The organism is Hominimerdicola alba (assembly GCF_900112155.1).
Classification (GTDB): Bacteria; Bacillota; Clostridia; order Oscillospirales; family Ruminococcaceae; genus Hominimerdicola; species Hominimerdicola alba_D.
In genome coordinates this window covers 1-57,296 of record NZ_FOKQ01000027.1, presented here as the reverse complement: position 1 = coordinate 57,296, position 57,296 = coordinate 1, and the positions used below count along the sequence as shown (strand labels likewise).

General features: G+C 45.7%; 54 protein-coding genes and 6 tRNA genes. 29 read left to right on the top strand and 31 right to left on the bottom strand.

The window, feature by feature from the left end; translation table 11 throughout:
* Positions 1 to 155 precede the first annotated feature (155 nt).
* Both BM265_RS13980 and BM265_RS13975 read right to left on the bottom strand, forming a co-directional pair.
* Complete coding sequence (locus BM265_RS13980; protein ID WP_074962477.1) at positions 156 to 2,237, bottom strand: glutamine synthetase III family protein; 2,082 nt, start codon at positions 2,235 to 2,237, stop codon at positions 156 to 158.
* A gap of 212 nt (positions 2,238 to 2,449) precedes the next feature.
* Entirely contained in the window at positions 2,450 to 4,213 is a 1,764-nt protein-coding gene (locus BM265_RS13975; RefSeq protein WP_074962474.1) for a hypothetical protein, read from the bottom strand.
* 331 nt (positions 4,214 to 4,544) lie between these two features.
* Between BM265_RS13975 and BM265_RS13970 the strand changes: the two genes are divergently transcribed.
* Both BM265_RS13970 and BM265_RS13965 read left to right on the top strand, forming a co-directional pair.
* The gene (locus BM265_RS13970) at positions 4,545 to 5,072 is read left to right on the top strand and encodes a nitroreductase (protein ID WP_074962471.1); all 528 of its coding nucleotides are present in this window, start codon (positions 4,545 to 4,547) and stop codon (positions 5,070 to 5,072) included.
* A 15-nt stretch (positions 5,073 to 5,087) separates the two neighbouring features.
* Entirely contained in the window at positions 5,088 to 5,429 is a 342-nt protein-coding gene (locus tag BM265_RS13965; protein WP_074962468.1) for a phenylpyruvate tautomerase MIF-related protein, read from the top strand.
* Between the two features lie 68 nt (positions 5,430 to 5,497).
* Here BM265_RS13965 and queF read toward each other — a convergent pair whose 3' ends face one another.
* Genes queF through queD form a run of 5 tightly spaced genes read right to left on the bottom strand, consistent with a single transcriptional unit; the run spans position 5,498 to position 8,354 of the window.
* Complete coding sequence (gene queF / locus BM265_RS13960) at positions 5,498 to 5,995, bottom strand: preQ(1) synthase (protein WP_037288311.1); 498 nt, start codon at positions 5,993 to 5,995, stop codon at positions 5,498 to 5,500.
* Positions 5,996 to 5,997: 2 nt separating this feature from the next.
* A complete protein-coding gene (queC, locus tag BM265_RS13955; protein WP_074962466.1) occupies positions 5,998 to 6,684 on the bottom strand; it encodes a 7-cyano-7-deazaguanine synthase QueC in 687 nt (228 codons plus the stop codon).
* An 8-nt stretch (positions 6,685 to 6,692) separates the two neighbouring features.
* Positions 6,693 to 7,253: a GTP cyclohydrolase I gene (folE, locus tag BM265_RS13950; RefSeq protein WP_177219598.1), complete on the bottom strand. Its 561-nt coding sequence runs from the start codon at positions 7,251 to 7,253 to the stop codon at positions 6,693 to 6,695.
* 2 nt (positions 7,254 to 7,255) lie between these two features.
* Positions 7,256 to 7,930, bottom strand: a complete 675-nt coding sequence (gene queE / locus BM265_RS13945; RefSeq protein WP_074962463.1) for a putative 7-carboxy-7-deazaguanine synthase QueE — start codon at positions 7,928 to 7,930, stop codon at positions 7,256 to 7,258.
* A gap of 1 nt (position 7,931) precedes the next feature.
* Positions 7,932 to 8,354 (bottom strand): 6-carboxytetrahydropterin synthase QueD, encoded by a 423-nt coding sequence (gene queD, locus BM265_RS13940; RefSeq protein WP_074962461.1) that lies wholly within the window; start codon positions 8,352 to 8,354, stop codon positions 7,932 to 7,934.
* 386 nt (positions 8,355 to 8,740) lie between these two features.
* On the opposite strand from queD, the gene BM265_RS13935 reads away from it, so the two are divergent.
* Entirely contained in the window at positions 8,741 to 11,713 is a 2,973-nt protein-coding gene (locus BM265_RS13935; protein ID WP_074962458.1) for a sensor domain-containing protein, read from the top strand.
* A 61-nt stretch (positions 11,714 to 11,774) separates the two neighbouring features.
* Here the strand turns inward: BM265_RS13935 and BM265_RS13930 are convergent, their stop codons facing one another.
* From BM265_RS13930 to ypeB, 3 genes are all read right to left on the bottom strand, one after another.
* A complete protein-coding gene (locus tag BM265_RS13930; protein WP_024858334.1) occupies positions 11,775 to 11,984 on the bottom strand; it encodes a DUF1858 domain-containing protein in 210 nt (69 codons plus the stop codon).
* 134 nt (positions 11,985 to 12,118) lie between these two features.
* Positions 12,119 to 12,718: a rubrerythrin gene (gene rbr, locus BM265_RS13925; RefSeq protein WP_081358474.1), complete on the bottom strand. Its 600-nt coding sequence runs from the start codon at positions 12,716 to 12,718 to the stop codon at positions 12,119 to 12,121.
* A gap of 16 nt (positions 12,719 to 12,734) precedes the next feature.
* A complete protein-coding gene (ypeB, locus tag BM265_RS13920) occupies positions 12,735 to 14,078 on the bottom strand; it encodes a germination protein YpeB (protein WP_242940855.1) in 1,344 nt (447 codons plus the stop codon).
* Between the two features lie 360 nt (positions 14,079 to 14,438).
* On the opposite strand from ypeB, the gene nrdD reads away from it, so the two are divergent.
* The 5 genes from nrdD (at position 14,439) to BM265_RS13895 (ending at position 17,167) form a co-directional block, all read left to right on the top strand.
* Positions 14,439 to 14,711, top strand: a complete 273-nt coding sequence (nrdD, locus tag BM265_RS13915; protein ID WP_024858331.1) for an anaerobic ribonucleoside-triphosphate reductase — start codon at positions 14,439 to 14,441, stop codon at positions 14,709 to 14,711.
* A 237-nt stretch (positions 14,712 to 14,948) separates the two neighbouring features.
* Entirely contained in the window at positions 14,949 to 15,488 is a 540-nt protein-coding gene (locus tag BM265_RS13910; RefSeq protein WP_074962451.1) for a glutathione peroxidase, read from the top strand.
* Positions 15,485 to 15,934, top strand: coding sequence for a MarR family winged helix-turn-helix transcriptional regulator (locus tag BM265_RS13905; RefSeq protein ID WP_074962448.1), 450 nt, complete (start codon positions 15,485 to 15,487; stop codon positions 15,932 to 15,934). Before BM265_RS13910 ends, BM265_RS13905 begins: the two co-directional genes overlap by 4 nt.
* A 5-nt stretch (positions 15,935 to 15,939) precedes the next feature.
* Complete coding sequence (gene trxA, locus BM265_RS13900; RefSeq protein ID WP_074829419.1) at positions 15,940 to 16,248, top strand: thioredoxin; 309 nt, start codon at positions 15,940 to 15,942, stop codon at positions 16,246 to 16,248.
* A gap of 4 nt (positions 16,249 to 16,252) precedes the next feature.
* Positions 16,253 to 17,167: an NAD(P)/FAD-dependent oxidoreductase gene (locus tag BM265_RS13895; RefSeq protein ID WP_074962447.1), complete on the top strand. Its 915-nt coding sequence runs from the start codon at positions 16,253 to 16,255 to the stop codon at positions 17,165 to 17,167.
* 59 nt (positions 17,168 to 17,226) lie between these two features.
* Here the strand turns inward: BM265_RS13895 and tsaD are convergent, their stop codons facing one another.
* The 5 genes from tsaD to hisC are packed head-to-tail and all read right to left on the bottom strand — an operon-like array spanning position 17,227 to position 21,055.
* Positions 17,227 to 18,243, bottom strand: a complete 1,017-nt coding sequence (gene tsaD / locus BM265_RS13890) for a tRNA (adenosine(37)-N6)-threonylcarbamoyltransferase complex transferase subunit TsaD (protein WP_074962445.1) — start codon at positions 18,241 to 18,243, stop codon at positions 17,227 to 17,229.
* 21 nt (positions 18,244 to 18,264) lie between these two features.
* Entirely contained in the window at positions 18,265 to 19,008 is a 744-nt protein-coding gene (locus tag BM265_RS13885) for a GNAT family N-acetyltransferase (RefSeq protein WP_074962444.1), read from the bottom strand.
* A gap of 15 nt (positions 19,009 to 19,023) precedes the next feature.
* The gene (gene rimI / locus BM265_RS13880; protein ID WP_074829438.1) at positions 19,024 to 19,458 is read right to left on the bottom strand and encodes a ribosomal protein S18-alanine N-acetyltransferase; all 435 of its coding nucleotides are present in this window, start codon (positions 19,456 to 19,458) and stop codon (positions 19,024 to 19,026) included.
* On the bottom strand, positions 19,452 to 19,982 hold the full coding sequence (locus BM265_RS13875) for a class I SAM-dependent methyltransferase (protein ID WP_074962441.1): 531 nt from the start codon (positions 19,980 to 19,982) through the stop codon (positions 19,452 to 19,454). The genes rimI and BM265_RS13875 overlap by 7 nt, the downstream gene beginning before the upstream one ends.
* A gap of 5 nt (positions 19,983 to 19,987) precedes the next feature.
* Positions 19,988 to 21,055, bottom strand: coding sequence for a histidinol-phosphate transaminase (hisC, locus tag BM265_RS13870; RefSeq protein ID WP_074962440.1), 1,068 nt, complete (start codon positions 21,053 to 21,055; stop codon positions 19,988 to 19,990).
* Positions 21,056 to 21,326: 271 nt separating this feature from the next.
* On the opposite strand from hisC, the gene BM265_RS13865 reads away from it, so the two are divergent.
* From BM265_RS13865 to ptsP, 7 genes are all read left to right on the top strand, one after another.
* Positions 21,327 to 22,136, top strand: coding sequence for an MBL fold metallo-hydrolase (locus tag BM265_RS13865; protein WP_074962437.1), 810 nt, complete (start codon positions 21,327 to 21,329; stop codon positions 22,134 to 22,136).
* Positions 22,137 to 22,293: 157 nt separating this feature from the next.
* Entirely contained in the window at positions 22,294 to 23,286 is a 993-nt protein-coding gene (locus tag BM265_RS13860) for a LacI family DNA-binding transcriptional regulator (protein ID WP_074962434.1), read from the top strand.
* Positions 23,287 to 23,468: 182 nt separating this feature from the next.
* Entirely contained in the window at positions 23,469 to 25,313 is a 1,845-nt protein-coding gene (locus tag BM265_RS13855) for a PTS sucrose transporter subunit IIABC (protein WP_074962432.1), read from the top strand.
* Between the two features lie 27 nt (positions 25,314 to 25,340).
* Positions 25,341 to 26,681, top strand: a complete 1,341-nt coding sequence (locus BM265_RS13850; protein ID WP_074962430.1) for a glycoside hydrolase family 32 protein — start codon at positions 25,341 to 25,343, stop codon at positions 26,679 to 26,681.
* Complete coding sequence (locus tag BM265_RS13845) at positions 26,674 to 27,636, top strand: carbohydrate kinase family protein (protein WP_074962428.1); 963 nt, start codon at positions 26,674 to 26,676, stop codon at positions 27,634 to 27,636. Before BM265_RS13850 ends, BM265_RS13845 begins: the two co-directional genes overlap by 8 nt.
* A gap of 24 nt (positions 27,637 to 27,660) precedes the next feature.
* A complete protein-coding gene (locus BM265_RS13840) occupies positions 27,661 to 27,921 on the top strand; it encodes an HPr family phosphocarrier protein (RefSeq protein ID WP_074962426.1) in 261 nt (86 codons plus the stop codon).
* 24 nt (positions 27,922 to 27,945) lie between these two features.
* Positions 27,946 to 29,577, top strand: coding sequence for a phosphoenolpyruvate--protein phosphotransferase (ptsP, locus tag BM265_RS13835; protein WP_074962424.1), 1,632 nt, complete (start codon positions 27,946 to 27,948; stop codon positions 29,575 to 29,577).
* Positions 29,578 to 30,068: 491 nt separating this feature from the next.
* On the opposite strand, the gene BM265_RS13830 is transcribed toward ptsP, so the two are convergent.
* The gene (locus BM265_RS13830; RefSeq protein WP_074962422.1) at positions 30,069 to 32,015 is read right to left on the bottom strand and encodes a leucine-rich repeat protein; all 1,947 of its coding nucleotides are present in this window, start codon (positions 32,013 to 32,015) and stop codon (positions 30,069 to 30,071) included.
* Between the two features lie 566 nt (positions 32,016 to 32,581).
* Here BM265_RS13830 and BM265_RS13825 point away from each other — a divergent pair.
* Positions 32,582 to 33,931, top strand: a complete 1,350-nt coding sequence (locus BM265_RS13825; protein WP_074962420.1) for an MATE family efflux transporter — start codon at positions 32,582 to 32,584, stop codon at positions 33,929 to 33,931.
* 441 nt (positions 33,932 to 34,372) lie between these two features.
* On the opposite strand, the gene BM265_RS13820 is transcribed toward BM265_RS13825, so the two are convergent.
* From BM265_RS13820 to BM265_RS13790, 7 genes are all read right to left on the bottom strand, one after another.
* Positions 34,373 to 34,443, bottom strand: a tRNA-Trp gene (locus BM265_RS13820).
* A gap of 9 nt (positions 34,444 to 34,452) precedes the next feature.
* Positions 34,453 to 34,523, bottom strand: a tRNA-Cys gene (locus tag BM265_RS13815).
* Positions 34,524 to 34,536: 13 nt separating this feature from the next.
* Positions 34,537 to 34,608: transfer RNA gene (locus BM265_RS13810), tRNA-Gln, on the bottom strand.
* A gap of 1 nt (position 34,609) precedes the next feature.
* Positions 34,610 to 34,685 (bottom strand) — tRNA-Phe (locus tag BM265_RS13805).
* A gap of 4 nt (positions 34,686 to 34,689) precedes the next feature.
* A tRNA-Gln gene (locus BM265_RS13800) sits at positions 34,690 to 34,761 on the bottom strand.
* 4 nt (positions 34,762 to 34,765) lie between these two features.
* Positions 34,766 to 34,844: transfer RNA gene (locus tag BM265_RS13795), tRNA-Asp, on the bottom strand.
* A gap of 24 nt (positions 34,845 to 34,868) precedes the next feature.
* Positions 34,869 to 35,096: a helix-turn-helix domain-containing protein gene (locus tag BM265_RS13790; RefSeq protein ID WP_074829481.1), complete on the bottom strand. Its 228-nt coding sequence runs from the start codon at positions 35,094 to 35,096 to the stop codon at positions 34,869 to 34,871.
* Positions 35,097 to 35,527: 431 nt separating this feature from the next.
* On the opposite strand from BM265_RS13790, the gene BM265_RS13785 reads away from it, so the two are divergent.
* The 8 genes from BM265_RS13785 (at position 35,528) to BM265_RS13750 (ending at position 43,198) form a co-directional block, all read left to right on the top strand.
* Positions 35,528 to 36,016 carry an amidase domain-containing protein gene (locus BM265_RS13785; RefSeq protein ID WP_074962418.1) on the top strand — a complete coding sequence of 163 codons (489 nt, stop codon included), beginning with the start codon at positions 35,528 to 35,530 and terminating at the stop codon, positions 36,014 to 36,016.
* A gap of 106 nt (positions 36,017 to 36,122) precedes the next feature.
* Entirely contained in the window at positions 36,123 to 36,794 is a 672-nt protein-coding gene (locus BM265_RS13780) for a class I SAM-dependent methyltransferase (RefSeq protein WP_074962416.1), read from the top strand.
* 24 nt (positions 36,795 to 36,818) lie between these two features.
* A complete protein-coding gene (locus BM265_RS13775) occupies positions 36,819 to 37,613 on the top strand; it encodes a P-loop NTPase family protein (protein WP_074962414.1) in 795 nt (264 codons plus the stop codon).
* Between the two features lie 341 nt (positions 37,614 to 37,954).
* Entirely contained in the window at positions 37,955 to 39,883 is a 1,929-nt protein-coding gene (locus BM265_RS13770; RefSeq protein ID WP_074962412.1) for a glycoside hydrolase family 5 protein, read from the top strand.
* Positions 39,884 to 40,056: 173 nt separating this feature from the next.
* Complete coding sequence (locus BM265_RS13765) at positions 40,057 to 40,473, top strand: hypothetical protein (RefSeq protein ID WP_074962410.1); 417 nt, start codon at positions 40,057 to 40,059, stop codon at positions 40,471 to 40,473.
* 13 nt (positions 40,474 to 40,486) lie between these two features.
* Complete coding sequence (locus BM265_RS13760) at positions 40,487 to 41,659, top strand: MFS transporter (RefSeq protein ID WP_074962408.1); 1,173 nt, start codon at positions 40,487 to 40,489, stop codon at positions 41,657 to 41,659.
* A gap of 27 nt (positions 41,660 to 41,686) precedes the next feature.
* A complete protein-coding gene (locus BM265_RS13755; protein WP_074962406.1) occupies positions 41,687 to 42,532 on the top strand; it encodes a carbon-nitrogen hydrolase family protein in 846 nt (281 codons plus the stop codon).
* A 30-nt stretch (positions 42,533 to 42,562) separates the two neighbouring features.
* A complete protein-coding gene (locus tag BM265_RS13750) occupies positions 42,563 to 43,198 on the top strand; it encodes a class I SAM-dependent methyltransferase (protein WP_074962405.1) in 636 nt (211 codons plus the stop codon).
* A 97-nt stretch (positions 43,199 to 43,295) separates the two neighbouring features.
* On the opposite strand, the gene BM265_RS13745 is transcribed toward BM265_RS13750, so the two are convergent.
* Both BM265_RS13745 and BM265_RS13740 read right to left on the bottom strand, forming a co-directional pair.
* Positions 43,296 to 44,858, bottom strand: coding sequence for a hypothetical protein (locus BM265_RS13745; RefSeq protein WP_074962403.1), 1,563 nt, complete (start codon positions 44,856 to 44,858; stop codon positions 43,296 to 43,298).
* Positions 44,855 to 45,397: an RNA polymerase sigma factor gene (locus tag BM265_RS13740; RefSeq protein ID WP_074962402.1), complete on the bottom strand. Its 543-nt coding sequence runs from the start codon at positions 45,395 to 45,397 to the stop codon at positions 44,855 to 44,857. The genes BM265_RS13745 and BM265_RS13740 overlap by 4 nt, the downstream gene beginning before the upstream one ends.
* A 306-nt stretch (positions 45,398 to 45,703) precedes the next feature.
* Here BM265_RS13740 and BM265_RS13735 point away from each other — a divergent pair, with 306 nt between their 5' ends.
* Positions 45,704 to 46,159 (top strand): GNAT family N-acetyltransferase, encoded by a 456-nt coding sequence (locus BM265_RS13735; RefSeq protein ID WP_074962400.1) that lies wholly within the window; start codon positions 45,704 to 45,706, stop codon positions 46,157 to 46,159.
* A 272-nt stretch (positions 46,160 to 46,431) separates the two neighbouring features.
* Here BM265_RS13735 and BM265_RS13730 read toward each other — a convergent pair whose 3' ends face one another.
* From BM265_RS13730 to BM265_RS13720, 3 genes are read right to left on the bottom strand one after another with little or no spacing between them, the layout of a single operon-like run.
* Positions 46,432 to 48,327 carry a Z1 domain-containing protein gene (locus BM265_RS13730; protein WP_074962398.1) on the bottom strand — a complete coding sequence of 632 codons (1,896 nt, stop codon included), beginning with the start codon at positions 48,325 to 48,327 and terminating at the stop codon, positions 46,432 to 46,434.
* A complete protein-coding gene (locus BM265_RS13725) occupies positions 48,327 to 49,382 on the bottom strand; it encodes a restriction endonuclease PLD domain-containing protein (protein WP_074962396.1) in 1,056 nt (351 codons plus the stop codon). The genes BM265_RS13730 and BM265_RS13725 overlap by 1 nt, the downstream gene beginning before the upstream one ends.
* Positions 49,383 to 49,395: 13 nt before the next feature.
* Positions 49,396 to 50,502 (bottom strand): DNA cytosine methyltransferase, encoded by a 1,107-nt coding sequence (locus tag BM265_RS13720; protein WP_074962394.1) that lies wholly within the window; start codon positions 50,500 to 50,502, stop codon positions 49,396 to 49,398.
* Between the two features lie 243 nt (positions 50,503 to 50,745).
* Between BM265_RS13720 and BM265_RS13715 the strand changes: the two genes are divergently transcribed.
* Together BM265_RS13715 and BM265_RS13710 are read left to right on the top strand one after the other, a co-directional pair.
* On the top strand, positions 50,746 to 51,177 hold the full coding sequence (locus tag BM265_RS13715; RefSeq protein WP_074962391.1) for a very short patch repair endonuclease: 432 nt from the start codon (positions 50,746 to 50,748) through the stop codon (positions 51,175 to 51,177).
* Positions 51,178 to 51,258: 81 nt separating this feature from the next.
* Complete coding sequence (locus BM265_RS13710) at positions 51,259 to 52,419, top strand: DUF262 domain-containing protein (protein WP_207646987.1); 1,161 nt, start codon at positions 51,259 to 51,261, stop codon at positions 52,417 to 52,419.
* A 136-nt stretch (positions 52,420 to 52,555) separates the two neighbouring features.
* Here BM265_RS13710 and BM265_RS21095 read toward each other — a convergent pair whose 3' ends face one another.
* The gene (locus BM265_RS21095; protein WP_074962389.1) at positions 52,556 to 52,951 is read right to left on the bottom strand and encodes a DUF6076 domain-containing protein; all 396 of its coding nucleotides are present in this window, start codon (positions 52,949 to 52,951) and stop codon (positions 52,556 to 52,558) included.
* A 623-nt stretch (positions 52,952 to 53,574) separates the two neighbouring features.
* Between BM265_RS21095 and BM265_RS13700 the strand changes: the two genes are divergently transcribed.
* Together BM265_RS13700 and BM265_RS13695 are read left to right on the top strand one after the other, a co-directional pair.
* Complete coding sequence (locus BM265_RS13700) at positions 53,575 to 54,135, top strand: RNA polymerase sigma factor (RefSeq protein WP_074962387.1); 561 nt, start codon at positions 53,575 to 53,577, stop codon at positions 54,133 to 54,135.
* The gene (locus BM265_RS13695) at positions 54,122 to 55,120 is read left to right on the top strand and encodes a hypothetical protein (RefSeq protein WP_074962385.1); all 999 of its coding nucleotides are present in this window, start codon (positions 54,122 to 54,124) and stop codon (positions 55,118 to 55,120) included. The genes BM265_RS13700 and BM265_RS13695 overlap by 14 nt, the downstream gene beginning before the upstream one ends.
* Before the next feature lie 211 nt (positions 55,121 to 55,331).
* On the opposite strand, the gene tnpC is transcribed toward BM265_RS13695, so the two are convergent.
* A complete protein-coding gene (tnpC, locus tag BM265_RS13690; RefSeq protein WP_074962384.1) occupies positions 55,332 to 56,978 on the bottom strand; it encodes an IS66 family transposase in 1,647 nt (548 codons plus the stop codon).
* Between the two features lie 138 nt (positions 56,979 to 57,116).
* Positions 57,117 to 57,296 (bottom strand): IS66 family insertion sequence element accessory protein TnpB (tnpB, locus tag BM265_RS13685; RefSeq protein WP_143098732.1); only part of this gene is annotated, 180 nt, incomplete at its 5' end.

The window sequence follows — 57,296 nt, the reverse complement described above, 5'->3', positions numbered from 1 at the left end:
TCGATCGTAAAAAGACTGCCTTATCCTGCCCCGCCTGCGGATATGGAGAAGATCACCGCTCAATAAACAATATCATCGTATGAGGCGGTGTCCTATATTATAAAAAGAGTGCGTGAGAAACGCTATCTCACACACTCTTTATTACAGTCTATCTATTACTTAACGTAGAACAGCAGCTGACCGTATGTGGGATAAGGCCAGTACTTCTCGCCTACCAGAGTTTCTATCTCGTCAGCGGAAGCTCTCAGCTCGCCCATAGCAACGAATACGGTATCGTGATAGTAGTTAGCAAGTGCTTCAACATCGTCGATATCCTTTGCCTTGATCTCTGCTTCTTCCAGTGCGGAAAGTCTGCGGTAGGTCTGTGAAGCCAGTGCGGAAAGTCTCTTTACAAGGTCGTCCTCGAAAGAGGTATCTGCGCCGCAGTCCTTAGCCAGTGCGGAAGTCTGTGCCAGCTCCTTGATGTAGGTAGCAACAGCAGGCAGGATATCCTTCTTAGCCATATCTATCATGGTCAGAGCTTCGATGTTGATGGTCTTGCAGTATTCGTCCAGCAGTATCTCAACTCTTGACTTCAGCTCGGTCTCGCTGTAAACATTGTACTTCGAGAACAGCTCAACGTTCTTGGGTGCGAGATATGTGGGTATAGCCTCGGGTGTGCTCTTCAGGTTCAGCAGACCTCTCTTCTCAGCCTCAGCTACCCAGTCAACAGAATAGCCGTCGCCGTTGAAGATGATGTTCTTGCTTTCCTTGATTGTGTTCTTGATGAGGTCGTCCAGTGCATCCTGGAAATTATCAGCCTTTTCAAGAACATCTGCGAAATCGTCCAGTACCTTTGCAACGATGGTGTTGAGCACGGTGTTGGGACCTGCGCAGGAAAGTCTTGAACCGGGGCTTCTGAACTCGAACTTGTTGCCTGTGAAAGCAAAAGGAGAAGTTCTGTTTCTGTCGGTAGTATCCTTAGCAAAGTGAGGAAGAACGTCAACGCCGATCTCCATCTCAACGTGCTCGCCCTCGTACTTGTAGCCGTTAACAATGGAATCCAGAACGCCTGTCAGCTCATCGCCGAGGAATATGGAAATGATAGCGGGAGGAGCTTCGTTAGCGCCCAGTCTGTGATCGTTGCCCGCAGTAGCTACGCAGGCTCTGAGTACGTCCTGATAATCAAACACTGCCTTGATAACAGCAGTCAGGAACAGCAGGAACTGAGCATTCTCGGCAGGGGTCTTGCCGGGTTCAAGAAGATTGATGCCTGTATTTGTTGAAAGCGACCAGTTGTTGTGCTTGCCCGAACCGTTGATGCCTGCAAAAGGCTTTTCGTGGAGCAGGCACTTGAAGCCGTGCTTTCTTGCAGTACGCTTCATGATCTCCATGGTCAGCTGATTGTGGTCGGTAGCGATATTTGTAGTGCCGTAGATGGGAGCCAGCTCGTGCTGTGCGGGAGCGACCTCGTTGTGCTTGGTCTTGGCATGGATACCCAGTCTCCAGAGCTGTTCGTCCAGATCCTTCATATAAGCGGCAACTCTTGTCTTGATAGTACCAAAGTAGTGATCTTCAAGCTCCTGACCCTTGGGTGCGGGTGCGCCGAAGAGAGTTCTGCCTGTGAAGATCATGTCCTTTCTGTGAGAATACATCTCTCTGTCAACAAGGAAGTATTCCTGCTCGGGACCTACGTTGGAGATAACTCTTGTAGCGTCAGAACCGAAGAGCTTCAGAACTCTCAGTGCAGACTTGTTGATAGCTTCCATAGATCTCAGCAGGGGAGTTTTCTTATCCAGTGCCTCACCGTTGTAAGAGCAGAAAGCTGTGGGGATGCAGAGGGTCTTTTCCTTTATGAAAGCATAGGAAGTAGGATCCCATGCGGTATAGCCTCTTGCTTCAAAAGTAGCTCTCAGTCCGCCGGAGGGGAATGAGGAAGCATCAGGCTCGCCCTTTACCAGCTCCTTGCCCGAGAATTCCATAATAACATGACCGCCCTCAGCAGGTGTGATGAAGCTGTCCAGCTTTTCAGCAGTAAGTCCGGTCATAGGCTGGAACCAGTGAGTGTAATGTGTGCAGCCCTTTTCAACTGCCCAATCCTTCATGGCATTTGCAACGATGTTCGCAACATCGGGTGCCAGCGGATCGCCGTAATCCATAGTCTTTTTCAGTGCTTTGTAAGTTGCCTTGGGCAGTTTTTCTCTCATTACAGACTCATTAAATACATCTGAGCCAAATATCTCGGGTACGCTTATCATAATTATCCCTCCAGAATAATAAAAAGCGCTGCGGACTAAGCGTCCACAGCGCCATTGCTGTTAACAAATATGAGTATACACCGATATCCTTAATTTGTCAAGAGGTTTTTTGATTTTCAGCCAAAAGGACAAAAGGTCGGAATTTTATGGTATTTATTTGGTGCAATCGGCTCAAATCAATCCAGCGGATACCGCGTGATGTCAGTTGGTTATTACTCTTCTTCGCCGCCATCAGTATCCGTCTCAGCCGCTTCCTTTTCTTCGGGAGCTTCTGAAGGCTCAGTCTTTGTCTCAGCGGGCTTTGAAGTTTCCTCAGCTTTGGGTGTTTCGGGCTTATCATTCACAAAATCATCGATGGCATTCGTGATGTTATTCTCTGCCTTGCGCATGATCTCGCCGAAAGAATTGAAGCTTTCAGCTGCGTTTTCAAAGGTGCTTTTCAGCATATCCTTGAAAAAATATCCGCCGCGGGATTCTTCTTTTTCAGGCTTTGCAGTTTTCTCGGTCTTAACAGTTTTTTCTGCCTTTGCCGTGTTTTCAGCCGCAGGCTTTTCCTGCTCTCCCGCGGGTGCTGTAAATGTGGAAGAAATGTTGTTTGCAGTTATGGTGCTGCCTGTTTTTATCTTGGAATAGATAAGGTCGAGCGCCTGCTTGGGCAGGGTAACATCGTTCAGCACGAACTTTATCCTGCCTGCGTCGTTATCAGCATCGATCATGGAATCAACGCCGTCAGCAGTTATCTTCACATTTGTGAAAGTCACGCTGCAGCCGCTGCCCACCTTTGCCATCACCATCGAGAGGGCATAAGCCGTCATGGTCATGTTCTCAAAAGAAAGTGTGCTGCCCGCTGTGGGACTGCCTATCATCATGCAGCTGCGGTCATCGCAGGGACGGATAGTTACCTCGTTCATTCTGAAAGTGCATCCGCTGCCTATCTGCAAAAGCTTTTCAGCAAACTCGCTCTCGTTGATATCAAGGGCTGTGCAGTTGATGTTCATGCCGTCAGAACCGGTTGTGAAACCGCCTGCATTATCACTGCCGTTATCCACATAATCAGGAGCGCTCTTATCACCGCCGAACAGATCACCGTTGGGGTCGATGCCCTGCTTTACCTGTTCAATAAGACTTTCAAGGTCGAAACCTTTTCTTGCTTTTTCGATGATGTTGTCAACGTCAGCGCCCTGCTTAGCCATATCTATCAGCTTTCTGAAAGGACTTCCGCCTGCGAAGGGATCGCGAAAGATAAATCCACTGTCCTTGCTTGAATTATCACGGCTGAAGAACCCGCGCTTTTTGCCGTTCTCATTGATCCACTGCTGATATGTCATATTTTCAAGCCCTGCATAGGCTTCAATGGGCAGAGGTGCAGTGAACTTTGCAGGTGCTTTCTCCTGAGTGATGACGATGCACCAGTCCTCGGCGTTTTCGGAGTTGAAAGGCAGCTCGAATACTCTCAAAAGACCTGTCTTGTCGCGCTTGCTGATAACAGGCTCATAGCGGTTCTTATCCAGGGCGAAAGTCAGCCTGTCGTCCCATCTGTTTTCGGGGAAAATATTCACCAGCGAAACTTCGTCGCCGTCCTCGTTATGTCCGCCAACCATAGCAAATCTGAATGTATAGTCGGTGAACTTTTGCAGTTTCATTCTGCTTATTATCTGCGACCTGTGTCTGTCATGGTCGCCTATCTCCCATACCTCGGCAGTGCCGAGTGAAAGGGTTATAAATGTGCGCAGCCCCGAATTGGAGCGGCAGCTTTTGTCAAACGCGAATTTTCTCGCATCAAATTCTATTATCTTGCTCATCTGTTGTTCCTCCGTGTTTATCTCTGCGGTCGGAGCGTGAGCAGATATCAGTCTTATCTCACAGTCGCTGACATACTCTGCCCGACCGTTCTTTACAAGCCCCGCCGCCCTTTTAGGGTAGGTGGTGCCGATCACTTTGCCGTTTTCGTCCGTTACAATAATGTTTTTTGTCATGGGTGTCCTCCCCTTTGTAACTCAAACCTTTTTCTGTTGTACGATGTCCGTTTTTTATTATGGGTGCCATCCCCTCATCGTTATTTGTATGATACCACATTTTGCTTCCGGTGTCAATGTAAAATAGGTGAAATCCGAGAGAGCGCGATGAAAGTAGCAGTAACTGCCAAGGGAGAGAGCTTTTGGAATTCTTCGCAAGATTGTGTTGTCCCTCTGCCGTTTTTTTACACAAATAACGACCTCGTATTTCGTACATTCAGCCGATAGATGAAAACCCCATAAAAGTGATATAATATATAGGTAAACCTTTAGACTAAAAGGAGGCAGTAACATGAGCGAAGTAATGGACAAGATAATCTCCAGAAGAAGCGTAAGGGCTTTCACTTATGAAATGCCCACTGAGGAACAGCTGGAAACTATCCTGAAAGCAGGCACTTTTGCTGCTACGGGTATGAACAGGCAGTCCCCGATAATGATCTGTGTGACCGATAAAAAGGTGCGCGATGAGCTTTCAGCAATGAATGCCCGCATTATGGGCAAGGACGAGAGTTTTGATCCCTTCTACGGCGCACCCGCTGTTATAATAGTTCTCGCCGACAAGAGTGCAAGCACCTATATCTACGATGGCAGTCTTGTTATGGGAAATCTCATGCTGGCAGCCCACGATGTTGGTCTGGGCAGCTGCTGGATACACCGTGCTAAGGAGGAATTTGAATCCGAAGAGGGCAAGGCACTGCTGGCAAAGCTGGGCATCACGGGTGATTACGAGGGCATCGGCCACTGTGTTGTAGGTCATATCAAGGGTGACTACCCCGCAGAAAAGCCCCGCAAGGAAAACTATATATACTATATTAAATAATAGGAGGTCTTTAATATGCCTTTCATCAACATCAAAACCAACGCAGCGGTTTCAGCTGAAAAGGAAGACAGCATCAAAACAGCTATGGGTCAGGCGATAACCGCTATCCCCGGCAAGTCCGAAAACTGGCTCATGGTAGGTATCGAGCCTGAGTACAAGCTGTGGTTCAAGGGTACTTCGGACCCTGCCGCTATGGTACAGGTAAGCATATACGGTACTGCTGACAGGTCTGCAAAGAACAAGCTAACAGGCAAGATATCCGAGATAATCGGCGACGAGCTGGGCATAAGCCCCTCGCGTATATATGTAAGCTACACCGATACCCCCGACTGGGGCTGGAACGGCGCTAACTTCTGATATTTCACAGGTAAATACAACACCCCCGTGTTCTGGGATCAGAACGCGGGGGTGATATTTTTGTAAGACTACCTGTTGTTTACAAGCTCGGGATACATATCGTGCTGTGCAAGTCTCTGCCATGCAAGTTCTTCCCACTTAGTACCCTTTATGCCGTAGTTGCAGTAAGGGTCGATGGAAATTCCGCCGCGGGGCAGGAATTTTCCCCATACCTCGATGTACTTGGGTTCCATCAGCTTGATGAGGTCATTCATGATGATGTTCACACAGTCCTCGTGGAAATCGCCGTGGTTGCGGAAGCTGAACAGATACAGCTTCAGCGATTTGCTCTCCACCATTCTCTCAGCGGGAATGTAGGAAATATAAATAGTCGCGAAATCAGGCTGACCCGTTATGGGGCAAAGGCTTGTGAATTCGGGGCAGTTGAACTTCACGAAATAATCGCGGTCGGGGTGCTTGTTGGGGAAAGTTTCCAGTACCTCGGGAGCGTAGTCCGCACTGTACTTTGTGTTGTTGTTACCAAGCAGAGATATACTGCCTCTTTCGTTTTCTGTTCTGCCTGCCATGTTCATTCTCCTTTCAGCAGAGGGTCTGTAAGTCCGTTAGCCTCAAAAGCCGCTGTTCTGTCGATGCAGGTGCCGCACTTTCCGCAGGGCTTTTCTCCGCCCTCGTAGCAGCTCCATGTAAGTTCATAAGGCACACCCAGCTCAGTGCCCATCTTCACAACGTCCGCCTTTGTAAGACCTACAAAGGGAGCTTCGATATGCACCTGTTCGCCGCTGCCCAGAGTTATCGCCCTGTTTATTGCGTCATTGAAATCCTGCGAGCAGTCGGGATATGCGTTGCCTGCCGCATCATCGGCGTGTGCGCCGTAGTAGATGACCCCGCAGTCAAGGGATATTGCTATGCTTGCCGCCGAAGCAAGGAAAAGTCCGTTGCGGAAAGGCACATAGGTGGAAACAGGCTTGCCATCGGTGTGGGTCAGCTGTTCAGCGTAGCTTTCGTGGGGTATCTCCTTATCCGAATTTGTCAGCAGTGAGCAATCAGAATCCGCGAAGATAAGCGCAAGGTCGAGAGTTTTCAGCGTTACACCGTAATATGCCGCAACGTCCTTTGCCGCCTTGATCTCCTTGTCGTGCTTCTGTCCGTAGAATACAGAAAGTGCCCTGACGTTTTCTTTGCCGTGTTTTTTTATGGCGAGAGCAAGACAGGTGGCGCTGTCAAGTCCGCCGCTCAATAATACCAATGCTTTCATATCGCACCTCAGTCAAGTGATCTTTTAAGGTCGCTGTCAGTTTTGAATGCGCCGAGATACGTGCGTGTCTCGGTATGTGATGAGGCATTTTTAATGCCCCTTGCCGTCATGCAGCTGTGGCAGCCTGTTATCTTGACACCCACATCGGGAGTGCCTGCCGCCTCGGAGATTATCTCTGCAATATCCCTGCCAAGCCTTTCCTGCAACTGCAGGCGCTTAGCCGCCATTTCGCAGATACGTGCTATCTTGCTGAGCCCCAGCACCTTTCCGCGGGGAATATAGCTTACATTCACGGTCATATCGTACATCAGCGCCATGTGGTGTTCGCAGTAGCTGAACACGGTGATGTCTTTCATGATGATGGCTTCCTCAGCGCCGATATCCTCAGCAGTAAAGGTCTTGCCGAACATCTCAGCTATATCGTGGTTTGTATAGGCAGTACCCTCCAGCACTTCCGAAAGCATATTAGCTACGCGGGCAGGAGTATCTTTAAGACCCTCTCTTTCGGGGTCTTCGCCTATGGCTTCAAGCAAGCCCTTTATGTGAAACATTATCTTTTCCTTATCCATTTTCAGACCCCTCTCTCATTCGGATCCCATATAAACTTATGAAGCTGTAATTGCAGATTGACCCTGCCCAGCTTCTTTTCTTTCATGAACTCTACCATGTCCTTAGGCTCTATCCGCCCGAAAACAGGGCTGAGATACACCTTGCATACAGGTTTGTACTCTTCAAGTACCTCTGCCGCCCGTTCAAGGTCTTCTCGTGATGCACACACAAATTTCAGCGTGTCGCTGTCTTTCAGCTGAGGAAGATTCTCTAGGCACATACGGCTCTCCATTCCGCTGGAAGGCAGTTTGTAATCCATGGTGAACTCGGGACGCACCCCGCTTTTTTCAGCCACTGGCACTATTGGCACCGAGCCGTTTGTTTCTATCTCAACATCTATACCGATATCGTTCAGCGCATTTATCAGCTCTGCGATATCTTTCTGCAAAAGAGGTTCGCCACCTGTGAGGGTCACTCGATGCAGACCGTATTCCTCTGCCGCAGACTTTGCAATATCCGCCAGCTGACTTACAGTCTTTTCGGTATATGCCACATCTGCACTGTTAGCCCATTTGGTATCGCACCAGTCGCACTGAAGATTACAGCCCGCGAATCTCATGAACAGCGCCAGTTCACCTGCGAACCTGCCCTCGCCGTTTATGCTTACGAAGCTTTCCACAAGCTTGAATGTACCCATGTCATTCACCCTCGTAATATGCACAGTTTTCGTGAGTTTCATAAACCGTTATCCTGCTGACCGGGAATCCCTGTGCTGTCAGCAGATCGTAAAAATGCTTCGCCAGATTTTCGGCAGTAGGACGGAAATCCACCTCGGTAAGGGAGAAGCCCTCATCTGAAAGTGCTGCAAGGGTAGCTGCTTTGAAACTGCCTTTTTCATATATAAGCGTATGGTCGAAAGAATCAGCCAGCCCGCGCACAGCCTTTTTGAGGTCGCCGAAATCTATCAGCATTCCTCGCTTTTCGCCGTTCTGCTGTAACTCGCTGCCGGATATCTCTGCTTCGATCTTCCAACAGTGACCGTGTATATTAGCGCATTTTCCGTTGTATCCTGCAAGAAAATGTGCGCTGTCAAAATGTGCTTCAGTTTTGAGATGATACATTTTATCCTCCAAAAAAATAATGCGTCCGCAAAAAATGCAGGCGCACAGAATATCAGCATGAGCCATAAGACCCAAGCGAATACCATTATGTGCCCTGGTTTTGTTTTTATGCCGTCACAGGCATATGACAGGATGGCGCAAGCGAACTGTCGGGATACATTATAACACCATTATTCCCCAAAGTCAAGGCATTTAACGGAAATTTTACGTATATTGCATCACTTGAAAAATTTGAACAAAATATTAAGTTACATTTATTAATTTTATCAAAATCATTGACATACAATGTAATGTCTGTTATAATATAATAAACAGCTTCTATGAAGTGTGACAAAATTTATATAATGTCACGATTTTGGCAACAGATGACAGAGAGGTGAGATGTAATGGAGAGATATCGCTTTACGGATAATGAACGTGCTTTGATGGAAAAAGCCGATATCCCCTTTGCAATATACCAGTTTATAGATAAACGTGTGGTCACGCTTATACTCTCAAAGGGCTTTTGCGACCTTTTCGGCTATGAGGATCCTGAAAAGGCTTACTATAATGCGGATAACGATATGTACAGGGATACTCATCCCGATGATGCAGGGCGTATCGCTGATGCGGCTTACAGATTTGCTACCACTGACGATGCCGGATATGATGTAGTATACCGTTCAAAGGCAAAAGACGGCGAGAGTTACAATATCATACACGCCCAGGCAAAGCACATACAAACGGCTACGGGAGAGCGCCTTGCGCAGGTGTGGTATACCTATGAGGGCAACTGTACCGGTGACGATGCGAATGCTATTTTTATCGGCAATAATATGAAAACATCCCTTTATGAAGATAGTATGCTCAAAGCAAGCTACTACGATCATCTTACAGGTCTGCCAGGCATGACATATTTCTTTGAGCTTGCTACATATAAAAGAAAAGTTATCGAACGTGAGGGCGGTACTCCCGCTATGCTGTACATGGATTTCAGCGGAATGAAGTATTACAACCACAAGTTCGGTTTTGCTGAGGGCGACAAGCTACTGCAGGCTTTTTCAAGAGTGCTGGCAAAGCATTTCGGCAACGAGAACGCCAGCCGTCTGGGTCAGGATCATTTTGCTGTTATAACAAAAGCCGATGGCATTGAGATGGAGCTCAAATCTCTGTTTGAGGAATGCACCGCCATGGAAGATGTGCAGACACTGCCAATACACGTAGGCATATATATGCACTGGTTCGATGGCATAGTTGCAAGTATGGCCTGCGACAGGGCTAAGTTTGCCTGTGATACCCTTAAAAATCTTTATTCCTCCGAATTCAGCTATTATGATATGAAGATGAAGGATGCCGAGGAAAGACAGCAGTACATCATCGCAAATCTGGATAAGGCAATAGAGGAGCGCTGGATAAAGGTGTACTATCAGCCCATAGTCCGTGCCGTTAACGGCAGGGTATGCGATGAAGAAGCTCTGGCAAGATGGATAGACCCTGTAATGGGCTTTATGTCCCCGGGCGATTTTATACCCGTGCTGGAGGATCATAGGCTGATATACAAGCTGGATCTTTTTGTGGTCGAGTGCGTTTTACAGAAGATAAAAACTCTTTCGGGTGCAGGACTGAACCTTATGCCCCAGTCCGTAAACCTTTCTCGCTCTGATTTCGACAGCTGTGATATCGTAAGTGAGATATGCCGCCGTGTTGATAATGCAGGTATAGATCACAGTATGCTGACGATAGAGATAACCGAGAGCGTACTGGGTGATGATTTTGATTTTATGAAAAAGCAGGTGGAGCGCTTCCGTGCCCTTGGTTTCAGGGTATGGATGGACGACTTCGGCAGCGGTTATTCCTCGCTGGATATGCTGCAGAGTATGCCCTTCGACTTGCTTAAATTCGATATGAGATTCATGCAGCAGTTCAACAACGGACCCAAGTCCAAGATAATGCTGACAGAGCTGCTGAGAATGGCAAACGCCCTTGGTCTGGATACAGTCTGTGAAGGCGTTGAAACAGAGGAGCAGGCAAAGTTCCTGCTGGAGGCAGGCTGTGCGAAGCTTCAGGGATATTATTACCAGAAGCCTATACCCGTTGAGAAGATACTGGAAAAATACGCTCTGGGCATACAGATCGGTTTTGAAGAACCCGAACAGTCCCAGTATTACGATATCGTGGGCAGGCTGAGCCTTCATGATATATCCTCGGTGGCACAGGACGATAATGTCAGTCTGGATAAGTACTTTGATTCTATGCCCATGGCAGTCATAGAGGTTAAAGGAAACGGTCTTGTGCGCTTTACACGTTCAAACAGTTCGTACAGAGAGTTCATGCACAGAAATTTTGGTATGCAGATAAGTGATAATGCTTTCAACTACGGTGAGACCACCCTTGATGAAAGATCGCCTTTCCTGAAAGCTCTGCTTAATTGCCGCAATGACAGGAATACTTTCATGGTAGATGAGCAGATGGGCAGTGTGACTGTTCATTCATGTATGCGCAGGATAGCGGTGAATCCCAACGGTACATACGCGGTCGCAGTGGCTGTGCTTTCGGTAAGGGACAACAGCAATGGTACTACTTATGAAAACATCGCAAGGGCGCTGGCAGCGGATTTTACCAGCCTTTACTATGTTGATCTCAGAAATGATGAGTTCGTGGAATACAGCTCAAAACGAGGCGAGGACGAACTTGCACTTGAAAGACACGGCAAGGATTTCTTTGCCGCCAGCCGCGCTGATGCCGTGAAGATACTGTACAGTGAAGATGCAGATAATTTCATAGCAGTGTTCACCAAGGAGAACGTTCTGAAAAAGCTGGACGAGCAGGGAACTTTCACCATAAACTACAGGCAGATGTCAGATCGCGAGCTCGTTTACATGAGCCTGAAAGTTATGCGTATGCAGCATGATCCTGACCATATCATAATCGGTACACGAAATGTGGATCAGCAGATGAAACAGAACCAGATGCTGGAGCAGATACGCCGCAATGAGGCTGTATTCTCCCGCATGATGGCGCTTTCGGGCGACTATATATGCCTGTATACCATCGACCCGGTGACAGAGGATTATGTAGAGTACAGCGCCACTAATATGTACAAGGACTACGGTCTTAAAAAACGCGGCAAGGATTTCTTCAAGGCGGGCAGAGATACCTGCCATAAGGTCATTTACAGCGAGGAAGACTGCGAGAGATTCAGAAGTCAGTTCACTAAAGAGAACGTGATGAACTGTGTTGAAAAGGACGGCAGCTTCACGATAAAGTACAGTATAACCACCCCCGACGGACCGATGTCAGTGGTTGCTAGGGCGACGATGATACGTGAAGAGGATGGCAAAAAGCTGGTTCTCGGAGTAAAAAAGGCAGCTACGACATGATGCTGACAAAATAAAAAACGGCTGTGACGGTATATCCGCCGCAGCCGTTTTGTTTTCGATATCAAGCCTTTGCTGCAAAATGAGCGTTGAGCTTCTCTACCAGAGCATCAGCATCTGTGCCGTGAACAGCACAAGCCTCCTCGATGGTCTCGCCTCTTGAAGCGGGGCAGCCCAGACAATGCATACCTATTTCAAGAAACAGGGGAGCAACGTCAAAATCTGTATCGAGGATATCGCCGATAACCGTATCCTTAGTTACTGAATATGCCATTATGAATTCCTCCTTTTGGGTTTTGATATATTATAACATATATTTCCGGAAAAGTAAAGATGCCCCGAGATAAAAATTGGATTATTTCGGTATACTTTAGAGTTTGTTCATAACAGCTGCGTTTCGGGTGGGATTCAGATGCTGCTGTCCATGCCCCATTCCGTCATGCACAGGCGGATATAATAGCCCTGTGGCACACTACATACGGGGCATTGTTCAGGCGGCTGAGTGCTTGTCATTATAAAACCGCAGTTCATGCACACCCATACTTCCTCATTGTCAGAGCTGTAAAGCTGTCCGCGGCGGATAAGGTCAGCGAATGCAGAAAACCTTTCGGCGTGGGCATTTTCTATCTTTGCGATGTTCTCAAAGCTACGGGCGATATCGGCAAAACCCTCCTCACGGGCTGTGCGGGCGAATTCTGGATAGATATCATTCGATTCATGGCGCTCGTCATTAGCAGACATTTCAAGCATAGTAAGAAGGTCATCGCTGATATCAACAGGGTAGTCACCGCAGACCTTTATCTGCTGTCCCGAGAACTCCTTTAAATACTCATAAAACACCTGCGCGTGTGCTCTCTCCTGCTCGGCAGTAAAGCGGAAAAGCTCCGAAACTGCGTAGTCCTGAGAAGTGAATTTCCTCTGGACGAAGGTGTACCTGTTACGCGCCTGACTTTCACCCGCAAACGCCCTCATGAGATTTTCCTTGGTTTTTGAATTTGCCATATCCATAATCATTCCCCTTTCATCAGATGGTCAGTGTGCCGTTTTCGTTTTCTTCAAGAAGAAGCACCTGCTCCTCCTTTGCCGTGACAGCGTTGATATACACCAGCACCTTACGTCCGTTTCCGGCACGACAGGTGTATTCGTAGCAGAGAACTTCTCCGCCGCCGTCGGTGGGTATCACCGCTGTGCGGCTGCTGATAACGCTGAGTTTCGGTGAAACTTCCTCTTTTGCCCGCAGCACCGAGCACAGCTTGTCATTGTATTCCCGCTTGTGGTGGTTCGTCAGGAATCCGCGGGCATCATAGCCAAGTATATCGCCGTTATCCATCGCAACCGAGACTTTCACAAGGTCGGGATATATACGCTTGCCGAGGTCGCTGTAGCAGAAATTCACCGTCATCACGTTATTCTGAATCTCGTAGTAGGTCATCTCCATGGATAGTATCCCAAGATGGTCGAGATATTCTTCTGCTTTCTCAACAGCTGTATCTTTAGCGATCTTCGAAGCGTCAACATTGCGCATATTCAGAAAATACGAGATATAACCGCCGTTTTTCGTCACCTCGCAGAACACTCCGCCATCGTTGTCAGAAAATCGCCAAGCAGGCATTTTTCCTTTTACTTCCGAGCTTTGAGTTAAGTCGGAAAGGTTGATATCCAGCGCCATTGCCGCCCTTTGCAGGCAGTATTCCCTGCTCACTTCTTCGGCATTTTCGGTCATGCGCGGAGTTTGTTCCAGGATATTGTCGGAGAACGGTCCGTCGTATATCAGCTTGGGATAATCGTCAAAACTGCTCTCAAAATCGGTGAAGCCCTCGGTGACATGGGGCGGCTCTTCGTCTGCCATAAAGCCCTCAGCCCGCTCAAAGCACAGTTCTCCGCAGGCGACTTCGCCCTCAAGCTCCCAAAGCCTGTCACTCAGCAGCTTTGAAAAACTGCAAAGCCTCGAGATACTGCTGTATTCCTCTGCGGTGAGTTTTTCGCCGTTCTGAAGCTTCTTAGACAGCGACATCGAATAATTGCCAACCTGGGACAGGAATTTATTGGTGTTTTCAAGGTCTAGCTGACCCACCGGAAGCCTTGACAGTGCGGATTTTGCGGCAGAAGCTTCACGGCAGAGGTCTGCGGCAAGTGCTTGCTGTACCTGACCCGAGCCCGAATACAGCTGTTTTTCAAGCACATTGGTGATATCCTCACAGCTTCCCGCCAGCTCTTCAACGGCAGCAGTATAGGAATTGTTCACCGCCCGCTGAGCAGATTCGGCGCGTTTCATCAACATGATGTTCTTTACCGAAAGCGCCGTGACAGCCGCAAATGATATCAATGATAGTTTGATAAGTCCTCGTTTTGTGATAGACAAAAGCATCAGTCCTTTACATGATTTACGGTTAGTATGGCTGTAAACAGGCGGAATATGCACGTTTCAAAGACAGCGTCCGCAATTTTCAAACACAACTGCCGTCAGACACAATATCTGGTATCCGACTATGTGCCTATCTTCAAATCGTAGATTTTTTAACAAAGCCCCGCTGCCCCCGAAACTCCGCGCTATTAAAGCGAATAAACTTACGTATCATACAAAAATATGAACCGTCATTCGTGAACTCTGCCAAAAAATACACTGCGTTATTGTGCATATTTAATCGATTAAGCGCTTGACAAATACAACATATTGTGCTATGATTATATACGCAGTACAACATAATGAAGAAAAGAGGAATGTTCCATGATAAACGTAAATGTTAAGAACGGTGAGCTTACCGAAGAAGAGAAGCAGGCATATATTTCCAGAGCTCATGACCTTTATCCCGGTAAGGCTATTGATTCCATAGATATTTCACTTGACGGCGATTATGCTGAAGTGGACTACCATTTCTCTGCTGTACCTTTCCAGAGGATAAGAAGGATCACAGGTTATCTGGTCGGCACTCTCGATCGTTTCAATGATGCTAAGCGCAGTGAAGTTGAAGACAGAGTTAAGCACGGCGTTGTTAGCTAAGTACTTTTAATTTTAATAATTTGTTTTTTATTGTCAGAGGCCGTTCCGTTAATTCGGGGCGGCTTTTTTCTGTGCTTTTGAATATTGTTGATCCTTTTGGGAAAAATAAAAATGAAAATATTTTGTAAAGGGTGTTGACATTCGGGAGAAAGTGTGGTATATTTTGTTTGTACACAAATTAATCGTACAAAAACAAATCGCATACAATGCTTTTGAAACTATAAGGAGGAACGTAATATGTCAGTTTATGAGAACGTACTGAAAAGAAAAGATGGCAGTGAGTTTGGTCTGGACGAGCTTAATGGCAAGGTCCTGCTGATAGTCAACACAGCGACGGGCTGTGGCTTTACTCCCCAGTATAAGGGTCTTGAAAAACTGTATGAGGAATACAAGGACAAGGGTCTTGAGATACTGGATATCCCCTGCGACCAGTTCGGACATCAGGCACCCGGCAGCGATGATGAGATACATGAGTTCTGTACTCTGACCTATAACACCACGTTCCCGAGATTTGCAAAATCCGAGATAAACGGTGAAAATGAACTGCCTCTGTATACTTTCCTGAAATCACAGATGGCTGAGGACAGCGTAACAGGTCCTATCAACAAGACCATAATGAAGGGCGTTGAAAAACTCAGCACCAGCTGCAAAAAGGCAGGGGACATCAAGTGGAATTTCACAAAATTCCTGGTTGACCGCGAAGGAAATGTAGTTGGCAGATATTCACCCACCACTAAGCCCGAAGAGCTCGAAAAGGAGATCAAGAAATATATATGAGCGATAAATACGAAGCTTTAAGACTGAAAAACCAGCTTTGCTTCCCGCTTTATCTCTGCGCAAAGGAAGTAACGCGTAAATATACCCCAATGCTGGATGAGCTTGACCTCACATATACCCAGTACGTGGTGATGATGTACCTGTGGGAACAGGACGGCTGTACCGTCCATCAGATAGGCGATACGTTGATGCTTGACCCCAGTACCCTCACACCTCTGCTGAAAAAGCTGGAGAGCAAAGGGTATATCTCCCGCACCCGCAGTGAGACCGATGAGCGCAGCCTGAACATCGTGCTGACAGAGAAAGGTTCGGCGCTTAAAGACAAGGCGCTGTCAGTACCTGAGCAGATGAGATGCTGCATAGGTCTGACCCCCGAAGAGGGCGCAGCTCTCTACGGGCTGATAATGAAAGTTCTTAATAATATTGAAAACACTGAAAAGGAGTGACTGTTATGGCAGTAATAAAGGTAACAACAGCTGATTTTGAAAACGTGGTACTGAAATCCGATAAGCCCGTTCTGGTAGATTTCAATGCGGACTGGTGCGGCCCCTGCAAGATGCTGGCACCCTTGCTGGAAGAGATAGCAGCCGCACGTGATGATATAAAGGTAGTAAGTGTAAATGTTGACGATGAGGGCGCTCTTGCCGCTCAGTTCGGTATATCATCTATCCCATGCCTTATCGCATTCAAGGACGGTGCAGAAACAAAGCGCAGCATAGGTTTCCGCGGAAAGGGCGCTATAGAAGAACTTCTGAGGTGATGCTATGAATTACGATGTAGTTATCATAGGCGCAGGTCCTGCGGGCATGACAGCCGCAGTATACGCAAGACGCGCCAATAAAACGGTTCTTCTCCTTGAAGCCGCAAGCTTCGGTGGACAGATAATCAACGCTCACAGCATTGAGAATTACCCAACAGCACCTCATATCTCAGGCTTTGACTTTGCTATGCGCCTTTATGAACAAGCAACGGCACTGGGTGCTGAGTTCGTGTTTGAAAAGGCTGTGGGTATCGAGGACAAAGGCGATTACAAGCAGGTGAATACTCCTACCGCAAGCTACCGCGCGGGGACTGTCATCATAGCCACAGGCTCGGACAAGCGCAAGCTGGGCGTAGCCCGCGAGGACGAACTTATCGGCAAGGGTGTAAGCTACTGCGCTACCTGTGACGGTGCGTTCTTCCGCGGAAAGACTGTTGCTGTGGCAGGCGGAACAAGGGTCGCACTTGAAGATGCGCTTTATCTGGCAGACGTTGTTGAGAAGGTATACCTCGTACACAAACTGGACAGTTTCCGCGGTGCTGAGGCTGAATTCGAGCGACTGAAAGAACGTGAGAACGTGGAGATACTTCTGAACAGCAATATCACCACGCTGAAAGGTGAAAACTCTCTTGAAGCCATCGAGATAACTGCCAAGGACGGCAGTGTGCGTGATATCAGCGCAAGCGGGCTGTTCGTGGCAGTGGGCAGAGTTCCCGAGAATCAGAATTTCTCATCGGTGATAGAACTTGACGACAAGGGCTACGCAGTTGCAGGCGAAAACTGCCTGACCAAGACCGAGGGCATATATGTCGCAGGGGACAACCGCGTAAAAGAAGTACGTCAGCTTGTAACTGCCGCTGCTGACGGTGCAGTTGCGGCTATGGCTGCTGTAAAATACCTCAATGAGAAAAAGGCATAACAAAAAATCGGGGAAGACCTTTATAAAAGAGGTCTTCTCCGATTTGGTTTTTACGTTATTTATTCGGAAATCGCATCAAGCGAAAGTGTCGCTATGCCGTTGAGTGAGCCGTCTGCACGCTTGCCTGCAAGGTAATCGTAATAGCCCTGACAGGATATCATAGCGCCGTTGTCACCGCAGTATTTCAGCTCGGGCATATATACCTTGAAGCCACGCTTGTCGCACTCTTTTTGCAGAAGTTCTCTCACGCCCGAGTTTGCTGAAACGCCACCTGCAAGACCAATGGTCTTGTAGCCCAGATGTTCAGCGGCGAGCATTGTCTTATCCACCAGTGCCTTTGCTACAGTCGCCTGAAAAGAAGCCGCCATACCCTCACGGTCAACTGGAACACCTTTCTGCTCGGCGTTGTGGACGAGGTTTATCACCGCGGTCTTCAATCCCGAAAAGCTCAGATCGTACTCGCTACCCTGCACGCGGGGCTTGGGAAGGTCATAGGCTTTGGGGTCGCCAAGCTTTGCGGCGGCATCGATGAATTTTCCGCCCGGATATTCGTAACCCAGAGTTCTCGCAACCTTGTCGAAACATTCGCCTGCCGCATCATCGCGTGTTCTGCCCACAACATGGTAATGGGTATAATCTTTGACCTCAACGATGTGGGAATGTCCGCCCGATGCCACAAGGCAGAGGTAAGGCGGTTCAAGATCTGGGTGGGAGATGTAGTTTGAAGCTATGTGCCCCGCGATGTGATGCACGGGCACAAGGGGCTTTTTGGTGCTCATTGCAAGTCCTTTGGCGAAGCTTACGCCTACCAGCAGTGCGCCTATCAGTCCCGGAGCGTAGGTAACTGCTATGGCATCTATGTCATCCATAGTGCAGTTTGCCTCTTCGAGAGCGGCTTTTGCCACCCATGAGATATTTTCGGCATGGCGGCGGGAAGCTATCTCTGGCACAACTCCGCCGTACAGCCTGTGTTCATCTATCTGTGAAGCGACGATGTTTGAAAGCACAGTTCTGCCGTTTTCAGTAACGGATATCGCTGTTTCGTCGCAAGAGCTTTCTATTCCTAAGATCTTCATATTATCCTCCGTTTTGTGGTATCACGGTGTAATGACACAAGTCTTACATTCCCCTATATGCTCAAATCCGAGCTTTTTCGCAAGTCCTTCCGAGCCTGCATTTCCTGCATGGCACGCCCATACCGGCGTTCTGCCGCTATCGAGTATATCATCGATGGTTTTTGCCGCCACTATATAGGCAAGACCTTTCCTGCGATACGCTTCGGCAGTTTCAACGCCTATATCGACTTCTCCACTGCTTACCGCCGCAGAGAATGCCCACGCCGCGGGTCTGCCCTCAAAAGCCACGCAGAATCCTGTACCTCCCGCAAGAAAGCTTTCAGTGCTTTTCCACGAAAAAGCAGGGACGATACGTCCCTCCATCTGCGATATCAGTCCGCTGTTCAGTCGTTTGAGCGAATAGCCCTCGGGCAGTGAATATTTCGGCGGTGATGGCTTTCGGTACTCAAAGAAAAGTCTGCTGTCAACAGCAAACCCCTCTCCGAAATGTTCTGCAAGACCCTCATCAGCAAACAGCACCATACGCCGCCCGCCGTTGTGCATAAGGTCTTTGACCCCGTTTATAAATGTATCATCAGCCTTGCCCGCAACATACCCGAAACCGCACAGATGGTGGAACAGCACAGCCTTTCCGTCGGTATAGATATCTCCCGCCTGTCTGCCCTCGGCGATCGAAAGTGGATATATTTTCCCGAAAGTAAGCTTATCGGCGGTTTGTATAAATTCGCGGTAGCTGTTTTGTGGTATCTTCCTGAATACTGCCATACTTAAACCTCTCGGTCAGGTGCTTTGCTTAGTCATTATAACGGCGTTTTCGCATGGGTCTTCATAGAAGTTCTTGCGAACTCCCGCCTTTTCAAAACCCAGACTGTCATAAAGGGCTATGGCCGCCGAGTTCGATTCCCTGACTTCCAGTACCCAGCTTTCGGCATCTGAAAGTTTAGCGAATATCTCTTCAAACATCGCACGCGCTATGCCCTGTCTGCGGAATTCGGGCAGAACACAGATATTGTTTATCTCGGCTTCGCCTGCAATGTACCAACAACTGAGAAATCCTGCCGCTCTGCCATCTGAATATGCTAGCAAAGTGTGGTCATTTGCGTTTTTCAGCTGTGCGCGGCAGACTTCTTCGCTCCACGCTTCTTTAAGACAAGCAGCAGAAAGCGCTGCGGCTTCTGCCACATTTTCCTCTGTCATGGGTACTATTTTCAGCATGGCTTTTCTCCTGTCAGCAGATATGAACCCTCTGACCGCAGTATCTTCACCGCGACCTTTTCAAAGCCCGCCTGCCTTACTGTTTCTCTCAGCGAACGGGGCGGTGTACCCAGACCTGTGTCGCTGTCAAAAGTGAACAGACAGACGAACCGTCCGCCCTCTTTCAGCACCCTGAGTATCTCTTTGAGTGCGGCTGTTTTATTTTCCCACAAAGGCGGAGTGTGCAGAGTGGTCACACAGTCGAAAAAATTATCGAAATAGGGAAGCGCCTCAATATCTGCCTGACCCATCAGGGCTATCTCATCGATGCTTCTCTCCCTGTCCGAAGCGGATATATCAACCCCGTAAAGGTCAAGCCCTTTATCGCTGAGTTTTTGCAGCATAACATCGCTGCCCAGACTGATATCCAGCAGCTTGCCCCCTGCGGGTGCATTTATGAATTGCCTTACGGCGGCATAGTGTTCGTTTTCTTCCTTGCGCCTGTTCACTGCATTTTTCAGCTTGACGGCGTATTCAAGAAACATAAGGTTCACCTGCTTTCGATACACTCCTTAACAGCGGCGATGAGCTTATCCATCTGTTCGTCCGTGCCGATGGTTATTCTCAGCCATTTGTCGATAACGGGTTTTTTGAAGTAGCGAATGAATATGCCTTTTTCGCGGGTATATGCGAATATCTCCTCAGCGGGGATATCTGGGTGCGATACAAACAGGAAGTTGGTCTCGCTGTCGGTAACTTTGAATCCCATCTCCCTGAAAGCCTTTGCAGAGCGGTCACGGGTAGCCTTTATTTTTTCAACAGTATCGCGGAAATACTTTTCAGCATTAAGGCTTGCGATAGCAGTTTCGATAGCCAGCTGGTCAAGGGGATAGCTGTTGTAGCTGTCCTTGACAGCCTGCATATAGCTGATGAGCTCAGGCTGTGCGAAAGCCATACCTATCCTCATTCCCGCAAGAGAACGGGACTTGGAGAAAGTCTGTGTAACTATGAGATTATCGTATTCCTTGATAAGCTCAACACAGCTGTAACGTCCGAAATCCACATAAGCCTCGTCGATGATGACGATGACATCACGGTTGTGCTCAAGCAGGTCGATGATGAAATCCTTGCCAACGCCGATAGCAGTCGGCGCATTGGGGTTGGGTATAACAACACCACCATTTTCGGGGTAGAAGTCCTTTACATTTATAAGGAAGTCGCCGTCAACGGGCTTGGTCTCGTAGGGTATCTTCAGAAGCTCACACCATACCGGATAGAAGCTGTATGTTATATCGGGATAAAATACAGGCTTATCCGAGTTGAAAAATGCTCTGAAAGCTGTGGCAAGCACATCGTCCGAGCCGTTGCCGCAGAATACATTCTCAGGTGCAAGACCGTATCTTTCCGCAAGAGCGGCTTTCAGCGGTACAGCGTCTGCCGAGGGATACTTTTTCAGGTCGAAAACATCCTTCTTGCGCAGAACTTCCTGCACTCCCGCTGCAGGGGGATAGGGGTTCTCATTGGCGTTCAGCTTGATGATGTTCTCGTTTTTAGGCTGTTCGCCTGCCACGTAGGGCTCAATGTTTATCAGGTTCTTTCTCCAAAGTTTTTCGCTCATTTAAATGCACTCCTTACGATTCGGGCATATCCGAACATATTATATCACAACGACGTTCCTCTGTCAAATTCAGCATGGTAAAGTATTACCATGCTACCAACATAAACAGTATAACACGCTTCGTCACATATGTCAATAGGCTGTTTCGTTTTTTGTGAAAAAAGTGCATTGCTGTGACTTATGAATTCCTTGACATCACCTTCCGAATATGATATCATCGAAATATGCAAGAAAGGAGAACCGCCATATTATCGGCGGCGGTATGAAAATTATGAAGATAGTAACACTTGTTGAAAACACCTGCGGTCACGAGGGCTGTATCGCAGAACACGGATTATCGGTATATATCGAAACTGAAAAGCACAAGCTTCTGCTTGACTGCGGGCAGACTGACGCTGCGGTGAAAAACGCCGAAGTCCTGGGCATAGATCTGAAAGCGGTGGATACCGTTATACTCAGCCACGGACACTACGACCATTCCGGCGGGATAATGCCGTTCTCGCGAATAAATGATAAGGCGCAGATAATAATGCAGAGATCCGCCGCAGAGCCCCATTATAATGGTGAGCGCTACATCGGCATCGATAAAGATATACTCGCCTTACCGAATGTACGCTTTATCGAGGGCGATGTCAGGCTTGATGATGAGCTTTTCCTGTTCAGCGGCATAACAGGCAGAAGATGCTTCCCGCAAGGCAACAGAAAGCTTCTGCGTGATGAGGACGGCGAGAAAGTACAGGACGATTTCGCCCACGAACAATGCCTTGTCATTGAACAGGAGGGCAAACGCTGGCTGCTGTCGGGGTGTTCCCATAACGGCATACTGAATATCCTTGACAGATACAGAGATATCTTCGGCAGTGCCCCTGACTGTGTTATAACAGGCTTCCATATGATGAAAAATGACGGCGAGCACACTGACGAAGAAAAAGCAGTCATCATTCAGACAGCCCGCGAGCTGGCGCAGACGGATACTATTTATTATAGCGGACACTGCACGGGTATCCCTGCCTTTGAGCTGATGAAGTCCATAATGGGCGATAAGCTTATCGCACTGCACAGCGGCGAAGAAGTGATATAGCAAGTGACATAGAGTGAAAAGCACCGTAGGTTTCATACGGTGCTTTTTTCAGTCTGTAAAATTAGTTTTCAGTTGTAAACATTTTTTGTTTCATATTTACTTTTAGTGAAATGTGTGGTATAATATATGAAATCAATATCGTACGAGGAGGTGCAGTATGAATATTTCGGAATTTGCCAAAGAAGCGGGCGTATCGGTATCGGCAGTCAGCAGATATTTCAATGACGGCTATCTCTCAGACGACAAACGTGCTCTGATAGAAGCCGCCATCGAAAGAACAGGCTATGTGCCGAGCTATTCGGCGCGGACCGTACGCTCAAAGGTGACAAAGCTCGTAGGTGTCATATTGCCTAAACTTTCCAGTGAGAGTATAGCGAGGATAACCGAAGGTATCGGTGAAGTTCTGGGCGAGGAAGGCTTTGAACTTCTGCTGGTGAATACATCCAACGACTATAACCGCGAGATAAGCTCGCTGGAACTGTTCAGGCAGAATCGCGTAGACGGCGTGATACTGCTGGCAGGTGTTATTACTGACCTGCACCGCACACTGCTCGCCAAAATGCGCGTACCCACGATAATTGTCGGACAGAAGCTGAAAGGCTTCAACTGTGTGTGCCATAACGATCTGGGTGCATCGTATCACATGACGAAGCTCATGTTGGACAAGGGTGCGAAACGTCCCGCATTCATCGGTGCGAACCCCGAGGATATGGCAGCAGGAAAAGACCGCCGGGTCGGTTTTGAAAGAGCTGTCCAGGATGCAGGTCTTAATCTTGACCCTAAATTCTGCGAGATAGCCAGATTCAGCATGGATTCGGGCTACGAGAAAGCAAAGCATCTGTTCTCGGGCAGAGAAAAGCCCGACTGCCTGTTCTGCGCCACGGACAATATCGCCGCGGGCGCTATGCTGTACTGTCGCGAGAACGGTATCCGTATCCCCGAAGATCTCATGATCGGTGCTGTGGGAGATTCGCGTTTCGATGGGGTGCTCTATGTTCCGCTGTCGTCTGTTCATCTTCATTATAAGACAGCGGGCAGGGAGGGCGCGAATATGCTTCTCGCTGAAATGAAAAAGACCAGCGAGGTGCATCGTATAGTTCAGCTGGAATATGACATCATTGAGAGAGAGTCAACGAATCGTATTGGCTGAAATGTACAAAATCGAATGTGAAACTGTGTGAAACTTACCGAAAACCGCTCTGCGATTCTAATTATATGCCAATAGACAAGTAAAGAAAACTGTGTTATAATGAGATTACGATATGAAAGCGGTATCACATAAATAAGTGATACGTTTTCAGTAAAAAATTGGAAACAGAAAGGGTGGGTTCTATGGATTACAAAATATTAGCATCTGAAATACTTGAAGCAATTGGCGGAAAACAGAACCTCGCGAGTGCAGCACACTGCGCAACAAGGTTAAGACTTGTCATAGCTGATAACAGCAAGGTGAAAAAATCCGACCTCGAAAACTTTGACGGTGTCAAGGGTGTATTTGAGGCTTCGGGACAGCTTCAGATAATCCTTGGCACAGGAACAGTCAACAAGGTGTATGCCGAGTTCATACAGCTTGCAGGCATTGAGGCCGCTTCCAAGGAAGATGTCAAGAAAGCGGCAGCAGCAAAGTCTCCCTGGTACAAGAGAGCTATCAAGACACTTGGCGACGTATTCGTACCTATCATACCTGCAATAGTTGCCACAGGTCTTCTGTGCGGACTTCTGGGCGGTCTTTCAAAGGCATTCCCGAGTATGGCGGACAGCCATCTGTACACCCTGCTGGATATGTTCTCCAACGCAGCGTTAACATTCCTGCCGATACTCATAGCTGTAAGTGCGGCTAAGATATTCGGCGCGAATATCTATCTGGGTGCGGTTATCGGTATGATAATGATCCACCCCAATCTTGTAAATGCATGGTCCGTCGGCGACGGCACCGGTCTTCCCACACTCTGGTCTTGGTTCGGTCTGTGGAATATCAACGCATCGGGCTATCAGGGTCACGTTATACCCGTAGTTATCGCGATCCTCCTGCTGTCAGTCATTGAAAAATGGCTGCACAAGCACGTTCCCGAGATGTTCGACCTCTTTGTTACACCTCTGGTATCCGTTCTTGTAACAGGATTCCTTACAATGACAGTTATAGGTCCTGTGTTCGCACAGCTCGAAAGCTGGGTCCTCACAGGCGCACAGTGGCTCATCGCTCTGCCTTTCGGTATCGGTTCATTTGTTATGGGTGCTGTTTATGCTCCTACAGTTGTTGCAGGCGTTCACCATATGTACAACGCTATCGAGCTTTCGATGCTGGCTGACAACGGTCAGAACATCTGGATGCCTATCGCAACAGCAGCCAATGTAGCACAGGGTGCTGCAGCTCTGGCAGTAGCTCTCAAGACTCAGAACAAGAAGATCAAGTCTATGGCTCTTCCTGCTTCACTTTCCGCATTTATGGGTATTACTGAGCCCGCTATCTTCGGTGTAAATGTACGTTTCGGCAAGCCCCTGGTAGCAGGTATGGCAGGCGGCGCCTGCGGCGCAGCAGTAGCTTCGATGATGAATGTTTACGCAACCGCAAACGGCGTTACAGGTATATTCGGTTTCCTGATCACAACTGACAGCTTCTTCGGCTATATGCTCACATTCGCAGTAGCAGCAGTTGTAGCATTCGTTCTTTCCTGGATACTCTACGCACCTACCAAGGAAAAGGTTCCCGAGAAGGAGTACAAGGATAACTGTGTATACTCTCCTATGAGCGGCAGAGCTATCGCTCTGGAAGAAGTTCCCGATAAGACCTTTGCAGAAGGCACACTCGGACTGGGCGCAGCAATTGATCCTATGGACGGCAAGGTAGTTGCACCTGCAGACGGCAAGGTATCTACACTGTTTGATTCTCACCACGCAGTTGGTCTGACCCTTGATAACGGCATGGAGCTGTTCGTTCATATCGGTATGAACACTGTTGAACTCGGCGGCGAAGGCTTTGACGCTTATGTCAAGGAGGGTGATAGAGTTTCCCGCGGAGATACCCTCATAACCTTCGATATCCAGACACTGAAGAACAAGGGTTACAGCGTTATCAGCCCCGTTATCATTACTAATGTAGATGATTTCAAGGAGATCCGCAGAACTGCAGACGGCGGCATAAACTACTACGACGAACTGCTCGCAACCCAAAAGTGATGATCCCCACGGACGGTGAATCGGTATATGAAAAATGATTTCAGACAAAAGCTTCATCTTGAGCCTAAAAGTGGCTGGATAAACGATCCCAACGGTCTCTGTTATTTCAAGGGCGAATACCATGTGTACTATCAGTATTCGCCCGATAGTCCCTCAGGCAGCGGAAGAAAATGCTGGGGACACTGGAAAAGTCCCGACCTTATCAGCTGGCGTTCAACAGGAACAGTGCTTTTCCCCGATACACCCGAAGATAAGGACGGCGTATATTCGGGCTGCGGATTTGTCAAAGGCGATACACTGTATCTGTTCTACACAGGCAACGTCAAAGAGGACGGCGACCACGATTATATAACATCAGGCCGCGGCGCCAACGTTATACTTGTCACAACCAAAAACGGGCATGATATGAGCCCGAAGAAAATACTTCTTAGAAACTCCGATTACCCCGCAGAATGTTCCTGCCATGTCCGCGACCCAAAGGTATGGGAAGAAGACGGCAGGTACCATATGGTGCTTGGCGCAAGGACATTGCAGGATATAGGCTGCGTGCTCCACTATGTGTCCGATGACCTTGAAAACTGGACTTTCCTTGAAAAATATACCGCCGATGATATGGGCTATATGTGGGAATGTCCCGATGAATTCACAATAGACGGACACAGATTCCTGAGCATATCCCCCCAGGGGCTTGTTCACGGAAAGTACGATAACCAGAATGTTTACAGCTCGGGACATTACTGCATGGAAAATGGCGGTCTCACCGATTTCACGGAATGGGACAAAGGTTTCGATTTCTATGCGCCCCAGAGCTTTGAAGCACCCGATGGCAGGCGTATACTGCTGGGCTGGGAGGGCATAGGCGATATACCCTATACCAATCCCACAGTGGAACTTGGCTGGCAGCACTGCCTGACTCTTCCCCGCGAACTGACGGTTTCCGATGATGGAAAAATACTGCAAAACCCTGTGAGAGAGCTTGAATCTCTCCGCAAAGATGCCGCTCTGATAAACAGCGGCGATACTGTAGAAATCAGTCTCCCGTTTGACCTTGCTGCAAAAGCGGCGGGGGATATAAAGGTGAGATTTGATAACGTCCTGCAATTCGTATCCTGCGGCGGTGAATCCAGACTGGAATTCCTGGATGACAGCGCAGGCTGCGGCAGAGATGTAAGATACGCTCATATCCCCGAATTGAGGGATATACGTATCATAGCCGACAAAGCTTCGGTGGAAGTGTACATCAACGGCGGCGAAACAGTAATGTCAGCCAGAATGTACCCTGAGGAGACCGAGATTACTCTGTCGGCTGAAGGCATAAGCGGAACCTTATATGAACTTAACGGGATCGAGGTGATAACCGATGAATAACGTGCTTGCAGCGATAGGTGAAGCGCTTATCGATTTTATCCCCGACAGGAGCGGCTGTTCATTCGATGAAGTGGGTGCATTTTCTCCAAAAGTCGGCGGAGCTCCCGCAAATGTGTGCGCGGCGTTCTCAAAGCTGGGCGGAAAGTCAAAAATGATAACCCAGCTGGGAGATGATCCGTTCGGGCACAAGATAATCGGTGAGCTGAAGGCTGTAAATGTCGATACTAGCTGTATCTCATTAACAGACGAAGCCAATACAGCTCTCGCCTTCGTATCCCTTGAAAAAGACGGCGGTAGAACTTTCTCGTTTTACCGCAAGCCCTCGGCAGATATGCTGTACAGCGCCGAAAGCGTAAAGGAAGAATACTTCGATGATGTTTTCGTCCTGCATTTCTGCAGTGTGGATATCGGAGATTTCCCGATGAAGCAGGCGCATAAAAAAGCCATCGGGATAATGCGGGAAAAAGGCGGCATAATAAGCTTTGACCCCAATCTCCGCTTCAACCTCTGGGACAGCACAGAAGCACTTGTAAAGGCAGTCCGCGAGTTCATTCCCCTGAGCGATATGGTCAAGATATCCGATGAGGAACTCAGCTATGTAACAGGTGCAGATGATATCGAAACAGGCGTGAAAATGCTCTTTAATCAGGGTGTTAAGCTCGTGCTTTATACCTGCGGTGCTGACGGCGCTTATGCATTTGCGGAGAATGTAAAGGTCTATGCACTGTCGCAAAAGGTCAACGCAGTCGATACGACCGGTGCAGGAGACGGTTTCACAGGAGCGTTCCTGTGGAAGCTGAGAGATATCACCTCGGGTGACGATATCTTTGGAGATATCACCGAAGAAAAACTGCTGGAATGTCTCACATTTGCCAACAGTTTCTGTGCACTGAGCGTTCAGCGAAAAGGTGCGATAGCGTCTTATCCGACTTTGGACGAGATGCAGATAAAATAATATGACACGAAAGGAATAACTGCTATGAAAGAATTCACATACATTATCGAAGACGAGATAGGTATCCACGCTAGACCCGCAGGCAATCTGGTGAAGCTTATAAAGACTTTTTCCAGCACTGTAACACTTGAGAAAGAGGGTAAGCCTCCTGTCAGCGGAACAGCCCTGATGAAGATAATGGGACTGGGCGTAAAATGCGGTGATACTGTCAAGTTCACTGTTGAGGGCGAAGACGAAGATACAGCAGTACAGCAGCTCGCAGAATTCATGGACGCTAATCTTTAATCAAATGAAAGGGCGGTGACAGTTATGGTCGTTTATCAGGGCAAAGGAGTCTACGGTGCGGTCGCAGTCGGCAAAGTGTCTGTATTCAGCCGAAGTTCAGCCGATGTCCGCCGCGTGACTGTCGATGATGCAGAAAAAGAACTCGCACGTGTTGAAGCTGCCAAGGAAATGGCGGCACAACAGCTCGAGGAGATACACAGCAAAGCCCTCAAAGAGGTAGGCGAAGCCAATGCCGAGATATTTGAGGTACACCTTATGATGCTGGATGACGAGGATTACAACGACTCCATAAAAAGCATCATCGAGACCCAGAAAGTTAACGCCGAATATGCCGTTGCTGTCACAGCCGATAATTTTGCAGAGATGTTCTCCAGCATGGACGATGCCTATATGCAGGCTCGTGCCGCTGATGTAAAGGATATCTCAGATCGTCTTATCGCCTGCCTGACAGGTGGCGGAAAGGCGCAAAACAGTTCAGATGAAAAAATGATAATCTGTGCCGATGACCTTGCGCCAAGTGAGACCGTTTCTCTTGACAAGGATAAGGTGCTTGCCTTCGTCACAGCTTTTGGTTCCTCAAATTCTCACACAGCCATACTCGCCCGCAACATGAATATCCCTGCGGTAATATGCGCAGGTGAAGACTTCCTCAAAAATATCCATGACGGCGATATGCTCATCGTCGATGGTCACACCGGCGAACTTATAGTCGCCCCGGACGATGCTACTATAGCAAAATACACCGCAAAACAGGCTGAGGACGCAAGAAAGAAACAGCTTCTCCAGGAGCTGAAAGGTAAGGAAAACATCACCCTTGACGGCACAAAGATAAATATTTTCGCCAATATCGGCGGAGTGGGCAGTATCGGTGCTGTGCTTGCAAATGATGCAGGCGGTATAGGTCTGTTCAGGAGCGAATTCCTTTATCTGGAAAGCGAGGACTATCCCACCGAGGAACAGCAGTTCAGCGCTTACCGCAAAGTTCTGGAAAGTATGGCGGGAAAGAAAGTCATTATCCGCACCCTTGATATCGGCGCAGATAAGCAGATAGACTATTTCGGCCTTGAAAAGGAAGATAATCCAGCACTGGGTCTCAGGGCTGTGCGCATATGTCTCACCCGCCCCGAGATATTCAAGACCCAGCTGAGGGCGATGTACCGCGCTTCTGCCTTTGGTGATCTGGGCATAATGTTCCCGATGATAACAAGCGTTTCGGAAGTTGAAAAGTGCGTAGCCGCCTGTGAAGAAGTAAAGGCTGAACTGAAAAACGACGGCATAAAGTTCAATGAAAATACCGAGATAGGTATAATGATAGAAACTCCCGCCGCTGCCATGATCAGCGATCTCCTCGCACCGATGGTGGACTTTTTCAGCGTAGGCACCAACGATCTTACACAGTATACTCTCGCCTGCGACCGCCAGAACGCAAGGCTCGAACCCTTTGTTGATACCCACCACGAAGCTGTGCTTCGTCTTATCGAGATGTCGGCAAAGAACGCGCACAAGAACGGTACATGGATAGGAATATGCGGTGAACTTGCAGCTGACCTTACTCTTACCGAAACATTCATGCGCATGGGCATAGATGAACTTTCAGTCTCACCGCCCTATGTGCTACCTCTCCGCGAAAAGGTGAGAAGCCTTGATCTCAGCTAATGATATGATTCTTTTGACCGTGCAGATGATCTCTGCACGGTCTTTTTTGTTCCGCTGAAAGTACAGCGCATGATAATGGTGACATATTGACAGCGCAACTAAAGTATGCTAAAATTGTATCCGGCATAGATCGGTAGGTTGTTGGGATTGTCGGATGTTAGTTTTGGGCGATAGTTTGCACGTTTTCGCCCCTAGTTCCTCGAATCGAGAAATCAACTAACAGCGACTGAGTCGGCTGTGGCGTACCGCCGTTGATTTCAGGCGCAGCAATAATACACGGACATAGTTTGCTTGGTGCGCTAGTTTGTTGCCGTGAGATCGAGCTGTCCGTTAGAGGACACTTTTGCGTAAGGCTTGAGCCAAAGCTCTCTTTCCTGGCGGTTCTCCATAGTTTTGCAAAAAAAGAACCCCGCAATATATGCGGGGGACTTTTTTTGGGGGGAGGTCATTTATTAGAGGATTTATTGCTTTTTTATATTGTTGATCTGTTTTTAGCTCAGTCTCTTCTTGCCCTTGATGTGAGCTGCGATCTGAGTAAGATCAGTAATGTTAATGAAGTTGTCGTTGTTAATGTCTGCTATGCTTGCATTGTCAAGCATTTTTCTGCCCTTGATGTGAGCTGCAACCTTGGAGTAATCGGATACGTTCACGATACCGTCGTTGTTTATATCAGCTTTTCCGGAGTATGTGGAAGCTGTGGTCTCGCTGTTGGAGTCATAGCGTACCTTAGGTTCGCTGTTCTGTATCTTGGTCTCGGTTGCGAACAGGGGCTCTTCAAGAACTTCAAAACCTACGTTAGCGTAAGCTGCCAGTCTCTGTGCGGTAGTGCCTGCACAGCCTCTGATCTTGAAGCCGGGTGTGCTGTAGTTGAAAGATGTAGCTGTGATGCCTGTTAAGCTCTTGGGCAGAGTGATCGTCATTATCGAATCGCACTTCTGGAAAGCGTCAGCTGCGATATTGGTAAGACCTTCGTAGAAAGTAACTTCGGTAAGGCTTGTGCAGCCATAGAATGTGCGCCAGCTTACGTTCTCAACGCTGCCTGCGATATTTATATCGGTAAGTGCGCTGCAGTTTGAGAATACGTATTCGCCCAGATTCTTGACGCCGTTTTCGATGTCAACGGATTTAAGGCTGTGGCATTCCTGGAATGTTGCGAGCTCTAACTTTTCGATGCTGCCGGGAACGGCAACTTCTGCAAGTGCGGAACATTCCTTGAAAGCTTCCTGACCCATGTAAGTAACGCTGTCGGGTATCTCTGCATACTTTATGCTTCTTGCTTCGAGGAAAGCGTTTGAACCTATGGTAGTAACGCCGTAGGGTATAACGACTTTCTGGAGAGCTGTACATGAAGTGAATGCGTAATCGCCGATCTCTTTTAAGCTGTTAGGCATCGAAACGTCGGTGATCATGCTGTTCAGTGCAAATGCGTTGTTGCATATTGCCTTGACGCCGTTGGGTATAACTACGTTGCCGGAGCAGTTTCTGCCGTCTATAACGATATTGTTTATCACTACCAGAGGATTTCTGGACTGCTGATTTGCCAGCCATCTGGTATCTGTGAAAGCGTCAGAACCGAAGTATGTAACGCTGCTGGGTATGATCACGTTTTCAAGATTGGAGCTGCCCTTGAAAGCGTCGTATTCAATTCTGGTAACGCTGTTGGGTATGCTGATGTTTCTTAATTTATCGCAGCAACCGAATGCGAAAGCGCCTATTGTCTTAACAGTGCCGGGTATGCTGATACCGGTGATGTTTCTGTTTTCTGCAAAAGCGTGGTCGCCGATACCTGTAACGCCGCTGGGTATGCTTACATAACCGCTGCAGTTTGCGCCGTTGATGATTATGCCGTTTACGATGACCAGATCGCTCTGTCTCTGCTTGTTTGCCAGCCACTTTGTGCCTGCAAAAGCATTAGGGTGGAAATTGGTCAGGTTCTTGGGGAAATTGATGTTCTCAAGATTTGAACAAGAATCAAATGCGCCGTAGCCTATCTCAGTAACGCTGCCGGGTATTGTTATCTTGGAAAGGGAATCGCAGCAGCTGAAAGCATACATTCCGATATCGTTGATACAGCTGCCGTTGTTTATAACGGAAAGGTTGGAGCAGTGATAAAATGCGTATGTTCCGATAGAAGTTACGGATGCGGGTATGGTAACGCTTGTCATGCCGTTGTGGCAAAGTGCGTAATCGCCTATGCTGACTACGGGAGCACCGTTGATATAAGAAGGTATAACAACGTTGGATTCGTTGCCGTTGTAATTTAATATATTAACGCCGCTTCTTACGTCATCTATGAAAGCATATTCGAAATAACCTTCAACTCTGTTAGCTGCGCTGGCAGTTATAGAGGTATTCATAATGTTGTTGTTTTCAGAAAGAACTGCGCCGCCGAATACTAATACTAAAGTCATAAGTCCTGCAATAAATCTCTTAGTCATAATAAATACCTCCATCCAAATTACCATTTGTTATTTGTTTATACCACGAAATATAAAGTACACATTCAAACTAACTATCTAGTTAAATTTGATAATTTATATTGAAATTACCCATATCATTTATCCTGATTAAATTATACATTATTCCGTAATAATCTTCAAGCGACTTCGGGTATAATTTTCATTAATAGGCGAGTATTTTTAATTAATTATATCCAGAAAACATTTTCGTTTCCATATATAGTGGTTTGATACAACGAAATCTCTATATGTGGTAAAATTAAACCCGAAAAGTTAACAATTGCTTTTCGTAAGTTTCGAAGAATTCGTAATATTCTGTAAACAAATAGTGTTTTTTTGTATCTAACTGTAAGATATTTAATAAAAAGACGCCTATGTAGATCACCATGATTCAACATTTTGACGATTGACACCAAATCCGCCTTGTGCTATAATTACAAATGCTGGTTCGGAGGGCAAAACATTCGATAGAAATGTAATGCCGGATAAGACCGCAGGCTGAAACGCCTGCTGTTTTGTCCGGCTTTTTTTGTGGAGGTATATAAATGAAAAACAATAACTTTACCGAGGGCGCTATACTGCCAAAGCTCCTGAAGTTCATGCTGCCCGTGCTGTTTGCCATGTTTCTGCAGGCTATGTACGGCGCAGTCGATCTGCTGGTGGTGGGAAGATTCGGTTCTGATGCAGATGTATCAGCGGTATCCACAGGCTCACAGATCCTTCAGACCCTTACAAATCTCATCGTCAGCTTCTCTATGGGCATCACGGTGGCGGTGGCACAGCGTATCGGTCAGAGACGTCCCGAGGAAGCCGCGAAGACAGTCGGCACGGGTCTTGTGATATTTGCCATAACGGGAGTGGTCTTCACTGTTATAAGCGTACTTGGCGCTGGCGGTCTTGCAAAGGTAATGCAAGCCCCCGAAGAAGCCTACGACCTCACCAAAAGCTATATCCGCGTGTGCGGCGGCGGATTTATCGTCATTACCGCTTATAACCTGCTGGGCAGTATTTTCAGGGGGCTGGGCGATTCCAAAACGCCACTCATAGCCGTGGGTATAGCCTGCGCGTTCAATATCATCGGAGATCTGATCTTCGTATCGGTTTTTCATATGGGCGCAAAAGGTGCAGCCCTCGCCACAGTAATGGCGCAGCTGGTCAGCGTTATCATATCCTTCTTTATAATAAGGAGAACCAAGCTGCCCTTTGAATTCCACAGGTCAAACCTGAAACTTGAAAGCAACTATGCAGTAAATATAATCCGTATCGGTTCGCCCATAGCTTTGCAGGATTTTCTTGTAAGTGTGTCCTTCCTTGTCCTGATGGCGATAGTCAATAAACTGGGAGTTACCGCTTCGGCAGGTGTGGGCGTTGCCCAGAAAGTCTGCGCATTCATCATGCTGGTGCCGCTGGCTTTCATGCAGTCAATGGCGGCGTTCGTTGCCCAGAACTACGGCGCAGGTCATACCGACCGTGCTGTTAAAGCCCTTAAAAGCGGCATAGCTGTATCGCTTATCTTCGGCGTAGTTATGTTCTTCGTGGCTTTCTTCCGCGGCGATATCCTCTCGGGAATATTCTCCAATAAGCCCGATACTGTGGCAGCTGCCTGGGATTACCTTAAAGCCTATGCCATCGACTGCCTGTTCACCTGCTTCCTGTTCTGCTTTGTGGGATTTTATAACGGCATCGAAAAGACCAAATTCGTTATGGCGCAGGGCGTCTGCGGCGCTTTCCTTGTGAGGATACCCGTTGCATTCTACATGAAAGAAACAGGCGGCGGCTCACTGTTCAAGATTGGTCTTGCGACCCCGTGTTCAACAGTTTTGCAGATAATCATGTGCTTTATAGCGTATTTTGTTTTCAAGAAAAACAGTCAGGCGATTTCCCGAAAGATTTAGGTGATTCTGTAAAAACTGCCAAAGAGGGGAGCTTTTGGTCAAGCTTTTCGCGAAAAGCTTGCGGGAGCCACAGTCAGCAAAGCCGACTGTTAGAGGCGCAAGAGCGACGCGACAACTGTGCATTAAATAAAACAGCAAACTACCCGCCCAGTCAAAAAGGCGCGGCACGCGGTCGACGCAGTCACCGCTAACAAAAATCAGAGCGTGGACAATCGAACAGTCCACGCTCTTTCTATGTGCGGAAAATTATTGCCGCGCCCGAAATCAACGGCGATAGCTCGTTGATTTCTCGGTCCGAGGTCCGAGGTCCGAGGTATGAAAACTCTCAAACCATCGATCACAGCCACTATTTGACAAACTCAACAAATAAGATAAACAAAAGCCCCGAAGCAAAAATCGCTTCGGGGTTTGTCTGTCCTATCTATACTATTATAAAAGAAGCAGGAAAGCACAGGGTCGAACTGTGATCTGCGGTTTTGGAGACCGCCATTCTGCCATTGAACTACTTTCCTGTAATTAAAAGACTGTGACAGGGGTCGAACCTGCGCTGGCGGAGTTGCAGTCCGCTGCCTTGCCGCTTGGCTACACAGTCGTATATTATGGAATTTCCGCTGAAAGATTCGAACTTTCACTCACGGCTTCAAAGACCGTTGTCCTACCGATTAGACGAAACGGAACTGGTGCCTTCGACAAGGATCGAACTTGTGACGCCGGGTTCTTCAGACCCGCGCTCTACCAGCTGAGCTACAAAGGCAAAGTTTCCGCTGTAAGAATCGAACTTACATTTACAGTGTCAGAGACTGTTGTCCTACCTGTTAGACGAAACGGAAATATTGGCGACTCCGACCGGGCTTGAACCGGCGATCTCCTGAGTGACAGTCAGGTGTTCTGACCAGAACTGAACTACGGAGCCGTATGTCCTGCCAAAATGGCAGGATCAATTTGTTATGATTATATTGTCGATGGTCACACCCAGTATGTGTGCCAGAATGACCAGATTGTCAACAGAGGGCATAGCCTCGCCCCTCATCCATTTGAATATCGACTGCGGTGTATTGAACCCGTATACAGCCTGGATCTCGGATATTTTCAGACCGTTCGCCTTGATGAGAGACTTTATGTTAGCCCCTGTCGCTTCCATGTTTATAGTTGGTGTTGATGACATAAAAATGACCGCCCTTCCGATAAAATAATAAACCGCCTGTGAGCGTACTGCACACAGACGGTTTTTGTTCTATCACAAGACGATCCAACGAACGCTATACGATATACCCAATGTGAGGGCTTGAACAAACCGAACTGTCTGAGCGCAGCACAAGAAAGCTCTTATCTTGCTGCCAAGCAAAATCAAAGCTAAAATCACACTGGTAATCGTTAAAAGACTTCATTCCCATTGCCGATCTGTTCTTTGTAGCGTACATTGTATTCACCTCTTTCAGTTCAAAATATGACTTTCCTGATTTTGTTTTTCAGGAGTTATTTCCTTTGATGTGCCTATTCTAACACACTTGCATTGAAAAGTCAAGTAGCTTTGTAGGTTATTATCAAACAAAAACTTACCGACGCTGCCCTGCATACTATATAAGGGGTGATAATATGAAAGAATATCCGCTGAACATATCAGCCGAAGTCGAATATGCCCGCAGATGGGCATTTTCGCGTAATCCGTCGTTCTATGATTTTAATGATCTGGGTGGTGACTGTACAAACTTTGTGTCCCAGTGCATCTACGCAGGTGGCGCAGTGATGAACTATACCCGCGATGTGGGCTGGTATTATATCTCCCTGAATGACCGCGCCGCCGCATGGACAGGGGTGGAATATTTCTATCGGTTCATCACCACGAATCGCGGCGTAGGTCCTTTCGGCGAAGAAGTTGATATCAGCAAAGCCGCTGTCGGTGACGTTATCCAGCTGGGCAGCAGCGCAGGATTCTACCACTCGCTGCTGGTGACTTCTCTGTGCGGTGAACCCTGTGTGGCAGCTCATTCCTTTGATGCTTTCGACCGTCCGCTGTCATCATACTCCTTTGAAAAACTCAGATGTATCCATATCACAGGCGCAAGAAAATGCTGTTCGCAGTGAACTTTTGTCACCAATAGTGCGGTTGACATGCTGTTGGTGCTATGCTATAATTATCACTATCGGCAGACATTTTCTGCCAGAACAAAAGAAAAGCGAGGTAATAAAAATGAACATAGAAAGCCAGTTCAATATGATAGCAGAGGAGTACGATATCAACCGCAGAAAATTTATCCCCTGCTTTGATGATTTTTATATAAACACCACTGCCTTTATCGCCGCGAATATCAAAGCGCCGAAATGCATAGTCGATCTGGGCTCGGGTACAGGACTGCTGGCATACTACTGGTTCAAGCATTTCCCCGAATCAGATTACCTGCTGGTCGATATCGCAGACGATATGCTCAGTGTGGCAAAACGCAGGTTTCATGGGCTTGATAATGTGTCGTACCAGATCTCCGATTATATAAAAGAGCTTCCCGAAGTGCCATTTGATACAGTTATCTCCGCCCTTTCGATACATCATCTCGAACAGTCGGAAAAGCAGGCGCTTTTCACAAAAATATTTCAGGCTCTCCCCGCAGGCGGTATATTCGTCAACTACGACCAGTTCTGCGCAGGGGATACCGAGCTAAACAAATGGTACGACAGCTTCTGGGAAGGTCAGCTCTACAACAGCGGTCTCACCGACAGGGATATCGAACTCTGGCAGGAGCGCCGCAGGCTGGATAAGGAATGTTCCGTTGAGGACGAAACGGCTATGCTGAAAAACAGCGGATTCAAGACAGTGAAATGTATCTACGCCTACCGCAAATTCGCGGTCATCATCGCAATAAAATAGCAAAAGTACGCGGAGGTGAATAACATGAACAGACTTATTATCATAGAGGGCTTGCCATGCTCGGGCAAAAGCACCACCTCGAAATTTATCGCGGACAAGCTGGGTGCAGTTTTTGTTGACGAAGGAACAGGTTCTCACCCTGCCGATTATGAGTTCCATTCCTTTGTGAACAACCTCGCGCTGAATACCTTTTCTACAGAAGAACAGGCACTCATAAAAGAAAAATCCGCACTCCGCAGGGACGGTCATATCGTCCCCCTCGGCGAATTCAGCGGAGAACTTTTCGATAAACTTCTCCGATATAAAATATACGATTTTCTCCCCTGGGAGACCGAAATGCCCATTATGCTGGATAAATGGCGGGAATTCGTAAAGTCCGTCAAGCCCGATGAACGATACGTTTTCAACTGCGTTCTTCTTCAAAACCCAATGTGCGAAACAATGATGCGCTTCGGCTTTGATACGGAACAGTCCGCCGCGTATATACGCAGTATTTGCGATATCATAAGCCCTCTGGAACCCTTTGTGGTCTACCTACATTCAAGTGATATCCGCAGTGCTATCGAGAAAGCTCTTCCCAAGCGCGGCACTGATTGGCTGAACAGCGTTATCGACTATCACTGTAACGGCGCTTACGGCAAAGCGAATAATATTATCGGATATGACGGCTATATAAAAGCCCTCGAAGAGCGTCAGAAAAGGGAAGTTGAGATACTTCGCCGCCTGAACGTCCCTTATATTATCCTCTCCGACCCTCAGGCTGACTGGCAGAAAGCATACACACGGATAGAGCAGTGTCTTGAAAATCTTGTTCGATGAATTTTTGCAGGATATAACATATCCCATTATTAACAATGATAAATAATAGCTTAACAAAGGCTGTATATGAACTTCTTATGAACGTACAGCAAAATTGTTTTTTAAGGGTCGGATTTGGCTAAAATTTTTACATATAAGACTGAGCTTTGTTCACCAAAAGCGGTTGACATTTGTAAAAAAAACTGTATAATTAAACTAATGGAAAAAGTTTTCATTAAGAAGGAATTTCACCGTGGCGCGTGATACTCTTGCGCGGCATGGAGGAAAAGTAAGCTATTTCGCGGAAGCCCCATATTTTCCGCGAAAGGACTAACTATCTATTTTGAGAGGAGAATTATCCTATGAAGAAGAAATTCGTGGGCAAAGTACTGTCCGCAATGTCCGCTGCTGCTATTGCTGCAACGAGCGTGGCTTCTCTGCCGATCGCAAATGTCAAGGCATCCGCACTTTCAGGTCTGAATGCTAAGGGCATCGTATCGCAGATGAAGATCGGCTGGAACCTCGGTAACACCCTTGATGCACACAACTCAAAGGTACCTGCAGGTTCTTCACCTGAAAAGTACGCTAGCCAGTGGGGTATGCCTGCACCTAATGCACAGCAGTTCCAGGCAGTAAAGGAAGCTGGTTTCAACACCGTTCGTATCCCTGTGACCTGGTATGAGCATCTTGAGCAGCGCGGCAACAGCTACCACGTAAATGATCAGTGGATGAGCTATGTAAAGCAGACTGTTGACTATGCTATCGACCGTGATATGTTCGTTATCCTGAACATTCACCACGAGGATTTCATCAATGTTGCTCAGTTCAATGAGAATACCTATTATCAGGCTGAAACAAAGATGAAGAGCATCTGGTCCGAGGTTGCTGAAACATTCGCTAACTATGACCAGCACCTCATTTTCGAGGGCATGAACGAGCCCCGTCAGTTATCCAACCCCTCAGTACAGCAGTGGGGCGACGGTTCAGGTGACGGCGGTTATTCCTGGAACTACATAAACAGACTGAACGAGACATTCGTAAGAACTGTACGTGCACAGGGCTCCAGCCAGAACCGTGAGCGTCTGCTGATGCTTCCCGGCTACTGCGCTTCCAGCAACTACGATGCTATCAACAACATAGCTATCCCTTCCAATGCAGGTAACGTAGCTCTGTCTGTTCACGCATATGCTCCTTACTACTTCACAATGGCTACCGACAGCAAGGCTAACCACAACTTCCCTGGTCAGTCCGGTTGGGGCGAGAATTATGAGTCCGCACTGAGCGATATGTTCGGTTACTTTGGTCAGCTCCAGTCCATAAAGGGCGCTCCCATAATCATCGGTGAGTTCTCCGCATCCGACTTCAACAATACTGAGGATCGTGTAAGATGGGCTAAGTCTTATCTTTCAAAGGCTAAGGAAAAGGGTATCCCCTGCGTTCTGTGGGATAACAACGTTATAGGCGCGACCGATGGTGAAGCTCACGGTTATCTGAACCGTGCAAACTGCACATGGTACAGCAATTCCAAGCCCGTTATCGAAGCTATGATGGAAGTTTATGACATCAACTCCAACACAGGCGGAGAGGTAAATTCCAACTACATCTGGTCTAAGGTAAATATCGGCGACAACTGGATAGAGCTGTTCAAGAGCAATGATGGCAGAACTATCGAGGCATGGAAGAACTTCACAGTTGCAGGCTGGAATAACTTCGCTAACGACAACTATGACTTCGTTCTCATTTATGATTCTGCAAATGAGCCTGAGCTGGTTCTCCAGGACGCAAACTATGATTACTGGAACCGTGTATCTTCAAGCGATAACAGCGGTACTCCTTTCGTTAAGAAGTTCACTTACAGTGATCTGACTTCAGCTGTTGCAGGCAGCGGTATGACCGTTAACCAGATGAAGAACCTCTTCATCAGTGCTACAATGGGCGAGCTGACAGCTTACGGTCTGTATGCAGTTCCTACTGGCACTCCCGTTCCTGATCCTCAGCCTCAGTATAATACATATCCTACAAATATCAGAGTGAACTACAACACTCAGTATCACCAGATTCAGTTCGTATGGGATGCAGTTCCCAATGCACAGAACTATGGTATCGCAGTTTATCTGGCAGGCAAGTGGAGAATCCAGACTCAGTATATCCCCGGTTCTACTCTGTCTTACATCACTCCTAAGAACCTGACACCCGGTCTGTCCTACAAGGTTGCTATCGCAGCTAAGGTAAATGGCACATGGGATGTTAACAACGCTATCAAGAACGCTGTATATGTTACTGTAAGATAATTATCAGCAGATAGTTTAGCATAATATCACAAGATCCCACCGACTTTTCCGCGGCAGATACACTCTGCCGCAGAGGGTCGGTGTTTTTGTTTTTTCATTATGATTGACCTGCCCCGTGAACTGTGATATAATTATTTCAAAAGCCATCTGATACCATCAAGGAGGAAGATCATATGAATAAAACAAAGATACGTGTTGAACCTTTCGTTTCAGTCAACGGCATAAAATTCGGAACATCAAGGGATGAGATATGGAAAATGCTGGGCGACCCCGAAGATTCATTTCTCAAAGGCGATGATGATATAGAAACGGATTGCTATTCCTGTTACCATATATGTTATGATGAGGACTATATATTTGAAGCCATTGAAGTTGTCTATGTGGACGAAGCAGACATCTTCTACGATGGCAAAAAAGTCCCCGAGACTTATGATGAACTTCTCGGATTTTTCAGATCACGTTTTGACGATGTCGAAGAGGACGGCGCAGGCTTTCTGTCTGTAAAAGGTTCGTTGGGTGTCTATGTTGAAGATGCCGATGAATACGATACTATCCTGTTCGCACGAAAAGACTATTACAGCGATATTTAGTGCGAGGTAAACAATGACAGCTCTGCTTTTAGCCGTGATATATCTTGCGTTCATAAGTCTGGGTCTACCCGATTCGCTTCTCGGCTCGGGCTGGCCTACCATGCAGAAGGACTTTGACGTACCTTCCTCATACGCGGGATATGTCTCAATGTCCATATCTTTCATGACCATAATCTCAGCCCTTATCGCCCCCACACTCATACGCAGATTCAAGACCAACCATATAGTCGTGACCTCAATACTACTGACGGTACTGGGTCTTATGGGCTTTTCATTCGCCTCAAGCTATGCCATGCTCTTCCTCTTTGTTATACCCTACGGACTTGGGGCAGGCTCGGTGGATTCCGCCCTTAACAACTACGTGGCGAAACACTATTCATCATCGGTGATGAACTTCCTCCACTGCTTTTACGGCGTAGGCGCCATGATAAGCCCCTACATCATGTCCCTTGCCCTATCCCGCGCCCGCTGGAATGAGGGCTACCGCTGGACAGCCTATATCCAGTCGGGAATAATGCTAGTCTGCCTGCTGTCTTTCCCGCTGTGGAAGAAAAATGCAGACACCGCCGACGATGATGAAAGTGACAGCGCAGGCATAACCACCGCCCTGAAGATACGCGGCGTTATCCCCACACTGATAGCGTTTTACGCCTACTGTGCAGGGGAAGCCACCTGCTTCCTCTGGACATCCAGCTACTTCGTCGGCACAAAACAGGGCATCAGCACCGAACTTGCCGCCGCATTCGGCTCCCTGATATTCGGCGGACTTATGCTTGGACGTCTGATATCCGCATTCGTATCCAACAAGCTTGGTGATAAAACGCTGATACGAATAGGCATAGCCGTGGAAGCCGTTGGCATACTCCTGATTATCCTGCCGCTGAAAGGCTATATCCCCGCGGCGGTGGGATTCGTAATAACAGGCATCGGCATGGGACCTGTCTATCCGGCGATTCAGCACATGGCGCCCGAAAACTTCGGCAGAAAAAACAGCGCCGCCGTGATAGGCCTGCAAATGGCATCGGCATACATCGGCAGCACATTCATGCCAATGGTATTCGGACTTTTGCAGCAAGCGTTGGGCATCGCAATAATGCCCGTGTATCTCGCATTTTTCGCAGTGATGAACATAGGCTTGCTTGAATTCGCATACAAGCGTATGCCACCGCATACCACCGCATCGTGAACAATAAGACAACCAAAGGAGACCACCATGAGCAAACTGAAAATAGCGCTTTTACAACTGACCCCCACAGGTACTCTGGCAGGCAATCTTGAAAAAGGCATAGCCGCCTGCAGAAAAGCCAAGTCCCAGGGGGCAAATATCGCACTTTTCCCCGAAATGTTCAGCATCGGCTACGATATCTACGACCCGCCCGCCAAGGAATGGACAGCACGCGCTATCTCTGCAGATGACGACTTCGTGCAGTCATTCGGCAGACTTTCCGCCGAACTTGATATGGCGATAGGCATCACATTCCTTGAAAAGCACGACCACAAGCCCCTGAACACCCTTATCCTCTTCGACCGTCACGGCAGACAAGCCATGAAGTATTCCAAAGTCCATACCTGCGATTTCAGCGCCGAATTCGCCCTTTCATCGGGTGATGGATTCCATGTCTGCGACCTTGATACCGCTGTGGGTACAGTAAAAGTCGGCGCAATGATATGCTTCGACCGCGAATTCCCCGAAAGCGCAAGGATACTAATGCTGAAAGGCGCAGAGATAGTCCTTGCCCCCAACGCCTGCCCCATGGAGATAAACCGCCTCTCCGCCCTGAGGACAAGGGCTTACGAAAACATGATCGCCGTTGCCACCTGCAATTATCCGGACACCGTCCCTGACTGCAACGGTCATTCCACCGTATTCGATGGCATAGCCTGGTTACGTGATGAACCGGGCGTACGCGATATGTGCATACTCGAAGCCAATGGCAGCGAGGGCATTTTCACCGCTGATATCGACCTCAAAATACTCCGTGATTACCGCGAAAACGAAGTCATGGGCGATAACTACCGCAAACCGTGGGCGTACAGCGACCTCACCGCCAACCCATAATAATACGCAATATCGATAAGGAGAAACATCATGAGTATTTTTGACGAGATCAAAAATTGGGAGAAAACCAAGGGAAAAGCGCTGATCGCTCAGCTGACAGATACCCCCGAACCTGTTATTCTCGACTATGGCTGCGGTGCAGGGGATTATTCCTTCGCGGCAGCCTACGCATTCGACCAAAAATGCAGGATATACGCAGTTGATATCAAAAAACAGATACTCGATAATGTAACCGCAAAAGCCGAGGAACGAAATATCACCTGTATAACCACCGCCATGGGCAGAGAAGATTATCGCCATGATTTCGATGATGAAACATTTGATATTGTCATTTATTCCGATATCTTCCACGGCGAAGAAAAGATCTACGGCGGACTCCACCGCTTCACCATGACAGAAGAAGCAAAGCGAACCCTGAAAAAAGGCGGAGTGCTTGCAGTCCTGCCATTCCATCTGTCAAACTTCCGAAATAAGGAAAAGAAAAAATGCAAGTACACCTACAAAAAACTGACGGACGAGATATGCGCCATGGGATTTGAATACATCGAAAAAAATCTGGAAGGCATACATTTTGAAAAAGCATACAGCCCCTACTATCAGCAAAAAGGCGGCATCACCTTGGATGACCTTGAACGGGGCAAGATGCTTGTTTTTAAAAAGGTGTGATGCAGGCTGTCAGCCTTATGAATTTCTGCACAAAAAATCCCTCTGTCTGTTGTTTCAGACAGAGGGATTTTTATATTGGTGAGAATTTTTTCAAGTTTTACTTAAAGAGATTTATGACATCAAAAGTAAATTCATTTGGACCTTCAAATGTAGCAGCAAATGAAGCAGTGTAGGATCCATCCTCCATTATTCTGAATTCGTCATATTCTTCCAATGGTATGTTCTTTTCACGGCACGTAGTGAGTAATCCTGTGCTTTCATCAAAATATACTTTGCCATTCTCATTATATACCGTACCGTCTATCTCTTTTTTAACGGTCTTTATCTTTGTGAGGTCGTCTTTCCCTACCTCATATAAAGTGTAGTACCTGGTATCATCGAAATCATTGATATCTTTTTTATATGATACTACTAAGTATCTTCCACTACAAGATAAAACTCGATTTGTATTATATTGATCATCGCCTAACTCGTAGTTTTTGATCGTATAGCGATTGTTGCCTATCTGTATATCTCCATCGTCATCGGGTGCGATAATTGTGATATCTCCCGAATAACTAATGCCTAAATATCCGTTTATCCATGGATCACTCATTAACCAACAATAATAATATGTTTTTTGGAGATCAAATGTGGCGGCATTTTCCTTGCAGTCAGGATCAGTGCTGATAAGCCCTACAACATCATGGCATTCTACTAACATGGTATCACCGGATACTGACAATTTTGATACACTCTCATTCTTCAAACTGTCCTTGTTAAGCAAATGAGGAGTATTGTCACCGCTGTCAGCATAGTATATTGCAGAGTCTGTGTTGAAATCGCCTAAATCTTTCTCCATGACAAAGAACATTCTGCTTCCATCATCGTTAAAAACAGGATGAACTAATGCCGGATGATATCCTTCTTCAATATCTGTATCAACTTCGTATTCATGTAAAGCATTTCCGCTTTCATCATAAACCGCAGCTTGTAAGATGTTTTTTGTACTGTCATACTTGTAAACATCAAACTTGTTTGCAAATACTTCGGGTAAAACCATATCAGTAGTTATCGCAGTGATCTCAGAGCCGCTGGACACGTCGTAAATGATATATTTATTATTCTTTGAATCGTTCTCACAAGCCGGTATGTGTATAAGGTATCTTTCATTATTTATCTTCTCAAAGCCATAGGAATAAATGGCTGATAGATATTTCTCATACAGATTTGCTATTACGCTGTCGTTCTCTGTTTTGGCATCCGGCACGTTTTCGCTGTCGCTCTGAATGTCCTCGGAATCTGTGCAGACGGTTTCCGTGAATGCAGAAGAATCTCTGTCAGTATTTGGCGCAGTCCGGTGGATATTGTTATTCAGCGAGAATAATGCTCCGCCCATAGCCAGCACCGCAATACAAGCCGCTATGGCACCGCCGCGCTTTATATGTATCTTTCTGTTCGTTTCAATAGTTTTTTCTGTTGCTGTTTCGTTTGTATTTCTTTTATTCGTTATAATAGTGTCCATACCGTTTCCTGCCTTTCGCATGACAGAGGAAAGAATGCGCTGCTGCTGTTCATCTGAGATCGCAGCATCTTTTTCAATATCATCGAACAGCCCCTCAAATTCTGCCATATCTTTCTCGCTCAGGTGATCGGGAAGTTCGTTTATATTTATCTTCATTCTTCTCCCTCCTTCATTAGTATCTCTTTCAGTTTTTTAAGACCCCTTGAGATCTTTTTATCAACTGTGTTTGGCTTCAGACCGAGATCATCTGCTATGTCCTTGCTTTTCTGCCCGAAAAAATATTTCCTCATAAATATGGAACTGTCAGGCTCCCCAAGACTTTTTATCGCCCTTGTAAGAGTGCTGCCCGTATCCTCTTTGATGATGCTTTCGTCTGCCACGAATTCTATCACTTCATCAAGGGGGATATCCTTTTCTTTTTTCACTTTGCTTCTGAAAACATCCACACAATGTCTTCCCGCGATCAGTGACAGGCTGCCTCTTACAGATTCAAATGCAAATCCGCTTTTTACGCCTGCATTGAAGAATTTCAGGAAGATATCGCTGACAGCTTCCTCAATATCCTCGGCGGTGCAGATGCTGCCCAGCTTTATGTATGCAATTTTCATTACATAAGCCGAATACTGCAGCACCACACTTTTTAGTCCGTTATCGGGATCTTTTCGCAGCAGTTCGAGCAATTCTCTATCTGTCATAACAAGACCTCGCTCCTTTGAAACGTTTCACTCTATATATCGAATAAAAGAAATAAAATCTGACACGTCATGAAATAAAATATACCACAAAAATGAAAACATATTATTAACCATCAGCGAAATCAAAACTAAATCTGACTATCCCTTTATCACACAACTTAAATTGCTGGATCGACAGGGATATATTATGCTGATGTTATCTTTCAGACTATATGAAATTATATTTTGATGCTCCCGACTTGATGAAACCGAATGATTATGGTATAATGATATGGAACGAAAAATACATTCGAAAGGTGAAACGAAATGATAGAAACAAACAGATTAAAAATATACGCCGCATCTCAGGCGACGATGGAAGCTTTCATCGAATCGCAGACCATAGATGTCCTGAAAGCCGCTTATACGGAAATGCTGAACGGATGTCTGGCTCACCCGGATCAATGGGAATGGTATGCGATATGGATGATAGAACTGAAAGATGGCACGCATATCGGAGAACTCTGCTTCAAGGGGCTTTCTGCTGACGGTATTGCAGAGATCGGATACGGTATCTCCGAAGGATATCAGAACAAGGGTTATGCTGCCGAAGCAGTCAAAGCAGTTTTAGATTGGGCATTCGCGCATACCGAAGTCAACGCAATTGAAGCGGAGACCGATCCCGATAATACCGCTTCAAAAAGAGTGCTTGAAAAATGTGGATTTGTTCTCAAAGGAGTTATCGGCGAAGAAGGACCGAGATGGGCAGTATCAAAGCACTGAAATTATCCGTTTTCGTACCGATATACCGAGCAAAACAGATCAGAGAGGAGAAAAATATGATAAAAATAATGTTTGTTTGCCACGGCAATATTTAAACTCATTTTCTCAAACACTGTATTTTCAAGGCTTTGACAGCAATATCATAGTTGATTTACCATTAGTTTACCATATTTAGACCCAAACTTGTGTATAATAATACTATTATTCCTTGTTGTATATAGGATAACAAAAAAGTCCCTGCATTTTCATAATAAAGCAGGGACTTGTTGTTTTTATTTGTTTAGCGTTTTATCTCCACTGTAATAGACATCATTTCCTGGCAGCTTAATGTTAGGATACCAGATTTGCTGACCGTTCCACCCTTTGTTTCCTGTAACCTTATATACTGTAAGAACTACAGCATCAGAGAACTGATCTCCAAGTTTTCTGTCATTCGGAGATAACAAAGTACCTGTTCCTCTTGCAATGTCTCTGTTCCTGCGGACAATCAGTTTTCCTTGTTTTATTGGCTTTTCTGACAAGAATGCTTGAATAAATCCGATAAATGCATCCTTATCCCAATCATTTTCCTCCGAACCAGTCTGCTCAAGTATTTTTATGATAATATTCAAGCTGACAGTATATTCATCATCTTCAAAAGAAGAAAGAATCTCGTCCAGTGCGGTAATATCAGTATTTATAGGATAGAACGGGAAATAATTGACACCGCCTGTATATATGCTTACAATCTTATTATCCAAAACATTCTTTCGTGTAGGCTTTAACCCTTTGGGATAGAATATCTTAATATCATTTCCATTATCAGCGGTTTCAATCTGTGCAATAATATTATTATTTGTTCTGTTTATATCACTGAATAGCTTGTAAAGCTTTGGCGGCATATAAACTCGAAGCAAATCAGGATCACGATCGTAACCAAACATTCTTGCGTGCTGCCACATTGTATCAGCCTGCGGATTTTTGGCTACTCGGCAATAGTAAATTGTTTGAAGCTGAGGGAAAGTTACGCCTCTTCCAAGACTATTTCCTCCTACAAGGATATTGATACCAGTTTCATACTGGGTGTTTTCCTCAAAAGATGATGTTGAGTTGAGAATTAGGATATTTATTTTATCATCCTGCAAGTACGAATAAATCGTATCATATATTAAATCAAAGTCTGCAATGTCTTTTTTTGTTTCATGCAGCTTTTCATATTCTGCCTTGAATGCTTCTCTGGTATCATCTTCTTCATGCGAATGTGATATTTCATTAAGATAGTTTCCTATCTTCTCAGCAAACTTTTTATGATAAGCTGTTTTCACACTTGGGTGTATCAAGAAATTACAAACTGTACCGCCGTTAATAAAGATATGTGCCGAAGATATAAGATGCATTATCAGTGCTTTTTTTAAACCGTTTTCAGGAAATTCATCGTCACTGAGAATATCGGAGGATTCTTCGTTGTCGGTAAACACAATGTGTTTATGCTCATCATCGTTAAAGAAGAAATTACCGCCCATATATCCTTTTCCGGGACGGAAATAATAAATGAAGTATGGCTTCCACTCACTTTTCAAACTTTGCAGTAATATGGACTGCGGTGTGCCTGTAACTTGAAGATAAATACTGCTTGATGAGGTCTTTTTTATTTCAGATAGGTTCTTGTTTATAGTACTTTGGCGGTTTTTATTCACCATAGTATTCAAACTCGCTGCATCAGCCTCATCATCTACTATAAACAATGGATTTCCTCTAACAAATTTAGTTGAGGAAAAGTTATTTTTCCATTGTTTCAGTATGCTGCCGTTCTTTTTCAATACGATCACGGCTGGCTTCTTCATATTATTATTAAAGAATTTCAAGTAATCATTCTCGTCGCAAACACAGAAATCAGGTAAATCACGTTCAGCACGCTTGAATGTCTGCTGTTGAAGTAATGTATTATCTGTTGTAAGAAGAACAAAAATACAGAACCCGTTATCAGCTGCTGCACTCATCAAGCCAAACATATGGCTCGTTTTACCGCTTTGAACATCACCGACCAGAAGACTTACAACGTGTTCTCTGTAAGAGAAGTTGCTGATGTACTTAGGCACGATATCTTCTGTAGTCTTGCTGATTGCATCAGCGAGGGCAGAATTTCCTTTATCTCTTATACTATTAATATAATTCTCTAAATACCGCATTATCTAACCCCAAAATCAAGATACCATAAATTCGGCTTATTGGTTTTTGTAAGCGTAAAAGTGCTTCTTCCATAAGCGTTAAGAGTCTGCTGTGTAACACGCTCTCCTGGAGTAAGTGCCCCACTTATTTCTAATCTGCCTTTTAACCATTTACCAAGAATTTTCAAATCGCCTTCGGAACGGAAATTCTTATTATAATCACCGCTTACCTTACATCTGAAAGACCAACCATCATCAGTAATCACATCAAATTCCGCTTCAGGAGTTTTGCTGATTGGATATCCAGGCTGAGAAGCAACGATCTTAGGAACAATCAGCTCGACTTCATACCAATGTCTTGGCTGGATAATTCCTGTCTTTTTGTTTTCTCTGCCCTTTCCAAAACAGGCGTTTAGATTACTCTTTTCTTCGCCCTTAATCGGAATTTCAAAACTTAATTGGGTGCAGGAATCTTTACATTCTGTAAGAGTCTGAGGATCAACTTTGCTTACTCGCTCATGTCCTTCCAAAAGCGGATTGCGTTCATCAAAATCTGTGATTTCCAAATCGGCAATGTTATCAGTAGAAGTTGAAACAAGATTCTGGATAAATCTATTCATTTCCGCAGCAGCAGCTTGATCATCAATTAATACAGAAGATTCATACGTTCTCGTAGCGTCACCAAGTATACTGCTAAGGTTGTTTGAACCAATTATCCCCGCAAATGGAGATGTACTATTACTGAAAGAATAAAGCTTTCCATGATAACGAAAAGGCGTAACAAGACGAACCTCACCACGTTGCTCAGAAACTAGATATCTATTCAACACACAAGCTGCTCTGTATGCACTATGGGTGAATTTTTCTATATAGTGCATTCCAATAGTAAGATTCATCTTCTCGATTCTTGTATTCTGTTCTAATATTTGCTTTAATTCTGCAAGCGAATCCGAGGTAACATATCCTACCGCAATATCAAGCCTCTCGGTTTCAGAAAGAAGATCGTAAAACGCCTCAGAGAAGGTGTGTGCTCCGCTAATTTTACAAGGTGGATAATTTGAATGTAAAAACTCCATACTGACCTCCTGATTAATTCATTTCTTCTGTTACATAACTTAAACGTTCCTTTACAGTCATTGCTTTCATTTTATCATATTCTTCTCTTAAGTCAACAGGCGTAAAATCACCTGTAAACAATGGCAGGAGTCTTCTTGCAACAAGTCTGACACCTTCCGGCGGAACAGCGTTGCCTATCTGCCTGCGGACTTCTGTAACACTTCCCTGAAAAACAAAATCATCAGGAAAAGATTGAAGTCTTGCTCGTTCACGGTTTGTAAGCGGTCTCGGTTCGGGATAATGATAGCCCCATGTTCCGCCTCCGCCTGCAGCTATAATTGTTTTTGCAGGTTCATCGAGCTTCAAACGGCGGTAAACATGGCTAATCATACCTTTAACATAGAGAGGATGATCTTTGGGTATATCCGTAAAGTTACCGCCTTCGGGAATTAAATCCAGCATCTGACGGGTTTTCTCTTTAATATTGATTTTTTCGTTATTAGTAGGAACTTCTTCAACCCCTTGCAGCGCTTGTCCTGCTGTAACATAGGGCTTTTTTCCGTTCGGACCGTGTGTTGGAAGCGGATGTATGAAATTAAAACCTGTATCTATTCTAATTCCAACAATGAGTACACGCTCTCTGAACTGAGGAACGCCGTATTCAGCAAAATTGTATAGGTGCGGTTTTACTACATAACCAGGGGCGATGCTTTCAAAATCTTTTAAGATTGTTTCAATGGCTTTACCGCCGTTTGCGGTTAATAAACCCTTGACGTTTTCGGCAACAAATGCTTTAGGTTTCTTAGCATCGACAAACTCTGCAAAGTGACGGAACAGACCGCCTCTTGTACCATTAAGTCCAGGCTGTTTCCAGATGATAGAGAAATCTTGACACGGGAATCCGCCGAGAACCATATCGCATTCAGGAATGCTTTTATCTGTATATGGATTGATTTGTGTAATATCCCCGTAATGAATCACTTTCCCAAAATATCCCTCAAACGACTTAACAGCCCACTCTGCAAAGTCGTTCGCCCAAATGGTATCATATCCCTCTAAGTGAAATCCAAGGTCAAGACCGCCGCACCCTGAGAATATTGATACTACTTTAGGACTATATTTTAAAGTTTTACTTTCCATGGTGGACACTCCTTAAAAATCACTAATAAAAATACGCAAAATACCATTATAATATTATAACGCTTTTTCACATATTTGTCAATAACCGAGCGTGTTCAAACGTTATATTTCGTTTGAATGCACAATAGAGCATCTTGAATTTTCGGTTTATTGGTTAATACAGAATAGGGCATTTTTCTTTTTGATATCATTGATTATATCTATTATCTGTGCTATAATGATTATCGTGGGAGGTTGTATATTATGGCTGATAATCATTCAAAGGAAGTAAGAAGCATGAATATGTCCCATATACGAAGTATAAATTCAAAACCCGAAGAAACAGTGAGAAAATTTTTGTTTTCAAAAGGACTGAGATATAGAAAAAACGTTAAGAATATGCCGGGGAAGCCAGATATTGTTTTGCGTAAGTATAAAACAGTGGTTTTTGTGAATGGGTGTTTTTGGCACAGGCATGAATGTGAAAAGTTTCATTGGCCGCTTTCAAATACTGAGTATTGGCATAATAAGATCAATAATAATGCAGAACGTGATAAACGAAATATTACTGAGTTGCAAAACAAAGGCTGGAACGTACTCGTTATATGGGAATGTGAGCTTAAAAAACGCAACAGAGAGGTTAGTTTAAATAATTTGTACAAGAAAATAATATCGAATTCGAGTAGCAGCACTTGACAAACTAAACATAATGTGCTATAATTTGTATGTAAGATGATAGCTGCTAACTTAAGCAGCTCAACACAAAGGAGGCTTATTATGAGGATAAACAAAGAATTACAAGCTGCAGCTGATATGAACCCTACCAAAAAGAGCACTCAAATGTCTATATTTGATATGTGTGATAAGATTTCCAAGCAAGCGATATCGCTGCCGTTATATCAGCGTGACTTAAGTTGGACACTTGATAAATGCATTGCATTGTTAAACTACCAATTGCTAGGTAAAGCACCTGTATCTCCTATTTCTATGAATGTTGTAAACAATACTCAGGAATACGTTCCACAGGTATCGTTTATAGACAGAGAAATAATAGAATCAATTGAACGAGGACAACTTTCTGTTGTAGATGGTCAGCAGCGTTTGACAACAAATTATAAAGCATATACAAATGATAATGATTTTAGAAATGTTGTTTTAGATATCTCTAAAGGCAGATTTATAAAAACGGATGTTGCATATAAAAATAATCAAATACCTGTCGGAATACTCTTAAACCAATCCGATTCTGTTTTATTTGAGTACACAAATAGAATAAGTGCGCTCCGAAAGCCTGAAATAACAAGTCTGCTGCTTCAAGTTAGAAGTAAAATTAAAAACTACAACTACACTATTAATTCAGCTGATGATCTAAGTGAAGATGAGCAAATCGAGTGGTTTGAAGTGCTTAATAATGCCGGCAGTAGGGTAAGTATAATTCAAATGCGTTTTTCAAAATTGAAAATGTATGGAATTGATATCTATAAACAGTATACAAGTGTTTTCAACAACCGCTTAATTGAGGTGGGATATGATTTCTTTACACCTGAAAAAACTACGGTATCGTATCCTATAGCTGCATTAAATCCTTCTTATGAAATAGTATCTGAAAAGGCTCACAGTATGAATTATGCACCTATCCCCTCAGATACAAAAGAGAATCAGTTGTGCGTTATGCATCCAGATGCATTGAAAAAATGTCTTGATTTAACTCTTCAATTAGAGGATAAGGTATTGGATTTTATTGAAATCAACACTTTAAAAAAACCTGACCGAATTGATTATATTAATTATATGATTGGATATTTTGCTTTTAATGGATTGGATTTATCCGACACTCAAAAAGAATACTTAGTTTCATGGTACAATACTGTAGATTTTACAAATAAGACAAACTCGGAGCGTAGAGAAATCTACACTAAATTAATCGAGAACAAATAATAGTCAATATTTTTCTATTCCAAATATGGACTAATAGTATTATATTTTTCAGAATAATTCTCTATTTGGGAAATATACAAAGTGGCGATCACTATTTATGGTGGTCGCCTTTTTCTGTATAATCAATGATGAAAAATTACTTTTTGCCTACAACTCTAATAGATTTTTTTGTGTACCACCTGTTTTTGTCAAGCAGTTTATAGCAGTTATCTATATTTGTATAATTGGATTGTTTTTTTAACTCCTCAAGAGATTTTATATATTCACTTTCAAATTTGTTAAGTTGTTCGGGAAGGTAATTGGCTGAGAGGTTTTTGTATATTTGCCTATGCTTTCTCTGGATATCTTGACGTATTCGTTTTACCGCTTCATAACAAGTTAGCTTTTCAAAATGAGGATAATCGCTTTTTCTGTCACAATACAAGTTTTTTAGATTGGTAGTAGCAAAATATCTACCACAATGTTCGCATCTGTTATACTTATAATCGTTGATTGACAAAAAGTGTAAAACTGAAAAAAGAATATCAGCCATAGAGTAACACTGATAAAAATACTCACTGTCACCGCTCCTCCAAAATGTCATCCAAAAGTGAACGTATCCTGTCAAGGACAGATACCGTATTTTGTCCATGAAAAAACATCGTAAAACAAACTGACTGATCAGGCATCTGCAAAGCGCGGATGCCTGATTTTTCCTTTTTTTCCGTAAGCGTATAACCCTCCGCACAGCAAAGCTGATTTCAAAGATATATACATGGACGCAAAGAGAAATGGAGAAATCAAAGCCAGAATATGATGTTACAGCCGGGTGTTAGCTGCCCGGCAGTTTGCTTTTATGATGCGGGGTGTTATACGCTTACGACACAATTACTTCAAACGACCTCTGAGAACGATTCTCAGGGGTCGCTGTTTTCATCGGTTAAGTTTTCCGCTCCGCAGGCTCGGAAGGCTCTGAGGGGCATTTCCGTTCGTCTGAGAGCCATTTCACCTTGACAGTATTATTCAAAGGTGATAAAATCAAAACTGCAATTACAGCACATTACACAAACATCAATATTTCTCAAAAAAAACACATAATTGAGCGCGTAGTTTCAGAGACAATTGGTATCTAATAAGTGAAGGCAGCAGATAATGCTTTCAGGAAGGAGTTTGTCGATGGATAACGGTGCAAGTAGCTACCGCCGTTTCCGTGACAATGGCGATGATTCTGGCTTAGATGAAATTATTATGGATTACAGCGATGGTCTGATGCTGTACCTGACAAGTATAGTCGGAAACATTTGGACGGCGGAAGAGCTTACAGAGGATACTTTCGTTTTGCTTGGTACGAAAAAGCCAAAATACAAAGGAAACAGTTCTTTTAAGACATGGCTCTATACGATAGGACGAAACCTTGCGCTGAAGCACCTGAAAAAGGCCGCAAAGTATTCTGCTGTTCCGATTGAGGAGATTTCTGAGCTGAGCAGTGATGAGGAAGCTGTAGAAGATGCCTATATCAAAAAGGAACAGCAAATCATGGTACACAGAGCAATGCGAAAGCTCAATCCTGAATATCAGCAGATACTGTGGCTGACATATTTTGAGGGGTTGACAAGTAAAGAAGCCGCGATTGTCATGAAAAAGAGTGTCCGAAGTGTGGAGTCTATTCTGTACCGAGCGAAGAAATCACTGCGCTCACAACTTGAAATGGAGGGTTTTGATTATGAAAAAACGTGAAGAGATGATCAGAGACATTCATAAGCGTATTGATGAATATGAAACAGAACAGCGAGCGAAAAGGACTAAAGTCAAAAAGTCTTTTCCTGCACTCGCAGCAATTACTGCGACTGCCGTGTGTCTGCCTATAGTAGCTTACGCATACGAGCTGTATCACAAAGAGTCTGTGCAGAAATACATCGGTGTCAGCGGCGAACAGGTTTTGATGGAATCCGGTTATTCTGCACCGCAGAGCTTTTCCAATGACAAGGCAACGCTCACGATCGACACGATGCTGTATGACGGTCATTCGGCACTAGCGGTTGTTACGATTGAAGCACATGATCCTGCATACACTTTCCCGCACGACTATGGTTTCATTCCGGAGATCGTATGCGACGCAGAAGGCAATGCACTTGAAATTGATCCGGAGGAGAGAACATATGACGGCAAGTTTCTTTCGGGTTACGGCGGCATGAGTATGTGGAAAGACTCTGACCTGCCCTCGAATCAATGCCGGTATGAGATAAACTTTCCGAATACAGAGGATTGGAACGGAAGTACACTTTACATGAGATTTGCAATGCCGAATGAAACTGATTATGTTTTTGCGTCGAAGAAAGCCGGCAGAGAACTGCTTGACGGCATGATTGTTGCATTCGACTTCACGCAGAACTGCGAATGTAGGACGCTGACCGCAGAAAACGGCGAACAGATCATGCTTTCGGATTTTGAACTAATCAGACCGAGCAGCTTTGCACCGGATACAACTGATGAAAAATATGTTGTAAATACAGCAGCGAAATCGTCCTATAAGCTGGTTTACACTGACGGTACAGAGGAAGACTTGCAGTCTGTCATGAGTGATTATAATTCGGAACGAAGCGGCAACATCTTTGAATTTCTTGCGTCCGATGTGCCGTGTAATGATGAAAATGCAACCATTATTCATAAGGTATCGGAAATTGCCGCCGTTGAGATCGACGGTATACGCTATACCAGATAAGGTATATTTCTATTTGATTGAGGCTCTCGAATAGATTTGAAACAGACGGCTCGGAGAACACTGAGCCGTCTTTCTTTTTTTAGCGGTTACATTGTAACCGCCAACCAATCCCACCCCCAAAATTATTCCCACCAAAAAGAGCCGTGCTGACTGACAACACGGCTCTTCTGTATATCATATGCTGGAAACAACTATACCTGACTGCACCTTACTACACCTTTGCTTTGCATAGACTCATTTCCGGTATTGTAACTGACTCTACCTGACTATACTTTTTCTTGCAGAAATCAGGCAGGCTGTCGCTCCACGGCATCAGAGCTTCAAGCTGTTCCCTTGTCGGAGTATGACCGTACTTCGGCAGCTCTGTCAGCAGATGCAGGAGATACCCGTACACATCAAGACCATTTCGCTTAGCTGTCTCGATAATTGTCATAACCGCCGCGCTTGCGTGAGCACCCTTCTCGGTACAGCTGAAAAGAAAATTCTTCCTTGCAATAATATAAGGCTTGACTGTTCTCTCTGCAAGATTGTTGCTCATATCCACAAGTGGATTATTTAGGAAAACAGTCAGTGCTGCTTTCTGATTTCGGGCATAATTAACCGCCTCGGCTAAGTGTGAACCATTGCCGGGGTGAAGGCTGTCTATGAATTTGTAGAACTCATCTACAAGAGGGGCGATCTTTTCCCGACGCATCTCAAGCAGCTGTTCGTCCGAATAGTCTTCCTTTCTCGCCTCCCGTTCGTATTTGAACATCTTGTCGATCATACCCACAGCAATCGCCGCTTTGCTCTTTTTGTGCTTTTCGGGTATGCAGTCGATCAGCTTCCTGCGTGCATGCGACCAGCAGCCGACTCTCGTATAGCTGCCGCTGCCATAGGACTGAAATCCGTCAGTCTGCAATATGCCCGTATAGCCATAGTAAAGCTCCTCGGCAACAGCCTTTGTGCGACTGTCACGGTACTCGTATATTGCAATTTTTTTCTTTGCGGCTCTGCCTGTCGAGCATATCCACATCTGACCCAGCTTGTCTATTTTTTTGCCTTTATCGGTTTTCAAAGTTCTCGATGTCGTTTCATCGGCATTCAGGACAGGCTCTTTATACGAATATTTCCAGAGCATATCAATAACAGGCTCAAACCATTTTGAACCCTCGATCACCCAGTTTGCCATTGAAGTGCGGCTGAGATATACCCCCTGTGCCGCCCAGTATTTTTCCTGACGGTCAAGCGGAGTACCAAGCTGATATTTTCTCTGCATTATATCCGCAACAAGCGTTTGATCCGGCAGACCCTTCGGTATGACCTGTGCGGGAGTAGGGTTTTCGGATTTGACGATATGGGGATCCTCGCCATTTTTATCGCAGCATTCACACTTGTACACCGTTCTGTAAAACTCACGCATTTTCAGCTGTTCGGGGATATACACAAGTTTGCTTGTCAGAAATTCTTCCTTGATGACCTTGAGCTTACTGCCGCAAACAGCACAGTTACACTTGTTTTCGGGCAGCTTCGATACGATCTTCTCTTTGGGAAGATCTTCTCTGAGCTTATTTTTGCCGCGGTGTTCACCGGTCTTTTGGGACTTTCTTTTTACAACGATGGTTTCCTCTGTCGGTTCTTCCGCAGTTTCATCGGAAAGCATTTCGGCTTCGTTGAACACGCCTTCAAAGCTCTCCTGACCGTCACACTGCAAATATTTTGACTTCTCGCTTTTACGCCCGAAAAGCATCTTGTTTCTTTTCAGAAGAAGTTCTTCAAGATGCTCTATGGTCTCATCTTTTTTCTCGTTTTCTTTTTCAAGCAAAGCGCACTTTTTTGACATTTCTTCGTATGCTTTTTTCAGTTCTTCATACGTCATAAAAAATGCTCCTTTCCTTGAAAAATCAGTGCTTTGCGATACTTATATTATACCACAAAACGCCCGAAAAATCAAGGAAAAGAGCGCTTTTTAAGTCATTATTTCAGAGAAATTTCATAGATAAATATGTGCAGTTTTTCAGTAAAAATCGATGCCGCCCTCGATAGTTTTTATCGCCTTTGGCTGGTCAACGGATAGTCCCTGCAATAGCCATACAAACTGCTCGCGGCTTAAGTTTCTTACCTCCTGCTCATTGCGCGGCCAGTTGAATTTTCCATTCTCAAGCCTTTTGTACAGCATGATAAATCCGTCGCCCTC

Excerpts from the sequence above, each read along its gene's own strand:
- BM265_RS13980 (WP_074962477.1), bottom strand. The coding sequence starts at position 2,237 with ATGATAAGCGTACCCGAGATATTTGGCTCAGATGTATTTAATGAGTCT.
- BM265_RS13975 (WP_074962474.1), bottom strand. The coding sequence starts at position 4,213 with ATGACAAAAAACATTATTGTAACGGACGAAAACGGCAAAGTGATCGGC.
- BM265_RS13970 (WP_074962471.1), top strand. The coding sequence starts at position 4,545 with ATGAGCGAAGTAATGGACAAGATAATCTCCAGAAGAAGCGTAAGGGCT.
- BM265_RS13965 (WP_074962468.1), top strand. The coding sequence starts at position 5,088 with ATGCCTTTCATCAACATCAAAACCAACGCAGCGGTTTCAGCTGAAAAG.
- queF (WP_037288311.1), bottom strand. The coding sequence starts at position 5,995 with ATGGCAGGCAGAACAGAAAACGAAAGAGGCAGTATATCTCTGCTTGGT.
- queC (WP_074962466.1), bottom strand. The coding sequence starts at position 6,684 with ATGAAAGCATTGGTATTATTGAGCGGCGGACTTGACAGCGCCACCTGT.
- folE (WP_177219598.1), bottom strand. The coding sequence starts at position 7,253 with ATGGATAAGGAAAAGATAATGTTTCACATAAAGGGCTTGCTTGAAGCC.
- queE (WP_074962463.1), bottom strand. The coding sequence starts at position 7,930 with ATGGGTACATTCAAGCTTGTGGAAAGCTTCGTAAGCATAAACGGCGAG.
- queD (WP_074962461.1), bottom strand. The coding sequence starts at position 8,354 with ATGTATCATCTCAAAACTGAAGCACATTTTGACAGCGCACATTTTCTT.
- BM265_RS13935 (WP_074962458.1), top strand. The coding sequence starts at position 8,741 with ATGGAGAGATATCGCTTTACGGATAATGAACGTGCTTTGATGGAAAAA.
- BM265_RS13930 (WP_024858334.1), bottom strand. The coding sequence starts at position 11,984 with ATGGCATATTCAGTAACTAAGGATACGGTTATCGGCGATATCCTCGAT.
- rbr (WP_081358474.1), bottom strand. The coding sequence starts at position 12,718 with ATGGATATGGCAAATTCAAAAACCAAGGAAAATCTCATGAGGGCGTTT.
- ypeB (WP_242940855.1), bottom strand. The coding sequence starts at position 14,078 with ATGCTTTTGTCTATCACAAAACGAGGACTTATCAAACTATCATTGATA.
- nrdD (WP_024858331.1), top strand. The coding sequence starts at position 14,439 with ATGATAAACGTAAATGTTAAGAACGGTGAGCTTACCGAAGAAGAGAAG.
- BM265_RS13910 (WP_074962451.1), top strand. The coding sequence starts at position 14,949 with ATGTCAGTTTATGAGAACGTACTGAAAAGAAAAGATGGCAGTGAGTTT.
- BM265_RS13905 (WP_074962448.1), top strand. The coding sequence starts at position 15,485 with ATGAGCGATAAATACGAAGCTTTAAGACTGAAAAACCAGCTTTGCTTC.
- trxA (WP_074829419.1), top strand. The coding sequence starts at position 15,940 with ATGGCAGTAATAAAGGTAACAACAGCTGATTTTGAAAACGTGGTACTG.
- BM265_RS13895 (WP_074962447.1), top strand. The coding sequence starts at position 16,253 with ATGAATTACGATGTAGTTATCATAGGCGCAGGTCCTGCGGGCATGACA.
- tsaD (WP_074962445.1), bottom strand. The coding sequence starts at position 18,243 with ATGAAGATCTTAGGAATAGAAAGCTCTTGCGACGAAACAGCGATATCC.
- BM265_RS13885 (WP_074962444.1), bottom strand. The coding sequence starts at position 19,008 with ATGGCAGTATTCAGGAAGATACCACAAAACAGCTACCGCGAATTTATA.
- rimI (WP_074829438.1), bottom strand. The coding sequence starts at position 19,458 with ATGCTGAAAATAGTACCCATGACAGAGGAAAATGTGGCAGAAGCCGCA.
- BM265_RS13875 (WP_074962441.1), bottom strand. The coding sequence starts at position 19,982 with ATGTTTCTTGAATACGCCGTCAAGCTGAAAAATGCAGTGAACAGGCGC.
- hisC (WP_074962440.1), bottom strand. The coding sequence starts at position 21,055 with ATGAGCGAAAAACTTTGGAGAAAGAACCTGATAAACATTGAGCCCTAC.
- BM265_RS13865 (WP_074962437.1), top strand. The coding sequence starts at position 21,327 with ATGAAGATAGTAACACTTGTTGAAAACACCTGCGGTCACGAGGGCTGT.
- BM265_RS13860 (WP_074962434.1), top strand. The coding sequence starts at position 22,294 with ATGAATATTTCGGAATTTGCCAAAGAAGCGGGCGTATCGGTATCGGCA.
- BM265_RS13855 (WP_074962432.1), top strand. The coding sequence starts at position 23,469 with ATGGATTACAAAATATTAGCATCTGAAATACTTGAAGCAATTGGCGGA.
- BM265_RS13850 (WP_074962430.1), top strand. The coding sequence starts at position 25,341 with ATGAAAAATGATTTCAGACAAAAGCTTCATCTTGAGCCTAAAAGTGGC.
- BM265_RS13845 (WP_074962428.1), top strand. The coding sequence starts at position 26,674 with ATGAATAACGTGCTTGCAGCGATAGGTGAAGCGCTTATCGATTTTATC.
- BM265_RS13840 (WP_074962426.1), top strand. The coding sequence starts at position 27,661 with ATGAAAGAATTCACATACATTATCGAAGACGAGATAGGTATCCACGCT.
- ptsP (WP_074962424.1), top strand. The coding sequence starts at position 27,946 with ATGGTCGTTTATCAGGGCAAAGGAGTCTACGGTGCGGTCGCAGTCGGC.
- BM265_RS13830 (WP_074962422.1), bottom strand. The coding sequence starts at position 32,015 with ATGACTAAGAGATTTATTGCAGGACTTATGACTTTAGTATTAGTATTC.
- BM265_RS13825 (WP_074962420.1), top strand. The coding sequence starts at position 32,582 with ATGAAAAACAATAACTTTACCGAGGGCGCTATACTGCCAAAGCTCCTG.
- BM265_RS13790 (WP_074829481.1), bottom strand. The coding sequence starts at position 35,096 with ATGTCATCAACACCAACTATAAACATGGAAGCGACAGGGGCTAACATA.
- BM265_RS13785 (WP_074962418.1), top strand. The coding sequence starts at position 35,528 with ATGAAAGAATATCCGCTGAACATATCAGCCGAAGTCGAATATGCCCGC.
- BM265_RS13780 (WP_074962416.1), top strand. The coding sequence starts at position 36,123 with ATGAACATAGAAAGCCAGTTCAATATGATAGCAGAGGAGTACGATATC.
- BM265_RS13775 (WP_074962414.1), top strand. The coding sequence starts at position 36,819 with ATGAACAGACTTATTATCATAGAGGGCTTGCCATGCTCGGGCAAAAGC.
- BM265_RS13770 (WP_074962412.1), top strand. The coding sequence starts at position 37,955 with ATGAAGAAGAAATTCGTGGGCAAAGTACTGTCCGCAATGTCCGCTGCT.
- BM265_RS13765 (WP_074962410.1), top strand. The coding sequence starts at position 40,057 with ATGAATAAAACAAAGATACGTGTTGAACCTTTCGTTTCAGTCAACGGC.
- BM265_RS13760 (WP_074962408.1), top strand. The coding sequence starts at position 40,487 with ATGACAGCTCTGCTTTTAGCCGTGATATATCTTGCGTTCATAAGTCTG.
- BM265_RS13755 (WP_074962406.1), top strand. The coding sequence starts at position 41,687 with ATGAGCAAACTGAAAATAGCGCTTTTACAACTGACCCCCACAGGTACT.
- BM265_RS13750 (WP_074962405.1), top strand. The coding sequence starts at position 42,563 with ATGAGTATTTTTGACGAGATCAAAAATTGGGAGAAAACCAAGGGAAAA.
- BM265_RS13745 (WP_074962403.1), bottom strand. The coding sequence starts at position 44,858 with ATGAAGATAAATATAAACGAACTTCCCGATCACCTGAGCGAGAAAGAT.
- BM265_RS13740 (WP_074962402.1), bottom strand. The coding sequence starts at position 45,397 with ATGACAGATAGAGAATTGCTCGAACTGCTGCGAAAAGATCCCGATAAC.
- BM265_RS13735 (WP_074962400.1), top strand. The coding sequence starts at position 45,704 with ATGATAGAAACAAACAGATTAAAAATATACGCCGCATCTCAGGCGACG.
- BM265_RS13730 (WP_074962398.1), bottom strand. The coding sequence starts at position 48,327 with ATGCGGTATTTAGAGAATTATATTAATAGTATAAGAGATAAAGGAAAT.
- BM265_RS13725 (WP_074962396.1), bottom strand. The coding sequence starts at position 49,382 with ATGGAGTTTTTACATTCAAATTATCCACCTTGTAAAATTAGCGGAGCA.
- BM265_RS13720 (WP_074962394.1), bottom strand. The coding sequence starts at position 50,502 with ATGGAAAGTAAAACTTTAAAATATAGTCCTAAAGTAGTATCAATATTC.
- BM265_RS13715 (WP_074962391.1), top strand. The coding sequence starts at position 50,746 with ATGGCTGATAATCATTCAAAGGAAGTAAGAAGCATGAATATGTCCCAT.
- BM265_RS13710 (WP_207646987.1), top strand. The coding sequence starts at position 51,259 with ATGAGGATAAACAAAGAATTACAAGCTGCAGCTGATATGAACCCTACC.
- BM265_RS21095 (WP_074962389.1), bottom strand. The coding sequence starts at position 52,951 with ATGGCTGATATTCTTTTTTCAGTTTTACACTTTTTGTCAATCAACGAT.
- BM265_RS13700 (WP_074962387.1), top strand. The coding sequence starts at position 53,575 with ATGGATAACGGTGCAAGTAGCTACCGCCGTTTCCGTGACAATGGCGAT.
- BM265_RS13695 (WP_074962385.1), top strand. The coding sequence starts at position 54,122 with ATGAAAAAACGTGAAGAGATGATCAGAGACATTCATAAGCGTATTGAT.
- tnpC (WP_074962384.1), bottom strand. The coding sequence starts at position 56,978 with ATGACGTATGAAGAACTGAAAAAAGCATACGAAGAAATGTCAAAAAAG.